43 protein-coding genes and 1 pseudogene (1 of these 44 running past the window's edge) are annotated in these 57,671 nt (G+C 48.9%); 29 read left to right on the forward strand and 15 right to left on the reverse strand.

From position 1 onward, the window contains the following. Positions 1–104 precede the first annotated feature (104 nt). The 5 genes from AYY16_RS00005 (at position 105) to AYY16_RS00015 (ending at position 11,005) form a co-directional block, all read left to right on the forward strand. On the forward strand, positions 105–7,370 hold the full coding sequence (locus tag AYY16_RS00005) for a hypothetical protein (RefSeq protein WP_156664933.1): 7,266 nt from the start codon (positions 105–107) through the stop codon (positions 7,368–7,370). Positions 7,371–7,490: 120 nt separating this feature from the next. Next, positions 7,491–8,036, forward strand: a complete 546-nt coding sequence (locus AYY16_RS19450; protein WP_162271031.1) for a cysteine peptidase family C39 domain-containing protein — start codon at positions 7,491–7,493, stop codon at positions 8,034–8,036. A gap of 8 nt (positions 8,037–8,044) precedes the next feature. Beyond that, complete coding sequence (locus tag AYY16_RS00010) at positions 8,045–9,631, forward strand: ATP-binding cassette domain-containing protein (RefSeq protein WP_082970532.1); 1,587 nt, start codon at positions 8,045–8,047, stop codon at positions 9,629–9,631. A 62-nt stretch (positions 9,632–9,693) separates the two neighbouring features. Next, positions 9,694–9,942: a hypothetical protein gene (locus AYY16_RS20675; RefSeq protein ID WP_235846168.1), complete on the forward strand. Its 249-nt coding sequence runs from the start codon at positions 9,694–9,696 to the stop codon at positions 9,940–9,942. Continuing rightward, positions 9,899–11,005 (forward strand): HlyD family efflux transporter periplasmic adaptor subunit, encoded by a 1,107-nt coding sequence (locus tag AYY16_RS00015; RefSeq protein ID WP_235846169.1) that lies wholly within the window; start codon positions 9,899–9,901, stop codon positions 11,003–11,005. The genes AYY16_RS20675 and AYY16_RS00015 overlap by 44 nt, the downstream gene beginning before the upstream one ends. A gap of 144 nt (positions 11,006–11,149) precedes the next feature. On the opposite strand, the gene metK is transcribed toward AYY16_RS00015, so the two are convergent. Next, positions 11,150–12,304, reverse strand: coding sequence for a methionine adenosyltransferase (metK, locus tag AYY16_RS00020; RefSeq protein WP_067360397.1), 1,155 nt, complete (start codon positions 12,302–12,304; stop codon positions 11,150–11,152). Between the two features lie 679 nt (positions 12,305–12,983). Between metK and speA the strand changes: the two genes are divergently transcribed. Both speA and speB read left to right on the forward strand, forming a co-directional pair. Then, positions 12,984–14,888 (forward strand): biosynthetic arginine decarboxylase, encoded by a 1,905-nt coding sequence (gene speA / locus AYY16_RS00035; RefSeq protein WP_067360406.1) that lies wholly within the window; start codon positions 12,984–12,986, stop codon positions 14,886–14,888. Between the two features lie 162 nt (positions 14,889–15,050). Further along, the gene (speB, locus tag AYY16_RS00040; RefSeq protein WP_067360410.1) at positions 15,051–15,986 is read left to right on the forward strand and encodes an agmatinase; all 936 of its coding nucleotides are present in this window, start codon (positions 15,051–15,053) and stop codon (positions 15,984–15,986) included. A gap of 70 nt (positions 15,987–16,056) precedes the next feature. Here speB and AYY16_RS00045 read toward each other — a convergent pair whose 3' ends face one another. Then, entirely contained in the window at positions 16,057–16,689 is a 633-nt protein-coding gene (locus AYY16_RS00045) for a peptidoglycan recognition protein family protein (RefSeq protein ID WP_067360413.1), read from the reverse strand. A gap of 314 nt (positions 16,690–17,003) precedes the next feature. Here AYY16_RS00045 and AYY16_RS00050 point away from each other — a divergent pair, with 314 nt between their 5' ends. Continuing rightward, positions 17,004–17,783 (forward strand): acetoin reductase, encoded by a 780-nt coding sequence (locus AYY16_RS00050; RefSeq protein WP_067360416.1) that lies wholly within the window; start codon positions 17,004–17,006, stop codon positions 17,781–17,783. A gap of 234 nt (positions 17,784–18,017) precedes the next feature. Beyond that, the gene (locus AYY16_RS00055) at positions 18,018–18,935 is read left to right on the forward strand and encodes a LysR substrate-binding domain-containing protein (protein ID WP_067360419.1); all 918 of its coding nucleotides are present in this window, start codon (positions 18,018–18,020) and stop codon (positions 18,933–18,935) included. 394 nt (positions 18,936–19,329) lie between these two features. On the opposite strand, the gene AYY16_RS00060 is transcribed toward AYY16_RS00055, so the two are convergent. Then, positions 19,330–20,220 carry a pirin family protein gene (locus tag AYY16_RS00060; protein ID WP_067360421.1) on the reverse strand — a complete coding sequence of 297 codons (891 nt, stop codon included), beginning with the start codon at positions 20,218–20,220 and terminating at the stop codon, positions 19,330–19,332. A gap of 259 nt (positions 20,221–20,479) precedes the next feature. Here AYY16_RS00060 and AYY16_RS00065 point away from each other — a divergent pair, with 259 nt between their 5' ends. Further along, on the forward strand, positions 20,480–21,049 hold the full coding sequence (locus AYY16_RS00065) for a YceI family protein (RefSeq protein ID WP_067360424.1): 570 nt from the start codon (positions 20,480–20,482) through the stop codon (positions 21,047–21,049). A 27-nt stretch (positions 21,050–21,076) separates the two neighbouring features. Continuing rightward, positions 21,077–22,280 (forward strand): annotated as a pseudogene (locus tag AYY16_RS00070) (lactate oxidase). Between the two features lie 20 nt (positions 22,281–22,300). Here the strand turns inward: AYY16_RS00070 and AYY16_RS00075 are convergent. Continuing rightward, on the reverse strand, positions 22,301–23,743 hold the full coding sequence (locus AYY16_RS00075; RefSeq protein WP_067360427.1) for an aminotransferase-like domain-containing protein: 1,443 nt from the start codon (positions 23,741–23,743) through the stop codon (positions 22,301–22,303). Positions 23,744–24,042: 299 nt separating this feature from the next. Between AYY16_RS00075 and AYY16_RS00080 the strand changes: the two genes are divergently transcribed. Together AYY16_RS00080 and AYY16_RS00085 are read left to right on the forward strand one after the other, a co-directional pair. Beyond that, complete coding sequence (locus tag AYY16_RS00080; protein WP_067360430.1) at positions 24,043–24,537, forward strand: YbaK/EbsC family protein; 495 nt, start codon at positions 24,043–24,045, stop codon at positions 24,535–24,537. A 162-nt stretch (positions 24,538–24,699) separates the two neighbouring features. Beyond that, positions 24,700–25,248 (forward strand): GNAT family N-acetyltransferase, encoded by a 549-nt coding sequence (locus AYY16_RS00085; RefSeq protein WP_067360433.1) that lies wholly within the window; start codon positions 24,700–24,702, stop codon positions 25,246–25,248. A 348-nt stretch (positions 25,249–25,596) separates the two neighbouring features. Here the strand turns inward: AYY16_RS00085 and AYY16_RS00090 are convergent, their stop codons facing one another. From AYY16_RS00090 to AYY16_RS00105, 3 genes are all read right to left on the reverse strand, one after another. After that, entirely contained in the window at positions 25,597–26,187 is a 591-nt protein-coding gene (locus AYY16_RS00090; protein WP_067360436.1) for a hypothetical protein, read from the reverse strand. Between the two features lie 9 nt (positions 26,188–26,196). After that, positions 26,197–26,478 carry a hypothetical protein gene (locus tag AYY16_RS00095; protein ID WP_067360439.1) on the reverse strand — a complete coding sequence of 94 codons (282 nt, stop codon included), beginning with the start codon at positions 26,476–26,478 and terminating at the stop codon, positions 26,197–26,199. A gap of 608 nt (positions 26,479–27,086) precedes the next feature. Next, entirely contained in the window at positions 27,087–27,626 is a 540-nt protein-coding gene (locus AYY16_RS00105) for a cysteine hydrolase family protein (RefSeq protein ID WP_067360445.1), read from the reverse strand. A gap of 436 nt (positions 27,627–28,062) precedes the next feature. Between AYY16_RS00105 and AYY16_RS00110 the strand changes: the two genes are divergently transcribed. Continuing rightward, positions 28,063–28,425: a DUF6122 family protein gene (locus tag AYY16_RS00110; RefSeq protein WP_067364479.1), complete on the forward strand. Its 363-nt coding sequence runs from the start codon at positions 28,063–28,065 to the stop codon at positions 28,423–28,425. A 63-nt stretch (positions 28,426–28,488) separates the two neighbouring features. Here the strand turns inward: AYY16_RS00110 and AYY16_RS00115 are convergent, their stop codons facing one another. The 8 genes from AYY16_RS00115 to leuA all read right to left on the reverse strand — a co-directional run bounded on the left by AYY16_RS00115 (position 28,489) and on the right by leuA (position 39,150). Continuing rightward, a complete protein-coding gene (locus AYY16_RS00115; protein WP_067360448.1) occupies positions 28,489–29,490 on the reverse strand; it encodes a RodZ family helix-turn-helix domain-containing protein in 1,002 nt (333 codons plus the stop codon). A gap of 180 nt (positions 29,491–29,670) precedes the next feature. Then, the gene (gene agp / locus AYY16_RS00120) at positions 29,671–30,921 is read right to left on the reverse strand and encodes a bifunctional glucose-1-phosphatase/inositol phosphatase (RefSeq protein ID WP_067360451.1); all 1,251 of its coding nucleotides are present in this window, start codon (positions 30,919–30,921) and stop codon (positions 29,671–29,673) included. Positions 30,922–31,094: 173 nt separating this feature from the next. After that, positions 31,095–31,781 carry a DNA mismatch repair endonuclease MutH gene (mutH, locus tag AYY16_RS00125; RefSeq protein WP_082970643.1) on the reverse strand — a complete coding sequence of 229 codons (687 nt, stop codon included), beginning with the start codon at positions 31,779–31,781 and terminating at the stop codon, positions 31,095–31,097. A 578-nt stretch (positions 31,782–32,359) separates the two neighbouring features. Further along, on the reverse strand, positions 32,360–34,024 hold the full coding sequence (gene sgrR, locus AYY16_RS00130; RefSeq protein WP_067360457.1) for an HTH-type transcriptional regulator SgrR: 1,665 nt from the start codon (positions 34,022–34,024) through the stop codon (positions 32,360–32,362). A gap of 390 nt (positions 34,025–34,414) precedes the next feature. Continuing rightward, entirely contained in the window at positions 34,415–35,017 is a 603-nt protein-coding gene (gene leuD, locus AYY16_RS00135) for a 3-isopropylmalate dehydratase small subunit (RefSeq protein WP_067360460.1), read from the reverse strand. A 14-nt stretch (positions 35,018–35,031) separates the two neighbouring features. Continuing rightward, entirely contained in the window at positions 35,032–36,444 is a 1,413-nt protein-coding gene (leuC, locus tag AYY16_RS00140) for a 3-isopropylmalate dehydratase large subunit (RefSeq protein WP_067360463.1), read from the reverse strand. A 1-nt stretch (position 36,445) separates the two neighbouring features. Further along, positions 36,446–37,561 (reverse strand): 3-isopropylmalate dehydrogenase, encoded by a 1,116-nt coding sequence (gene leuB / locus AYY16_RS00145; RefSeq protein WP_067360466.1) that lies wholly within the window; start codon positions 37,559–37,561, stop codon positions 36,446–36,448. 2 nt (positions 37,562–37,563) lie between these two features. Further along, positions 37,564–39,150: a 2-isopropylmalate synthase gene (gene leuA, locus AYY16_RS00150; RefSeq protein ID WP_067360469.1), complete on the reverse strand. Its 1,587-nt coding sequence runs from the start codon at positions 39,148–39,150 to the stop codon at positions 37,564–37,566. Positions 39,151–40,019: 869 nt separating this feature from the next. Between leuA and leuO the strand changes: the two genes are divergently transcribed. The 15 genes from leuO to murG all read left to right on the forward strand — a co-directional run. Further along, a complete protein-coding gene (gene leuO / locus AYY16_RS00155; RefSeq protein WP_067360472.1) occupies positions 40,020–40,967 on the forward strand; it encodes a transcriptional regulator LeuO in 948 nt (315 codons plus the stop codon). Between the two features lie 213 nt (positions 40,968–41,180). Beyond that, positions 41,181–42,989, forward strand: coding sequence for an AMP-dependent synthetase/ligase (locus tag AYY16_RS00160; RefSeq protein ID WP_067360475.1), 1,809 nt, complete (start codon positions 41,181–41,183; stop codon positions 42,987–42,989). A 284-nt stretch (positions 42,990–43,273) separates the two neighbouring features. Continuing rightward, the gene (gene ilvI, locus AYY16_RS00165; RefSeq protein WP_067360478.1) at positions 43,274–44,995 is read left to right on the forward strand and encodes an acetolactate synthase 3 large subunit; all 1,722 of its coding nucleotides are present in this window, start codon (positions 43,274–43,276) and stop codon (positions 44,993–44,995) included. Positions 44,996–44,997: 2 nt separating this feature from the next. After that, the gene (ilvN, locus tag AYY16_RS00170) at positions 44,998–45,489 is read left to right on the forward strand and encodes an acetolactate synthase small subunit (protein WP_067360484.1); all 492 of its coding nucleotides are present in this window, start codon (positions 44,998–45,000) and stop codon (positions 45,487–45,489) included. A gap of 83 nt (positions 45,490–45,572) precedes the next feature. Next, positions 45,573–46,577, forward strand: a complete 1,005-nt coding sequence (cra, locus tag AYY16_RS00175) for a catabolite repressor/activator (protein WP_067360487.1) — start codon at positions 45,573–45,575, stop codon at positions 46,575–46,577. A 671-nt stretch (positions 46,578–47,248) separates the two neighbouring features. After that, on the forward strand, positions 47,249–47,707 hold the full coding sequence (mraZ, locus tag AYY16_RS00180) for a division/cell wall cluster transcriptional repressor MraZ (RefSeq protein ID WP_067360489.1): 459 nt from the start codon (positions 47,249–47,251) through the stop codon (positions 47,705–47,707). Further along, the gene (rsmH, locus tag AYY16_RS00185; protein ID WP_067360491.1) at positions 47,708–48,658 is read left to right on the forward strand and encodes a 16S rRNA (cytosine(1402)-N(4))-methyltransferase RsmH; all 951 of its coding nucleotides are present in this window, start codon (positions 47,708–47,710) and stop codon (positions 48,656–48,658) included. After that, entirely contained in the window at positions 48,655–48,972 is a 318-nt protein-coding gene (gene ftsL / locus AYY16_RS00190; protein WP_067360495.1) for a cell division protein FtsL, read from the forward strand. The genes rsmH and ftsL overlap by 4 nt, the downstream gene beginning before the upstream one ends. A gap of 53 nt (positions 48,973–49,025) precedes the next feature. Beyond that, positions 49,026–50,774, forward strand: a complete 1,749-nt coding sequence (gene ftsI, locus AYY16_RS00195; RefSeq protein ID WP_067360498.1) for a peptidoglycan glycosyltransferase FtsI — start codon at positions 49,026–49,028, stop codon at positions 50,772–50,774. Then, positions 50,761–52,248 carry a UDP-N-acetylmuramoyl-L-alanyl-D-glutamate--2,6-diaminopimelate ligase gene (gene murE / locus AYY16_RS00200; RefSeq protein ID WP_067360501.1) on the forward strand — a complete coding sequence of 496 codons (1,488 nt, stop codon included), beginning with the start codon at positions 50,761–50,763 and terminating at the stop codon, positions 52,246–52,248. The genes ftsI and murE overlap by 14 nt, the downstream gene beginning before the upstream one ends. Further along, positions 52,245–53,618 carry a UDP-N-acetylmuramoyl-tripeptide--D-alanyl-D-alanine ligase gene (murF, locus tag AYY16_RS00205; protein WP_067360504.1) on the forward strand — a complete coding sequence of 458 codons (1,374 nt, stop codon included), beginning with the start codon at positions 52,245–52,247 and terminating at the stop codon, positions 53,616–53,618. The genes murE and murF overlap by 4 nt, the downstream gene beginning before the upstream one ends. After that, a complete protein-coding gene (gene mraY / locus AYY16_RS00210) occupies positions 53,612–54,694 on the forward strand; it encodes a phospho-N-acetylmuramoyl-pentapeptide-transferase (protein WP_067360507.1) in 1,083 nt (360 codons plus the stop codon). The genes murF and mraY overlap by 7 nt, the downstream gene beginning before the upstream one ends. A 2-nt stretch (positions 54,695–54,696) precedes the next feature. Then, complete coding sequence (gene murD / locus AYY16_RS00215) at positions 54,697–56,013, forward strand: UDP-N-acetylmuramoyl-L-alanine--D-glutamate ligase (RefSeq protein WP_067360510.1); 1,317 nt, start codon at positions 54,697–54,699, stop codon at positions 56,011–56,013. Further along, positions 56,010–57,203, forward strand: a complete 1,194-nt coding sequence (ftsW, locus tag AYY16_RS00220) for a cell division protein FtsW (RefSeq protein WP_067360514.1) — start codon at positions 56,010–56,012, stop codon at positions 57,201–57,203. Before murD ends, ftsW begins: the two co-directional genes overlap by 4 nt. Then, a protein-coding gene (gene murG, locus AYY16_RS00225; protein WP_067360517.1) for an undecaprenyldiphospho-muramoylpentapeptide beta-N-acetylglucosaminyltransferase crosses the window boundary here: on the forward strand, positions 57,200–57,671 show its start. 602 nt of this gene lie beyond the right edge of the window; the window shows 472 of its 1,074 coding nt (coding positions 1–472); the start codon lies at positions 57,200–57,202; its stop codon lies off the right edge, out of view. The genes ftsW and murG overlap by 4 nt, the downstream gene beginning before the upstream one ends.

Genomic DNA, 57,671 nt, shown 5'->3' on the forward strand with positions numbered 1-57,671 from the left:
CGACGCGGAAAACAAGCTGGAAAAAGCCAAAGACGCCCTGAAAGATGCCGAAGATGCAAAAGCAAAACTCGATGACCTGATAGCGAAAGCGGAAGACAAAGGCATTGATACCACTGACGCGAAAAAAAGAGGCGGACAGCGCACAGGATCACCTGGATAAAGCGCAGGATAATCTCGACAGCACGGAAAGCATCATCGATGACGTGAAAGCGAAAAATGACCTCGATGGCACCGACACGGACGACAAAGATTTAAGCAAAGTCAAAGCTCAGCTGGACAAAGCAGCAGACTCGGTCAGCAAACAGGCTGAAAGCGCGGAGAAACTGGCAAAATCAGCTGAAAAAGCAGCAGAGAAAGCCCGTGAGTCCGGTGACAAAGCTGATCTGTCCAAAGCAGAAGCAAAACTGGCAGAAGCCAAAGACGCTCTGAAAAAAGCAACAGAGTCCAAAGCTCAATTGGATGAACTTATCAGCAAAGCCGGCGCAAAAGGGGTGGATACCAAAGATGCACAGGCAGATGCGGATGCAGCGCAACAGCATCTCAATGGTGCCGGTTCTGCACTGACCAATGCAGGTAAAATTATCAGCGACCTGCAAAATAAATCTGATATTGATAAAGATCTTGATGATACCGGCAAGGCTATCGACGATCTGGACGACAAATCGACGGCTAAAGAGAAAGCTGAAGCCAAAGAGAAGCTGGATAACACGGCGAAAAACGTTGATAAATTAGCGGAAGACGCGCAGTGGCTGGCGGAGAAAGCGAAAGAAGCCGCAGAAATTGCCCGTAACACCGGTAATAAGAAAGATATCGCGGATGCGCAGGCGAAGCAGGATAAAGCGCAGGATGCGCTGAAAAAAGCAGAAGAGGCGAAATCAAAACTTGATGATCTGATTACCAAAGCAAAAGGCAAGGGTGTTGATACATCTGACGCAGAGAAAGAGTCAGACAGCGCACAAATTCATCTCGATAAAGCACAGGAAATCCTCGATGACAGTGCCCGTATCATTGATGAGGCGAAAGCGAAAAATGACCTCAATGACACTGATACGGATGTGGGTAAATTACCTGATAATCCGACACCGCAAGACCTGGCGAAGGTAAAAGCGCAACTGGATAAAGCGGCAGGATCGGTGCTCCAACAAGCTGAAAATGCGAAAGAACTCGCAAAAACAGCACAAATGGAAGCGGAAAGAGCCAGTGACACCGGTTACAAATCTGACCTGGTCTATGCGCAGGCTAAATTGGCTGAAGCCACTGAAACATTGAAACGTGCGACCGATTCCAAAGCTAAGCTGGATGATCTTATCAGCAAAGCCGGTGCGAAAGGGGTGGATACCAAAGATGCACTGAAAGATGCACATCTTGCACAAGAACTTCTCAATGATGCACGGGATGCACTTACAGACGCTGAACAGGTTCTCAGTGACCTGATGAAGGATATCGATAACACCATTGATGATACAAATACGGCTATCGATGACCTGCCGGATAACCCGACGGATGAGCAGAAAGCAGACGTAAAAGAGAGACTGGATTTCACCGCAAAACTGGTTGATAACTTAGCGGATGAAGCTGAAACACTGGCGAATGCGGCAAAAGTTGCCGCAGATAAAGCCCGTAAGAGCGGCAGCAAATCAGATCTTGAAAATGCGCAGGCGAAACAGGCTGATGCGAAGGACGCACTGAAAAAAGCAGAAGACGCGAAAGCGAAGCTGGATAAGCTTATCAGTAAAGCTGCGGATAAAGGCGTGGATACCGGTGATGCAGCAAAAGATGCCGGTAGTGCTGAAAAGCATATTGGTAATGCACACAATACGATAAATGCGACTGATAAAATATTGTCTGATCTTAAAGACGATAACGACAGCAAAGATGCTATCGACCATGCGGAAGATGACATCAAAAATCTGGATGATAACGCCACTCCGGAAGAAAAAGCGAAAGCCAAAGAGAGCCTTGATGCGGCATCTGACATGGTTGTCGCGCTGGCTGACAGTGCGAAAACACTGGCAGCGAAAGCAAAAGTGGCAGCAGAAAAAGCGCAGTCCGGCCATGATATCAATGAACTGAAAGCCGCACAGGCATTGCTGAAAGAAGCGCAAAGTGCGTTTGATGAAGCGGGTGCGGCGAAAGCCCGTCTCGACAAACTGATCACTCAGGCTAAAGGCAAAGGGGTTGATACCAAAGACGCGTCGGCAGATTCAGATACGGCAAAAACCTATCTTGATGATGCACAACAGAACTTAACGGCATCAGAAAATATTCTGAAGGACATGCCGACAGAGATGACCGATCCTGCTCTGGATGACGCAGGAAAAGCAATTGATGATGCGACTAAAAATCCGTCTGATGAAAACAAAGCCAAAGCGAAGGATAGCTTAAATCAGGCGGCAACCCTGGTGGCAAAACAGGCGAAAGAAGCCGAAGCACTGGCAAAAAATGCCAAAGAAGCGGCAGATAAAGCCAAAGCAAGCGGCAGTCCTGATGATATCAGGGCCGCAGAAGAGGCTATAAAAACAGCGTCAGAAAGCATTGCCAAAGCAGAAAAATCAAAAGCACATTTAGATGAGCTTATTGGTAAAGCGAAGGCCGCCGGTATTGATGCCGCGCAAAGTGAAACCTTGTCTCATGATGCTGAAAATTCGCTGACCAATGCCAATAATGTACTGAAAGAGGCGGCTCAGACGCTGGATGACCTGAGCAATCAGGAAGGCGATCCTGCATTAATCGCTGACGTACAGACTGCATTAGATAACCTCAGTGATCAGATTCAGAATGCGCAGAACAAAGGCGTCAGTGCGAACAGTAAGATAGATAAACTGGTCGGGCTTACCTCTCCTGCTGAGAAGGATATTCAGGAGGCAAAAGCGGCATTAGCTGAATTTACCAAAGCGATTAAGGCGGCGGAAAGTGCCGATCCTGCGGTTAAAGCGGCACTGGATAAAGCCGTAAAAGGCGGCGTGGGCAATAAGAAACTGGCTGAGCTGACAGAGAAAGAAACGGAACTGTTATCCCTGCTAAATGACCAGAAAAAACTGGCTGATTCACTGAATAAACAGATTCAGGAAATTGAGTCCAACGCCGTATTGGATGAGCTGAATAATGCACTTGACGGGCTGGATCCGAAAAAACCGGAAACCGTAAATGCATTCAATAAAGCCCTGAAAAAGGCCATTGAAAATAATAATGAACTGATCACTGAGCTGACTGAAAAAGCGCAGAAAGCCCTTGATTCTGCACTGAAATTAGCCCAGACAGATCCGACCTCGGATGCTTATCAGCAGTTGTTGCAGGATGTGAAACAACAGATAAGCAATGCAGAAGAACTTTACGCACTGGCAAAAAACAATACGACAGATTTACAACGTGTTGTGGAAAAAGCGATTGGTAAAGGGCTTGATCCGGCCAAGAATGCAGAGTTCAAAGAGTACATTGCTAACATTAAATATTTTGAAAATGAAATAAATAAAGCCGGTGCAAATATCGCGAAAGCGAAAAATGCGGTTCCGGATGAAAAACTGCCTGACTTTGACGGTGATGACATCAGTAACCTGGTTGATCATCTGGAAGATCAAATCAAAGCCGGTGATGCAGCGGGGATCAATAAAACACTACTGGATGTGGACAGCGTCATTTATACGCAGCTTAACGATGTTAATAAAGCGTTGGATAAAGCCGGCAGAGCCTTTGAAAAAGCCCAGAAAGATCCGACTACCGCCAATGTAAAAGCATTTGATAAAGCGGTACTTGATGCACAAAGTGTCATCAATAAAGCGGAACTGAACATCAGTAAACTGCATGACTCTCTGGTAAAAGCCGGAACGATTGCAGGTGTGGATGCGGACTCACTGGCTCACGCACTGAAATCGGCAGAAAAAGCAGGTACAGCGGTTGATGAAGCCCAGAAAACCCTGGACGGATTCTCTCTGAACCCTATCGATATGGAAGGCTTGCAGGACAAAGCCACGGATGCGAAGGATGCTGTCGATGAGATGGTGAAAAATCCGACACCGGATAACATCGATAACGCACTGTCGAAACTGAATATTTTCAAATCTGCGCTGGGTACTTCACTCACTAACGCGAAAGCTCTGTCTGATGATGCCCTGATGGCAGCAAAACAGGCAGTGAAAACGCCGACGGCAGAAAATATTCTGCGGGCTGAGAAGAAATTAGCCAAAGCGGTTGAAGCACAGGAACAGCTGATTGAAGCGAAAGCGATGTACGACGATGTGCGTACTCATATCAGCACCAGTGTGACAAATAAAGCATTGCAGGATGCACTGCTGAAAACATTCGACGGCATGGATAACCAGTTTGATCATACACAGAAAAATGTGAATGAGCAGAATGACGAGTCCGGCAAACTGATTGCGATTGCCAAAGATAATCTGCTGACGGAAGAAGACATTGTTGATGCCTATAATAATGCCAAACTCACCCTGACGGATGCTGAGGCTAAAGTTCGTGAAGCTGTTGATAAAGCAGCGAAAGCGAAAGAAAGCGGTGACATATCGAAAGAGCAGACCACCGCTATCAAAAACAGTGTTATCGGGGCGCAGGACAGTCTGAACAAAGCTAAAGATGCGATTGAGAATGCCGGTAATAAAGGCGTACCTGAGTATCTGCTTGATCAACTGAACAAGTATTACAACTCCCTCGATAATAAACTGGATTATCCGAAAGGGGTATTACAGGAAATTGACTCCTATTCCAGAATGTCGCTCTCTCTTGAGTTGCTTAATAACGCAACGGATTACTACAAGAAAGCAGAAGCATTACTGGAGAAAGACCCGAACGCGGTAATAAAAGATCCGTCTGAATTCCTGTCTCTTATCAGTGAAGCGAATGCGTATCTGGCTGAAGGGAAAGAGCGTGCAACCAAAGCGAAAGCATTGGGTCTTGATAAAGAAAGCGAAACGTATCTGAACACGGCTGCGCATACCGCGAATGAAACACAGACCAAACTGATGAATGATTTCCACGGTAAGCTGGGCGAAAAAGCCTTTGCAGACCTGGATGCTGAACTGACTCAGTTACAGGAATCTGTGTATAACGCACACAGCAGCCTGAATAAATCGACACAAAGTAACCATGCGGTCTTTGAAGAACAGTATAAAGCGGCTATTCGTGCGCTGAATGATACTAAGCTGTTGATTGAAGACTACACGGCGAAAGGCGTCAAACCAGTCAAACTCTCTTACTACAACTATCAGGTTGAGCAATACAGTAAAGAGATAGAGAACCTGTCAAAAGCCTGGAACAGTGTCACTGAACTGACGGCTATCACAAACACGGTTTACAGTGAATCGAAAGCACTGAGTGGTATTAAAAACTCCAGTGATAAATATGATGCTATCCAGAAAGTGGGTGAAGATTTAGGTAAGGCATATCAGTTAGTTGAGCAATCCATTATTAATGGTGCGCCGATTGATATGATCCAGTCGAACCTGAACAAACTGACTGCAACGGCAAATAACCTGTCAGCGGAAGATCCGATTGTTGCTGCACAGGTACTGATTAACAATGTGGTTTCTGAATCGAAAAACATTGAAAATCTGCTCAAAGCGGCGGATACCAAAGTACAGAAAGATCTTATCTACAACTCACTGTACGGCCAGTTGCAAACCGCCAATAAAGTGATGAGCGATGCCAAACAGTCCGGCACTATTTCCAAAACGCAACTGGCTGAGTTGCAACAGGATTACAGTAATGCACTGAATACCCTGAAAATGTATGACCCGTACTTCTCGAATGGTGAGCAGACTCAGAAACCGAACAGCGCATTTGACGCAATGACCCTTCAGGTGACGGATGACGGTTATATCCATATCGAAGGCAGAAAACTGGTCGATGGAGCTGTTTATACACTGGGCGGTAAAGACCTGCCGTGGTACAGCGCATGGCTGGGAAATATTGCCGGAAATGTGGATAAAGTCTTCGGCTCAGGTACGGTTCACACCCGCACGGACGGCACAAAATATGTCGATATCTTTGTGGACAAAGAGACAGCCTATAACGTCAAACACAGTGATAACCTGAGCTATTTGTATGGATTCCAGCAGGAACTGGGTAAAGATCCATCTGAACTCGGCGGTGGGTTCCGTGTGAAAGACTCTTCTGCACCGAAGGATATGGAAGCCTTTATTACAGACGACCATACGATTGTGGTGACGGGCGATGGTCTGAAAGCCGGTGACTCGGTGACACTGTATAAAGTCACAACCTCCGGTATTCTGGGCACCAAAAACTATGAAGAAGTGGCAAAAGGGCACGTAGCATTACATAACGGTAAATTTGTTGGTGTAATGACGGAATATGCCAAAGGGCATTCATGGGAAACGGTGAAGAACCTCGGCGGTGATGATAACCTGGCCGCCACCCGTAAAGGGCTGGGTGAAAATCAATCCGGTAAGAGTGACGTCTTCGGAAAAATAGCCTCTCCGGCGGAGATAAGCAGTGACATCATCGGGGGTAACAAAACAGCGGATATTCTCACGAAGGATGTAACCGCCTGGGTTGATACCAAGAAGAACCTCTACCTGAAAAGCCAGAAGTTTGAAGTGGGCCAACTGGTGAAAATACACGATTTCTATGACAGTAAAAATGTTGTGGGAACCGGGGTTGTTCAGATGATTGGCGGGCAAAAAATCGTTAAGATCGAGGGTGTTACAACAGATAAATACCCTGATCTGAAATGGATTTATGCTGAAATTGCGTATGAGGGCGGTCAGTGGGATTATATCCAGAGTGATGCCTTTATCTTAGGTAAAAACTGGTTATCAGTTCAGGGTAATGCGAACTCAAATACTCAGGAACCACCGAAAGATAATGATGCTAACGACGGTATTAATTTCGATGACATTGATATCGACCCGTCTGCACCTGCGGGAAAACCGGCAGTAAAATCCTTTAGTATTCAGGATGAAACTGACGGGCAGGCGGAGGAACAGGCAAAAGAGACTGACGACATCCGTGACACTCAGGAAGAGAGTCATGAGATCCGGACAGAAAACGATGAACACTCTGTAAATGAAGTGCAATCTGAGCTATCAGCGACATCTGATGAAATAAATGATGACGTTGATCTTTCCGGTCTGCTCAATGCAGGAAATACATCAGCCGGAGAAACCGGTGATATTGACACCACGGACGGAATAACCGGATTGCCGGTTCTTGATGAACTGTTAACTGACAGTGCTGAAAGTACCATCAATATCGATAATATCGTTCCGCAGGCAGCAGATACTGAACATAACGTTCAGCCGGAACTGTTTATTAATAATACTGCGGACAGCAGTACTGAGACGCATCAGGTCTCGACATTAATAACAGAAGACGATATGGGTATTACCCATAATATCTGATAGTCAGTCATCGTTATACCCAACGTCATTCAGGATGCAGTTTGAATGAATAAGGGTATATATAATAAACATCCCCGCTCAGCATGCCTGTGCGGGGATGTTCTCAGGTTTGAGGTTTGTATGGATTACGGGGAAAACAATACTGTCCGGGATAATCTGGAAAATTACCGGGAAGCTATTGTTAATATTGCCAATCATTACCGGCTGGATTTCTCACCGGAAAATGTTAATGTCACCGCGAAATGGTATCAGGACAGTTTACAGAATGACGATATAATTAAACTACTCGCCAAACAGTGCGGGTTAATGACCAAGTTTGTTAAAACAAAAAACTTTAAATTTAATGTCTGGTCTTTGCCGGTAGTTATTGCGCTGAATGACGGGCGTGTCGGCGTTGTACAGAATATCTGCGGTAATGATGTCACTGTTTTATTCAGCGCAAATCATGGCTTACCGGAAATTATTCACACTGAATTTTTAGCAGAAAACACACACAAAATAATTCTTCTCCGCCCTATGGTGGACAGACCGGACCCCCGCGTAGATTTATATATCAAACCAACAGAACGTCATTGGTTATGGCGTATTCTTCTGCGGGATGTTTCTCCCTATAAATATGTCATTATGGCGACCTTCCTGATTAATGTACTGGGATTAGCGGGATAACCTATTCAATGCAGACCTATGACCGGATTATTCCGTCACAGTCGTATCCGACAATGGTTGTATTAGTTATCGGTGTCATGATCGCATTTGTGTTTGATTACATATTAAAAATGCTACGTTACGGCATTATTGATTTACTGGGTAAAAAAGCCGATTTACGTATGTCTGACCGGGTATACGGACATTCACTGCGCTTAAAAGACAGCAGCCGTCCGCCATCTACCGGTTCCTTTATTTCGCAGTTGCGTGATCTGGAGCAGGTGCGCGAAATGATGACATCAAGCACGGTTGCCGCAATTGCCGATTTACCTTTTTTCCTGTTCTTTCTGTTTATTATCTATCTTATCGGCGGCGTTGTTTGTGTTATTCCTCTTGTCGGTTTTTTCCTGATGATAATGCCGGGTCTGCTGTCACAAAAAAAACTCTTTGTTCTGGCGAATGAAGCGATGCGTGAAAGTACATTACGCAGCGGAATGATTGTGGAGTCGGTTCAGGGATTGGATGATATTAAAGCAATGCAGGCGGAATACCGTTTTCAGCAGCAATGGATCCATTACACAAAAACCAGTGCGGAAGCCTCACTTAAATTAAAACATCTGACGCACAAGCTCGGAAGCATGGCGTATTTTATCCAGAACAGTGTTTTTATCGGCGTTATTTGTGCCGGTACACCGTTAGTTATCAGTGGTGAATTATCTACGGGTGCGCTGGTGGCTTCTTCTATTCTGAGTTCGCGTATGATGGGACCTATTTCTCAGATTGCGAATATTATTACCCGCTGGCAGCAGACAAAAGTATCGGTTAAAGGTCTGACTTCCATAATGGAACTACCGGTTGATCATCCGGAATATTCAAAGCGTGTGCATCTGCCTTTTATTGCCGGGCAATATACGCTGAATAATGTAGGGTTTAAATTCCGCGCTGAATCCAAACAAAACGCTGTTTTTGTTCAGGATCTGGTCATTAAACCGGGTGAACGCATTGCCATTATCGGCCGTAATGGTGCCGGTAAATCATCATTACTTTCTGCCTTATTCGGCAAAATGGAATATGAAATCGGCAGTATTACCCTGGATAATATTGAATTAAATACGCTGGACCCTTCTGATTTACGCCGTGATGTAGGGTTCCTGGGGCAGAATGCCCGGTTATTTTACGGCACTGTCCGGGATAACCTGACATTAGGGAACCCGCTGGCAACAGATGAAGAAATATACGCGGTGCTGGAAAAGACCGGTGCCGGTGAGTTTGTTAATAATCTGCCGGAAGGGCTGAGTTATATCATTCAGGAAGGCGGTATGGGGATTTCCGGCGGGCAGCGTCAGTCTTTACTGATAAGCCGCTTATTAATCAAAGAACCGACGGTGTTATTGCTGGATGAGCCAACAGCATCACTGGATGATATTACTGAAAACCAGTTCATTAAAAGCCTGGAGAAAACCACGGCAGGAAAAACATTAATTCTTACCACGCACAGGAAAAAACTCCTCAATATTGTTGATCGGATAATTGTGGTTTCCGGCGGACGTATCGTGCTGGATAAACCTAAAAAAGAGGCGTTATTACTGCTGGCGGGAGAGACTAATGGACAATAAAAAAAGAGACACCGGTAATATCTGAAGATGCGCTGGCAAAATTACAGGAACAGATGCGGGGTATGTCAGGTGGCAATCCGGCAGCGGAAGAAAAAAAGCCCGGTTTCTTTAAGCGGGTTATTAACGGAGTTAAAGACTTTTGCTATATCACCAGTAAAAAAGACAGTGAATTATATACCATCGAGGACAGTATTGATGATGCCGCTGATTTTGGTCTGGTAGATGATGTTAAATCCAGTAAAGCAAACCGGATGGTGCTGGCCGTTTTTGCTTTTTTTTATTCTGATGTTTATCTGGGCATGGCTTTCTGAAATATCGGAAGTGACAAAAGGGAGCGGAAAAGTTATCCCCAGTTCAAAAGAGCAGATTATTCAGTCTCTGGATGGCGGGATCATTACCTATATTGCAATAAAAGAGGGGGATATTGTTCAGGCGGGGCAGACATTGGCGATGCTGGATTCAACACGGACCACGTCGAATCTGGAAGAGTCAGTGGCGAAATACAATACAGCCCTGGCAGCATCTGTACGTTTACAGGCGGAAGTGGATAAAAACCCGTCGGATAAACTTCTTTTCCCGGATGAACTGGATAATAACCCCGCGCTGAAAGAGTATGAAACTAAATTATGGATTTCACGTAAGCATCAGTTTAATCAGACAATTGCTAACCTGCAAAAAAGCCAGGCGAATATATCCCGGCAACTGAATATTAACCGGCAGTTGGAAAAAGCCGGCGCGAGCAGTGTGATGGATATTCTGCGCCTTGAAAAAGAGCTGATTGATTTGCGCAGTAAAGAAGAAGAATACATCGCGAATTTTTATGTCACTTCCCACCAGGAGTTAGCAAAAATAATGGCGGAGGTAAACAGTCTGACGCCGTTAATTAAAGGGCGTCAGGATTATGTATCAAGAACCGTTATTACATCACCGGTAAAAGGAATTGTTAAAAATATCCAGACATCCACTATCGGCGGGGTGGTTCCGCCTAACGGGATTCTGATGGATATTGTTCCTCTGGAAGATACCTTAATTATTGAGGCAAAAATCTCACCGAAAGATATCGCCTTTATCCATCCGGGACAAACCGCAAAAGTAAAAATTACCGCCTATGACTACGCGATATTCGGCGGGCTGGAAGGCGTTGTGCATGTTATTTCGCCCGATACAGTAAAAGATGAAGTAAAGAGTGATGTAACCTGGTACAGAATTTATGTTCAGACACAGTCTGATCATCTGGTAAATAAATCCGGGCAGTCATTTGCTATTACGCCCGGGATGATCGCCACCATTGAAATAACAACCGGCAGTAAAACGGTGCTGCAATACCTGATAAAGCCCTTTAATAAGGTAAATGAGGCACTGAGAGAGCGCTAAATATACCCTTATTCATTCAAACTGCAGGTTCGTTGGCTACGCTCAGCCTGCATTCTGAATGACGTTGGGTATAAAAGCGCAAGCAAATAAAAACCGGCACGAAGGCCGGTTTTTGTCGTTAAGCAGTAAGTGTGGTGCGCAGTTTTATTTCAGACCGGCAGCATCACGCAACTGTTCTGCTCTGTCGGTTTTTTCCCACGGGAACTGAGGGCGGCCGAAGTGACCGTATGCAGCCGTTTCCTGATACATCGGATGCAGCAGATCCAGCATCTGGATCAGACCATACGGGCGCAGGTCAAAGAATTCACGCACCAGCAGCGTCAGTTGTTCATTGCTGATTTTTCCTGTGCCGAAGGTTTCCACCATGATTGAAGTTGGCTCAGCCACACCAATCGCATAGGAAACCTGGATTTCACAGCGGTCAGCAAGACCGGCGGCGACAATATTTTTTGCCACATAACGCGCAGCATAAGCCGCTGAACGGTCAACCTTAGACGGATCTTTACCTGAGAATGCACCACCGCCGTGACGAGCCATGCCGCCGTAAGTATCGACGATAATTTTACGTCCGGTCAGACCACAGTCACCCATTGGTCCGCCAATCACAAAGCGACCGGTCGGGTTAATGAAGTATTTGGTGGTCGGGTTCAGCCACTCAACCGGCAGAACCGGTTTGATTATCTCTTCCATTACCGCTTCATGCAGGTCTTTCTGAGTAACGTCTTCAGAGTGCTGTGTTGACAGAACAACCGCATCGATACCGACAATGTTGTTGTTATCATACTGGAATGTAATCTGGCTTTTTGCATCCGGGCGCAGCCACGGAAGGATGCCGCTTTTACGGACTTTGGCCTGACGCTCAACCAGACGGTGTGCGTAAGTGATTGGCGCGGGCATTAATACGTCAGTTTCGTTTGATGCATAACCGAACATTAAGCCCTGGTCGCCCGCACCCTGTGAGGCCGGATCTTCGCGGTCAACGCCCTGATTGATATCAGCAGACTGTTTACCGATGGCGCTGATGACGGCGCAGGAATCAGCATCAAAGCCCATTGATGAGCTGGTGTAACCAATTTCGCGGACAGTGCGGCGTGTTATTTCTTCAATATCAACCCAGGCTTTGGTGGTGATTTCTCCGCCCACCATGACCATGCCGGTTTTGACATAGGTTTCACAGGCAACACGCGCTTTGGGATCTTGTTCTAAAATCGCATCAAGGACTGCATCCGAAATTTGGTCGGCAATTTTATCCGGGTGTCCTTCAGATACGGACTCAGAAGTGAAAAGATGTGTGCTCATTATTTTTCTACCTTAAGTAAACTTTCGGTACATTGATGGATGTATTAACTTCTAGACGGCTATTCTAAGTTAAAATCGGCAGCGGTTCCAGAAATTTTATAGCACCGGAAAAATTTTCACCTTTTTTTTCTCTGTCCTCAGAATGCATTACCGGTGTGTATTATTTTTTTTACACCTGTTTATCATTTTGATTTTGCATTTTTGTGTCATTAACGGTATAAACTGCGCCCAATAGCTGTCAGTTTTCCTGCGGTTATAAATGGCAGAAACTCCGGTTTTCTGTGTGATTCTGGCGGGGGTTACAGCGAGTAACTCTGTGTGGGGGTAAATGGGTTGATAAACCATTATCTGCTGCTTGTTGACGTTCAACAGCCACGTGCGGCAATGCATGTGTCCGCGTCGTTTTCCACTTCTTCTTTTCCTGTACTGTCTTCTTTTCCGGCTGACGCGTTTTCTGCGCGGGGTTATTCGTATCTGCTTCATTCGGGCAGACCGGATAATACAAGCAGGCGGGGCGGGTCATCCCGCTGAACCCGTAAATCTGTGTCCGGTTTTGCCGGATGATGTAATCCATTTTGAATTTTTACTTGTCAACAGGACAGATTTATCCCACGGTGAAGGGGGATAGGCTTATGTCAGCCATACAGGTAAGTTTCACTCCAGAATCAGGAGATGACCAATGAATGATAATATCGCGCTGAAGATGCAGCAGACTTATAATATTGAGTACTGGGGCGGCAGCTATTATGGTGTTAATGACCTGGGTCATGTCACCGTTTGCCCGAATCCGGATATGCCGCAGGCGAAAATCGACCTGGCAGAGCTGGTCAGTAAAGTACAGAAAGAACGTGAACACATCCGTTTACCGGCACTGTTCTGCTTTCCGCAGATTTTGCAACATCGTCTGCGTTCGATTAATGCCGCATTTAAACGCGCCCGTGAATCCTACGGTTACAAGGGTGATTATTTCCTGGTTTACCCGATTAAGGTAAATCAGCAGCGCCGCGTGATTGAAACCCTGGTAAATGCCGGGGAGCCGCTGGGGCTGGAAGCCGGTTCCAAAGCGGAACTGATGGCGGTACTGGCTCACGCCGGAATGACCCGCAGCGTGATTGTCTGTAACGGCTATAAAGACCGTGAATATATCCGCCTGGCACTGATGGGTGAGAAACTCGGTCATAAAATGTATCTCGTTATTGAGAAAATGTCAGAAATAGCCGTGGTGTTGCAGGAGGCGAAAAGCCTCGATGTTGTGCCGCGCCTGGGTGTGCGCGCACGTCTGGCATCTCAGGGCTCCGGTAAATGGCAGGCGAGCGGCGGTGAAAAATCCAAGTTCGGTCTGGCAGCGACTCAGGTGCTGCAACTGATCGAAATGCTCCGTCAGGCAGACAGCCTGGACAGCCTGCAATTGCTGCATTTCCACCTTGGTTCACAGATGGCGAATATCCGTGATATCGCGACAGGCGTGCGTGAATCCGCCCGTTTTTATGTGGAACTGCATAAATTAGGGGTCAATATTCAGTGCTTTGATGTCGGCGGTGGTCTGGGTGTGGATTATGAAGGCACCCGCTCGCAGTCTGACTGCTCAGTCAATTACGGGCTGAATGAATATGCCAATAATGTTATCTGGGCAATTGGTGATGCCTGCGAAGAGCACGGATTACCGCATCCGACGGTGATTACCGAATCAGGGCGCGCCCTGACCGCGCATCACACTGTATTGGTGTCCAATGTTATCGGGGTGGAACGCAATGAGTTTCCGCTTGCGCCGCCACCGGCAGAGGATGCACCGCGTCCGGTTGCCAGCCTGTGGGAAACCTGGGAAGAGATGCAGACCAAAGGCAATGCCCGCTCACTGCGTGAATGGCTGCATGACAGCCAGCTTGACCTGCATGATATCCACACCCAATACGCGCAGGGAATGCTTTCCCTGACAGAACGCGCCTGGGCGGAAGGGTTATACCTGAATATCTGTCGCCGCATCCAGCAGGATCTCGACCCGAGCAACCGTGCGCACCGCCCGATTATCGATGAACTTCAGGAGCGCATGGCAGATAAATTCTATGTGAATTTCTCGCTGTTTCAGTCGCTGCCGGATGCGTGGGGAATCGATCAGTTATTTCCTGTGCTGCCGATTGAAGGACTGGATAAGCCATTGGATCGCCGTGCGGTACTGCTGGATATTACCTGTGATTCAGACGGTATTATTGATCATTATGTGGATGGTGATGGTGTCGCAACAACCATGCCGATGCCGTCTTATGACCCGGAAAATCCCCCGCTGCTGGGCTTCTTTATGATCGGTGCTTACCAGGAAATTCTCGGCAATATGCATAACCTGTTTGGTGATACCGCCGCGCTGGATGTGTATGTCGGTGAAACCGGGCAGATCCGCTATCTGGAGAGTGAAGCGGGTGATACGGTCGCCGATATGCTTCAGTATGTGAAACTGGATCCGAAGATTTTGCTGGAACGTTTCCGGGATCAGGTGAAAGTCTCTGATCTGGATGAAGCGGAACAGCAGGCCTTTACGGAAGAGTTCGAAAGTGGTCTTTACGGATATACGTATCTGGAAGATGAATAAATCTATTTTTCATTATTATATACCCAACATCATTCAAGATGCAGGAAGGCGGCAAGCTCAGATTGACGGGGAGCATACATAAGTATGTGACCCGGCGAGCTGAGCGCAGCCAACACACCTGTAGTTTGAATGAATAAGGGTAAACGTGAATAAGGAAGTATTATGATAAACAGCACATTAGGTAATCAGACTGATAATTCATTAGTCTCTAATGCGTTTGGTTTTCTTCGTCTGCCACTGAATTTTCAGCCGTATACCAGTGATGCAGACTGGGTGATAACCGGGGTTCCGTTTGATATGGCAACCTCCGGACGCGCAGGCGCCCGCCAGGGACCTTCCGCTATCCGCCAGATCTCAACCAATCTGGCATGGGAAGGTAACCGCTGGCCGTGGACGTTTGATATGCGTGAGCGTCTGAATGTGGTGGATTGCGGCGACCTGGTCTTTGCATTCGGTGATGCGCAGGATATGAGCGAAAAATTGCAGGCACATACTGAAAAAGTATTGGCATCCGGCAAAAAATGTCTCTCTTTCGGGGGCGATCATTTTGTGACGCTGCCGCTGCTGCGTGCTCATGCAAAGCATTTCGGTAAAATGGCACTGGTGCATTTTGATGCACATACCGACACTTACGGTAACGGCAGCAAGTTTGACCACGGCACCATGTTTTATCATGCACCGAATGAAGGGCTGATTGACCCGGCGCACTCTGTGCAGATTGGTATCCGTACCGAGCATGAAACCGACAATGGTTTCACTGTGATTGATGCAGCACAGGTTAATGACCGTACTGTGGATGATGTTATTGCACAGGTGAAATCTATTGTCGGCGATATGCCGGTGTATCTGACGTTTGATATCGACTGTCTGGACCCGGCTTTTGCGCCCGGTACCGGGACACCGGTTATCGGCGGACTGACCACCGATCGCGCCCTGAAACTGTTGCGTGGATTACAGCCGCTCAATATTGTCGGGATGGATTTGGTGGAAGTTGCTCCGGCGTATGACCAGTCAGACATTACGGCGCTGGCAGGTGCAACTATCGCACTGGAAATGCTGTATTTACAGGCCGCCAAAAAAGGCGCAACCGGTAAATAAACGGTAGATTAAATAGTAAATAATAAAAAGACCTGCATGTTAATTGCGGGTCTTTTTGTTGCCGGATAAATTAACCGGCGACATAAAGCCCCGCCCCTTCTCCGGCCGTTTTATACGAAATTTTGTCGTGTTCAAAAATATCTTTATCTGTCAGATTAAATGTTGCCTGTAATTCTTTTACCAGGTAATTAATGGCTGTTTTTTGTTGTGGTGTTGCCGGGTCCCATGTTTTTGTAGTGGCATTATATTTAGCGACAACTTCAATACCCAGGCTGTCAGTATTAAGCGGATAACGAGCAGGGTATTTTTTCACCTTTTCATTATTATGGATTTTAGTCGGTGCCCAGCCAAACCCTTTTATTTTTTTTGCTTCTTCTGCACTGCATGTTCCTTCTTCCATACAACGGGCACGAATTTTCCCGATATGGTAAGCGTATTTATTGGTATTTGCAGTCTGTTTTATTGTGCCGTCTTTATCAATAATAAAGTGGGTTCCGATACCGGATTGCCGGAATGAATTAATAGCCGCAGACAGCGAATAACCATCGGTACGGTGGAGAATAATGGCGTGGACTACCGGCATATTACCTTTTTCAAGATTAGTGATAATTTCTTTTTTAATTATAATGTCAGAAGAGGGTGGAATCGGTGGTAATAAGTCAGTTTCCTTTTTATTACTTTCTGACGGGGATAATAAATGCATGTTTGTTTCTCCTTATTTATCTATACCCTTATTCATTCAAACAGCAGGTTCGTTGGCTGCATCCTGAATGACGTTGGGTATATATTTATTCAAGTATAATTATTTTATTATTTAAATATGCATTATTAATTATGATGAATGTCATTTTTTTTTGATGATGAATTAAATACAGAATGAATAGATAATATTAAGTGGAATTTCTAGGTTTTATTATGAGCCTTATGTGCTCCGACGCTTGCAACCTATAAAGAAACGCGTATGGTTAATAATTATTAATATCATAACGAAATACCTCACTCACATAGGAGCACACAATGTCACTAACGGGTAAAGCGGTTCTGGTCACCGGCGCTGCACAGGGAATTGGTCGTGGTATTGCATTACGGTTGGCAAAAGAGGGTGCAGATATTGCCCTGGTTGACCTGAAAGAAGAAAGTCTGGCAAAGGTTAAAAAAGAAGTGGAAGCGCTGGGACGTAAAGCCGTCACATTAATCGCGGATATCAGTCAGCGTGATCAGGTTTTTGCTGTGGTGGAAAAGGCTGAAAAAGCACTGGGCGGTTTTGATGTCATGGTAAATAATGCCGGTATTGCCCAGGTGAAAGCAATTGAAGATGTGCGGCCTGAAGATATGGAGCGCATTTTCCGCATCAACGTTGACGGCACTATGTGGGGCATCCAGGCGGCGGCGGCAAAATTCAAAGCACGCGGACAGAAAGGGAAAATCATTAACGCCTCATCTATCGCAGGGCATGATGGTTTCGCCTTGCTTGGCGTGTATTCAGCCACAAAATTTGCCGTGCGTGCATTGACTCAGGCAGCGGCAAAAGAGTTTGCCAGCAGCGGTATTACTGTGAATGCTTACTGTCCGGGGATTGTCGGTACGGATATGTGGGTTGAAATAGATGAACGTTTCTCTGAGATTACCGGTGCGCCGAAAGGGGAAACCTACAAAAAATATGTCGATGGGATAGCACTTGGTCGCGCTCAAACCCCTGATGATGTCGCAGCGCTGGTATCGTTCCTGGCAAGCGATGATTCAGATTACATCACCGGTCAGGCTATTTTGACCGACGGTGGTATTGTTTACCGCTAGGTAACATCGTCACATTAGTCAGTTACACTGATAATCGGGTCCGCTCTGTCATAAGATAGAGCGGATTTTTTTATATACCCTTATTCATTCAAACTACAGGTTCGTTGGCGGCACTCAGCCAGCCGGGTCACATACTGATGTATGCTCCCCGGCGGTTGGAGCTTGCCGCCTGCCTGCATTCTGAATAGTGTTGGGTATATACTAAGAGACAAACAGACAATACGGCGGAGCAGGATGAAATACGATCTGAACGACCTTTATTATTATGTGAAAGTGGTGGAGCACGGTGGCTTCTCACAAGCCGGGCTGGCACTGGGGATCCCGAAATCCAAATTGAGCCGCCGGATTGCAGATTTGGAGCAAAAACTCAATATTTCATTGATTTATCGCTCCACGCGGCAATTTCATGTGACTGAAATTGGTCAGTTATTTTATCAGCAATGTAAAAATGTGGTTGATGAGGCGGAGATTGCACAGGAGATTATCTGTTCGGCACAGAGTCACCCGCGCGGCAGCCTGAAAATAGCTTGTCCGGTGGCTTTGCTGCAAGTTTATGTCCATGATTTACTAACTGATTTTATGGTTCAGTATCCGGATATTGATATACAAATCCTGGCGGTTAACCGCCCGGTGGATGTCATCAGTGAAGGGTTTGATCTGGCACTGCGGGTGCGCTCATTACCGCTGGATGATTCAGGACTGACCATGAAAGTGCTCGGCTATTCACGCCGTGTGCTGGTGGCATCCCCGCTGTTGTTTGCCGGTAAAGCCGCTCCCGTGCATCCCGATGAACTGGCCGGTTTTCCTGTCCTCGCCAACAGCGAACAGAAACACAATTATCCTCTGACACTGACTGATAAATCTGGCGGAAGTGTCACTAAGCACCTGACCGCGCGGCTTGCCACAACGGATGTAATGACACTGCACCGCGCCGCCCTGAAAGGGCTGGGAATTGCCCGGCTGCCCGAAGGTGTGGTTATCAATGACCTGGCGGCAGGTAAATTGCTTCGGGTGTTGCCGGACTGGCATTTCCCGGAAGATATTATTCACGCCGTTTTCCCGTCACGAAAAGGGCTGTTACCCGCCGTTCAGGCGCTGCTCAATTATCTGGCAGAACGGATCCCGCAGACTGAGCCGTTTTCGGGTGAGTGATGGCCAATAAAAAAGTCACAATAAAGTGACTTTTGAGATCAGGGATTTTTACAACTTGTCTGTTGGGGAATGTCGCTGCCATTCTCCTGATGATTACTTTGCTCTTATAGTCCGGACCATCATCACGGTGCCTGCACGAACCCGTATCTCTGACGAAATACTTCATATTTTCAGAGCCGGGGGCGTATACCGGCTCCTGAACAGAAATACTGCTCTGCCCGACTATATCTTACTCCCCGGTGGACATCAAGCCGTCAGAGATTACTCAGCAGACATATTGCAAGAGAGCAGGTCAGACCGGTGCGCAGATATGGTTTTACCGGACATGAGGCGAATAACCCGGCTATTCGCCTCACTAATTGAGTAGAATAGCCAGGCTATTTGCCTCATTTGCCTAATTTGTATTATGCAGCAGGGCGGCAGGTATTTTCCCGAAACTGCCGTTATTAAAATCATCAACTGCATCGCGGATTTCCTGTTCGCTGTTCATCACGAACGGCCCGTAACCGACAACCGGCTCATCAATCGGCTCGCCACTGAGGAACAGCACGACCGCATCTTCCGTGGCGTCGAGTAAAAGAGTTGTGTCTGTCCCGTCCAGGATCATCAGTTCACCGGCATTCAGCGGGGCGCGACTGTCAACATAAATGCTGCCGTGCAGAACAATAAGTCCGGCGTTGCGGTTTGCTTTGGCAACCAGTCCGAGTGTTTTCCCGGCACGCAGGCGCAGATCCCACACATCCATTTCCGTAAAGGTTCGCGCCGGTCCGTGCTGTCCGGCGTAATCACCGGCTATCACCCGCAGAGTCCCTGCATCATTCGGCAGATTGACAGTCGGGATCGTGCTGTTTTCCAGTAACTGATACCCGGGCGCGGATGATTTCGCCGCCGCAGGCAGATTTACCCACAACTGCACCATATCCAGTGTTCCGCCTTCCTGCATAAAACGATCAGAATGGTATTCCTGATGCAGGATCCCGGACGCGGCCGTCATCCACTGCACATCACCGGGACCTATCACGCCACCTTTTCCGGTGGAATCGTGATGTGCCACGCCGCCGTCATAGACAATAGTGACGGTTTCAAACCCTCTGTGCGGATGCTCGCCAACGCCGCGGTTTGCACCTTGTGAAGACGGAAAATCCGCCGGTCCCGCGCGGTCGAGCAGTAAAAAGGGATTCAGGTGTTTCCCGTGATTACTGTAGGAAAACATCTGGCTGACAGGAAAGCCATCCCCGACCCAGTGACCTTTTGGTGCGCGGTATGTACCAATAATATTTCTCATGATTTATCTCCCGATAATTATGTATGGATTAATAATAGGGGTGGAGATTATGAGTGAGTAGTCACGAATCCGGGTTTCACTGTTGCACAAACAGAACAGTGCCGGGCATTCGGATTATCCTGTTTTCAGAACAGTGTTTATCAATATCCGCTCTACTGCCAGGGTGAACAGATCCGTATTATTTATCCCATGCAGGCACTGCGCATAATGCGTTGCTGCCATTGCCGGTAAATAAGTCAGGAATGAATAATGAAAAAAAATTGGTTTATCACTCTTTACATCACTCTTTGCATCACTGTTTTTATTTAATGCCGCACAGGCGGCTGATTATCAGTTAGATCCGGCACACACCAAAGCTGTGTTTTATATCGATCACTTTAATACCTCAACTAACAGTGGTGGTTTTTATGAAATCACCGGTGATATGTCATATTCACCTGAAAAACAGCGCGGCAGTATTAATGTATCCATCCCTGTTTCTGCATTAAATACAGGTCTTACAGCATTTGATAACCATATTCAGAGTGCAGATATTCTTGATGCGAAAAAATATCCGGCTATTACCTTTAAATCCACCAAATGGAATTTTAAAGATAACAAGGTGGTTTCTGTTGATGGTGAATTAACCATGAAAGGTAAAACACATCCGGTGACATTACAGACCACAAAATTTGGTTGTTATTTCAGCCCGGTACTCAAAGCCGATGTATGTGGTGGTGATTTTGAAACCACGATTGACCGGACTCAGTGGGATGTTAATTACCTTGTAAAAGAAGGAATGTCTGCTTCTGTGAAACTGAACATTCAGGCTGAAGCGGTTAAAAAATAAAAGCGTAAAGGATCAGAGGATTATTCAATGAAAAAAGTAAAAGCAGGTCTGTTTACCGCCACCGTTTTAGGATTGGCGATGACGCTGACCACCGCATATGCGGCAGAATATAAAGCCAGTATCAAAGAAGGTCCGTTAAAAATAGTGAACCTGAATGACCTGGAATCACAGGTGAAAGCCAATATGGATAAAGGCGCTTTTGGCTATATACGCGGCGGTGCAGAAGATGAAAAAAAATATGCGGGATAATACCGCCAGCTTTGATCGTAAATATATAATGCCCCGGGTTATGCAGGGAATAGAATTAAAAGACATCAATATTACCACTTCATTTTTAGGTATTCCGCTGGACACCCCGGTTATTCAGGCACCGATGGCAGCTCAGGGATTAGCACACCGTGACGGGGAAATAGCGACAGCAAAAGGGATGGCGAAAGCAGGATCTATTTTCACACTTAGCACCTACGGTAATAAAACCATTGAAGAGGTTGCGGCGGTATCAGACGGGCATCCGTTCTTTTTTCAGCTTTATATGAGTAAGAATGATGCATTTAATGAATTTACCCTGAAACGGGCAAAAGAGAGCGGTGCCAAAGCCATTATCCTGACAGTTGATTCTCCGGTCGGTGGCTGGCGTGAAGATGATTTACGCAACAATTTCCAGTTTCCGTTAGGGTTTGCAAACCTTGAGTTGTTCGCCAAACAGAATAATGATGGTGCTAAAACCGGAAAAGGTGCCGGGATTAGTGAGATTTATGCGCAGGCAAAACAAGCTTTTACACCGTCTGATATTCAATATGTGAAAAAAATGTCCGGTTTACCGGTGATTGTAAAAGGCATTCAATCTCCTGAAGATGCTGATCGTGTAATTGAAGCAGGCGCTGATGCTATTTGGGTATCTAACCACGGCGGACGTCAGTTGGACAGCGGTCCGGCATCCTTTGATGTGCTGCCGGCGATTGCAAAAACGGTTAATAAACGTGTACCTGTGGTGTTTGACAGTGGCGTGCGCCGTGGCTCGCATGTTTTCAAAGCATTAGCGTCAGGGGCGGATATTGTGGCAGTAGGGCGTCCTGTTCTCTATGGTCTGAATCTGGGCGGCGCGCAGGGTGTAAATTCAGTTATTCAGCAACTGAATAAAGAACTGCGTATCAATATGATGCTGGGTGGCGCGAAAGATATCAATGCGGTTAAACAGACTAGATTGTATACGGACAGTGATTTGCAGTAATTTCTATGTCGTATTTACTGTCAGCCCGCCACCGGCGGGCTTTTCTGTGCCGGTAACGATCCCCGGCACCATTGCGCCAGTTGCCTGATGGCGGTTTCCACTTCAGTATCACAGCCGAACCCCGCATTTAGCCGGAAACAGAGGTCGTAGCGGCTGTCCGTCGCAAAAATATGACCGGGTGCAATGCCTATCCCTTCAGCCCGCGCGTTGAGAAACAGTGTCCGGACATTCAGGCTGCCTTCCGGCATTGTCACCCACAGAACATAACCGCCTTCCGGCGTTGTTACCGTCGTGCCCGGTGGAAACGTCCGCAGCACAAGGTTGCGGATTTTTTGTATCTGTACTGCCAGTTCCCGGCGCAGGCGGCGCAGATGTGCATCATAGCCGCCGTTGCTCAGCAACTCGCTGATGGCGGCCTGCGGCAGAACCTGAGAGCCCATTGATGAGGTGTATTTCAGCGAGGTGATTTTCCGCATGTAGTGCAGGCTGTGAACCCAGCCTATCCGCACGCCGGGTGCGATGGTTTTGGAAAATCCGCTGCATAGGATCACATTGCGGCTGAATGCCCGCATCGGAAACGGGCGCTGCTCACCAAATGCCGCATCACCGAAAGTATCATCCTCAATGATGATAATCCCGTTTTCATCTGCCTGTCGGGTGATGTCCGCTTTGATTTCATCAGGGATCGTTTTACCCAGCGGATTATTCACATTTGCCAGGGTGACAAATGCTTTTACGGCTTTGCGGCGGAAGAGGGATGTGAGTTTGTCGCAATCCACATATCCTTCGGGGCAGGCGTCCACTTCGGTCAGCCGGAGATCAAGATTGCGCAGCATCTGTAACAGGACGAAATAGCAGGGAGACTCCACGGCAACAGCATCACCGGGCTCAAGGGTTGCGCGCAGTGCGAGGGAGAGCGCCTCAATACAGCCGTTGGTGATAAGCAGAGTGTCAGGGGTAATGTTGCAGCCGTAACTGACCGCCCGCCGGGCGATTTCCTCTTTCAGCGGCGGGTAACCGGTTCCTTTTACACAATCACCCAGCAGAAAGGGCTTGCTGTAGCTGAGCTGGCGCATAATCTGGCTCAATTTTCTCACCGGATACAGCTCCCGCCTGCCGTTCGCCAGATCCAGCGGGACACGGCAGGCTTCACCGACCATCGACATATGCAGTTCTGTCTGTTCATCCAGCTGTGCAAAGTCAGCAGGCGGCGTTTCTGATTTTACCGGTTCGCGTGACAGAGGCAGAGTTGGCGCGACAAAAAAACCGGACTTCGGCCTGGCAACCGCGACATGTTCATCCTCCAGTGTGCGCAGGGCTTTCAGAGCGGTGGTCAGGCTGACATTGTGTTGCGTTGCCAGTGTTCTGACAGACGGCAGCCGGGTATCAGGCGGCAGAACACCTTCCTGAACCGCCCGTTTTATCTGTTCTGTTATCTGCCGGTAGCGGGGAAGGGACGCCATCTGTTCTGCCTCATTCTTCAGGGTTCTGTGTGTATCAGTAAGAGTATGCTGAGAGTAAATTATGAATCAAGGCATTATCCGGCTTACTGTGAGGTTTATACCCTTATTCATTCAAACCGCAGGTTCGTTGGCCGCACTCAGCCCGCCGGGTCACATACTAATGTATGCTCCCCGGCGGTCGGAGCTTGCCGCCTGCCTGCATCCTGAATGACGTTGGGTATATACCCTTATTCACTCAAACCGCAGGTTCGCTGGCTTCCCTTGCCGCCTTCCTGCAACTTTAATGACGTTGGGTATATATGACAACATTTGACAAAATCACGCATTTATTAAATACACATCAGGTTCCTTTTGACGTGATTGAGCATCCGGCAGAAGGGCGCTCAGAGGCGATAAGTACCATCCGGGGAAATAAACTGAGTCAGGCCGCCAAGGCAATGGTGCTGGAAGTGACGATACCTTCTCAGGATCCGGTTTATGTGCTGGCGATTGTGCCGGGAGACTGTAAAGTCAATTTCAAAAATGTCGCGCGGCTGGCGGGGGGTAAAAAATCATCCTTTGCACCACCGGAGAAAGCGCAGGCGCTGACCGGGTGTCAGATGGGGGCGGTGCCGCCGTTCAGTTTCAGTGAGGCGCTGACACTGTATGTTGATAAACGCCTGACCGGCGCAGGACGGGTGTATTTCAATGCCGGGGAACTGGTACGCTCAATGTCTCTGGCAGCAGAGGATTATTTCAGTGTGATAGGAGCTGATCGCATTGCGGATATTGCGGTTTCACCCGATGGTGAATAAATAATATATACCCAACGTCATTCAAGATACAGGAAGGCGGCAAGGGAAGACAGACGGGGAGCATACACAAGTATGTGACCCGGCTGGCTTCCCTGCGCCAACGAACCTGTAGTTTGAATGAATAAGGGTATAAAATAAAAAAGCGGAGAATGGAGAATAAAGATGGAATATTGCACAGCCACATTGGCGGATATGGATCAGGTAAAAGCATTGCTGACACGTTATCATCTGACCACGATCAGTGCGGAAGATAAACCGGACGGATTTGTTACCACACAGATGAGCGATGAACAAATGGCTGATTTAATTGAAAATGAGCAGGGATTATTCATCGCAAAACAGGACGGCAATGTCGTGGCATTCGTGATGGCGGCATCCTGGCAGTACTGGTCACCCTGGCCGTTATTTGCTCACATGATTGATAAACTCGGCGATCATTCATTCGCAGAACAGACCCTCAGCATGGAAAATTCCTATCAGTACGGCCCGGTCTGTATTGATGCGACGGTGCGCGGAAAAGGGGTTCTGGAAGGCTTATTTGCCTATGCGCTGGAAAAAATGTCGCGGCGTTTTGATATCCTTGTGACATTTATTAATAAAGTAAACCCGCGCTCTTATGCGGCACACACCCGGAAACTGGGGCTGACGGTGCTGGATGAATTTGAATTCAATAATAACCATTATTACTGGCTGGTGTGTGAAACACGCTGATCTGCCGGAAATCAACGGACTGAACCCGCTTTTGGCGGGTTTTTTTGTATCTGAGATTGATGAGTCACTTCTGATTTGACCTGACACAGCCGTGACGTGACGCCAAATCTAATCTGACAGACAGCTTTGTGCCAGGAGCGGACGTTGCTTACGTTTCGATATGTTAATTTATAGAGTGCAAGCAAAACCCGATAAAGTATTTTTTTTGTGTCTGCAAATTGTCGATACGTGCACTACCCAGCTATTTAGTCCGATCAGTCAGGTATAGCAAAAAGTGAAGAATAAGGCTCTCGCCCTTCAGCAGGAACCTCCGTACCCCAGTAGCTGGAAGACATAGGACTATTCTTCTTAATTGAATCTGTTTTTTTTAGAAAATAAAATCCCATCCATTCCGTTGCTTTTTATCAGCACTCTTGTTGTACTGCTTTTGCTATCCGTAAGTGTTTGATTCAGAGAATCGATGTCTGATATATCTAATGCGACATTTTTATACAATGCATTCTTTATTTCATGTTCACAAAGCATCATGTCAAGACGGTATTTTACCGAACTATTTTTTATAAAGGTATTCAATGCAGGGGATATCCAAAATGTCAGTTCTAAAACATCATTAATCTTATCTTGAAGTTTTTGAAGGATATCTGCAATATCATCACTATCTGCATCCTTCCAAATCGGCTCATTATGGGCCACACGGTTTCTCAGCATTCGTACTGTTTCAATTCTGCGGCGAATAATATCACGCTGTTGAAATTGCTTGTTTTTCCCTGTTACAGTTGGAAGCTTTTTAAAAGCAGTTAAAAACCCTCTTGGCCACAGGAAATTTTTGGTTGCATCACCATCATAAAAACTTTTATCAAGGATATACTCCCATGCGCTGAAATCTGTTTGAGAAATGATCTGATCCAGTGTAGGAACTGCAGTCGTCGTTTCACCCAACTTTTTTCTTCAGGATTTTTTTGAGCACTTTTTTTTTGCTTTAGCTAGACCTGCTTTAAAGTCTGTCGTTTGAGACGCAATGATCATTGGCTTGGAACCATCAGCTAATAATGCCCCTCTGTCATCCTCTATAAGATTGGACGGAACCTTTTCAAACCAGTGTTCACCTGCGGCGGTGGCTATATTTCTCTTGCCAGCCTCATTGATAGCATTACGTAGAGCGACCTCAACAAGTTGAAGTAAACTGTTCAGTGCGCCTGCAAGCTCAAGGTTCCAGTTGTAGATACCCAAAAGTTCTGCATTATCACTTACCTTGAACGCTGATTGATAGCTGGTTAGTCTGGCTGATGAAATGAGCTTTTTTTATGTCCGTAAAATCAAAACTTTTAGGCATATTTAATGTATTAAATTATTAAATGTTTGGTCGACCCTTTATACTATAAAAAAGTCTGAATTTCGATTGCAATCGAAACCACATTGGTTTAGTCTTTTCAGCGTAGCTAGTCTGATGTTCTTCTCCTGACTCGTGCAGTGCCAGATCTAAGACATAAAGCGCAAGAATTATTGCCCCAACGTTTGTTGGGGCACCCCCCACTCTAAAAATCTCATTTCTCTCCTTATCTAATTGAAAGTAATTCATTATTTCAATTAAAGCAGTCGCTTCTAAAGGTTTTCCATATACAGAAACGCTTTCATTAACTCATCTTTTGTAAACGGCGATATCAAACTTGCGTCTCACCTTAAGCACAATTTCGTAAGCCACAATAGCTGAAGCTGGTACTTGAGTCGGCTTTTCACTCATAGCAGACTCTGTGACTCGTCAGTCGATGCCTAAGTGCCGGAAGCTGACGTTGAACATTTTAGCCGCCATGAGGCGGCTCTGTATTCAGACTCATTTCTCAGAATGAAAAACTCCAGTCAGCTGCGGTTGCGAGAGCCACAAACGGTCCGGCCAGCGTAACGTTGTGATGACCGATGATTTCACTCGCTGACAAATGTTCGTTATCCATTGTTGTATGCGCATCTGAAATCAGCATCGTCCTGAATCCCAGTTCCGGTGCTGCGCGGCAGGTAGTATCCACACAGAATTCTGTTTTCATACCGGCAATAACCAGCTCTTTAACGCCTCTCTGGCTAAGCTGACGCTGCAGATCGGTATCCCGGAAACAGCTGGGGTACTTTTTAACGAACACGATATCCCGCTCAGCGTTAACGTTCATTTCGCGTATCAGTTGTGTTAGCGGACTTTGCTCTGAGAAAGGGGAATCGTCGGGGCCTGTGTGTCGGGCAAAAAAAACAGGTACCTGAGCCTGTCGGGCTTTTTCAATCAGCAGACAAATATTTGACAGAACCTGGGTTGCGGAATATGGGGAAACCGGGCCATGAAAAAGCCCTTGCTGCATATCGATAATTAAAAGTGCATGTTTAGATAAAAGCATGATGTGTCTCCATTCAGAGTGTTATGAACGGAGAGATTTTCTTCCCCGTTTGGTTTAGCGGGGAGTCCGAATCTGTTTTGTCAGGAGCCAGTTACAGATACACCCACACCGCTGAATTTTCCGGTGGTGGTGGTGACTGTAGTTGCTGACCAAACTGACTTAATCATTTTCTGACCTTCTCGTATTTATTTAGTATCAGGAGCTGGAATCATAAAAAACTACCTTTTTGTTGTAGCACTGATCAAATACCGGTTTCAACAAATATTTTGCCTGAAGGAAGAATGACCTTAGCTGCTGCATACTGGCTATGCTAAGAATGTTAAACTAATTTCCGCTCATCACTCAAACCAACCTCTCAGGTTTAGTTATGTCCTACCTGCGAAATCTGTCAGTTCAGGTCTTAATCAATACAAACAAGGATATAAGCGGGGTTATTGTGGTATTTGAGATATTCAGGAATATCCTGCATTACGGCTTTCATTTTCTGGTGCCGGTTTTATTCGCCCGGTTGTTCTGGCGACAGCACTGGAAAGCAGCCGCGTGTATTATGATCGCGACCATGATTATGGATGCGGATCATTTGCTGGCCGATCCGGTTTTTGACCCCGACAGATGCAGTGTGGGTTTTCATCCGCTGCATACGGTATGGGCAGCGGCTGTCTATTTATTCCTGCTGGTGATGCCGTCGTGGAAACTCCGCGCGGTGGCGGTCGGTTGTTTATTTCATTTATTCACAGACGGAATGGATTGTTATCTGGGAAGTCTGAAGCAGGGCGCGGCGTTCGCGGGCTTATCATAGAAATCTGCCCTTTTATTGATGATAATAAAAGGGCAGAGAGTGTTTCATTTTTTTATAAAATAATCAGAACGGGTTATTCAGTACCGGAACCGAAATATCGGCACCAGGCAGGCTGACTGACGGCGCTTTGACATCAATACTCGGCGCTGATGTTACCGGAACAGAAATACCGACTTCCGGTGCCGAAATAGTGGGTTTTCCGATATCCACTGATGGCATGGATGGATTTTTGCCGGAGGATACATCTGACGGCACAGAGGGAATGCGCCCGTTATTGGCCGGTTTTTGTGCTGACGAAATACGCCCGCTGTCAGCCGGTGCTTTCTGCATATCCGTATAAACCGGTGCATTTTGCGGTGCGGTGCGCCGTCCTAACGGAGCTTTCTGTCCGTTAGCGCCGTTTTGTGCCGGTACTGCCTGAGTTTCCGGTTTACGCATTTGTCCACCTACCGGCTGGCGTGGTGGCTGTTCCGCACTCACTTCTTTGCCGGTTAACAGCGGACCGTTTTCATTAATTATGGTGCCATCGTTCGGTGAACCGGAAACCATGGCAGGATCGGTCTGTTTATGCGCGACATTCTGTCGGCTGAGCAGTTTGCCCTGCTTGCGGTCGGTGCTCTCTTCTTCTGTGACCAGACTGTCAGCGTCTTTGACCGCAAAGGATTTTCCGCGGTAAGGCAGCAGCAGATAGGGCTTACAGGCATCAGTGTTACAACCACGGTAGCGAACCATGCCGTCGATGCTTAATGTGATGATCCCGCCGCCGTTCAGCAAATAATCCCAGGTTTTTCCGTTGATGGTCACGGTGCCGCTCATATTACACGGCGTCTGACTGTATTCACCGTAAGGCAACGCCTCATAAGGCTTGCTCAGGGAGATAGCTTTTCTTATTTGATCGTCTTTCAGCGACCATTTTTCACAGGCACCTAATAATACGCCGTCACCGGAGGGATACATAATTTTCTCACCGGGTTTAATATCATAGTTTTTTTTGCTGCAACCTGAACTGATTAAGGCGAGCGCTATGATAATTAAGGGCGCCGGTAATGTTTTTAAGTATTTCATCGTATTTATAATATTCCTGTCTTCAGCCCGGTGTTATTACGGTAATGACGGACATGATTTTTAGCCCATTGAATATTAGCGGCTTACTGAATCGATATCTATCAGTGTTATCCGAAGCGTGACAGGAATAATAAAAAACCCGGTAAGAATTTACCGGGCTGAAATATGAAAATAAAATGCTTATTGTGTCAGTGAATCATTCATGACTTTTTGGAACGTCTCCCACCCGCAATAACCATTTTTATCAACCGGACAATTTTTCAGTTCCAGGGTGACGTTTTTCGGTGGTGTTTTTAAGGAGAGGTAACTGGTATTACGCAGTTGGTCAGATGATTGATAAATATAGTTAATTTTAACGTAGGATTTATTATCTTGTTTATCTGTCCAGCGCTGGAAAACCAGTTTTCCGCCGATAGGCGTGTGCTCATATTGTTCCGGTAACTGATACGGTTTGAATTCCAGAGCAGAGAGCAGCGAAGCAATATTGGAATCATGTCCGGCAAGGAAGGTAAATTTCGCTTCATTTTCCGGCGTTGCAGCGGCAAAGTGCTGATTAATATAGCTCAGTAACGGATGTGCGACATTTTTTGCGATAATACGCGGCGTAAATAAGCTCTCCTGATAACCGTTTTTCAGGGTATTCAATTTTTTCCATTGTTCAGGCGTGGTTATTTCACCCCAGGCAACATCATTTGCCGGGAAACCTTCATAATATTGTAAATCGATAGCATCTACGGCGGAGTTCGCCATTTTCAGCGGCCCTTTAACGCCCGGCTCTTTACCTGCTTCAATAATAAAGCTGTTTTTACCGTCAGCCAGGGAGCAGAGTTTATTTGTTTTGCACTGCTCAGAATTTTTAATATTGAGCAGGGTATTCAGCGCATTATATCCGGGCGTCAAATCCTGGCTTTTATAATGTTCTTCCATTGCCGCCAGCGCCGTGTTTTTAAATTCAGCGCTGTCATTGGTCACTATCGGGTTAAATACCGGGTCCATTGTGCCGATTTCCGGCTGGTGCTTAACAGTGACAGCGCACCCCGGGAATGCCCCGGCAGTAAAGAACTGTGCGGTGGCGATAGTGCGTTGCAGGCTGTTGGCGTACACACTCAGTGTTTTTTCATCTGTCGGGCACAGGGTGTCCGGCAGTAATTTGTTCTCATCCAGCCACTCACGGAAATAGTGCCCCATATACACTTCCAGCGCGCCCCCTTTGGTGGTCAGGTAGCCACTCTGCGCATCCCACGCAGGCCAGGTTTTATCCGTGATTTCAGTCAGTATCCCGGTGTTTACAATCGGGGTGCGCAGGTTATGGCGGCTCATCACCAGCACCTGTTCCAGTGTCATTGTATCTGCTGAGGTATCGGCGAAAGCGGGAAGGGCGGGCGTCAGTAACGCGGCAGCAAGGGACATAGTCAGTAACGTCTGTTTCATCCGTAACACTCCTGGAGAATGATTAGTGAACCAGAGATAATGAACGAAACGGATACTATTTACTGCGCTGATCCTCCCAAATATACCCTTATTCATTCAAACCGGAGGTTTATTTGCGGAGGGAAGCCAGCCTGCATCCGGAATGACGTTGGGTATATGCCGGTTTCTGGTATTCAACACTGAAAATAGCGTTTAAGAAGTGGTGCGGTAAAGTTTTTCTTCAGATAAAAGCCCCGGGGCAGTGTTTGTATCGGCTGACCCTGCGGACCGATGGCGTCTGTCAGCGCCCGGCTGTTTGCCGCTTTCGGGCGGATTTGCATCACTTGTCCGTGACGGGCGGTGATCTGTTCCACTTTCCCCAGCACGATCATATCCATCAGCTCTTCCCAGTCCGACTGTAACAGACGTTCTTCTTCTTCTGATGGTGACCAGAGCAGAGGTGAGCCAACCCGGCGCTGTGCCAGAGGGATATCACGCGAACCTTCCACCGGCACCCACAATACACGGGACAGCTTATGGCGCACATGGCACTGCGCCCAGGTCACGCCGCTGTTGCCGGTCAGCGGTGCGACACAGACAAAGGTGGTTTCCAGCGGCGTGCCGTGTCCGTCAACAGGAATAGTTTTCAGCTCCACGCCGATGCGGGTAAAATCCTGCTCCGCTTTACTGCCCGCTTCCGCGCCCAGCCAGTATTCCAGCAGCATCCCGACCCAGCCTTTATCACGACGTAAATCCGGCGGAACCGGCATTCCTGCGATGGCGGCAAGCTCACCAAAGGTTGCGCCCGCAAGGGATCGCGCACGGGAAAGCAGCGCGGTTTCGCTGTCAGGGGGGAACGGTGGCTGAAAGGCGTGTGTCATCATTTATGGCTGCTTAAAATTTGAACAGTGGCATCCGGTAAAATAATACATGGACATGAATGAGAAATAAATGTTATCTAATTTATTGATATATAGCTATTAATTTTAATTTTTCGCCGGTATGGGCAGAACCGATATGGCAGGTTGTACACGGGCATCTTCAAACAATGTACAGGATCACACACCAAGTTATCCACAGCTTTATGGGATAAGTGATAAAGCACGGTACTACTGGTTTGATTTACAGCCTTGACTTCCGGTCTCCTTCGCGTCTGAGATGCGCTTTTGCTTATTGGTAAGCCACAATCTGTGGATAACTATGATGGTGGTTACTTTTTGTTCTGTGTGAGTCTGTGAAGATCACCATGGGTGAATAATTCAGATAATTCTCTTTTTTTTTAGCTATCATCTTGTTGATTTTTAATAAATTGATTGTATGACGAATTTTTATCAACAGAGGGGGAATAAAAACTATACCCCCATTACCCTTGCGTTCTTCACAACTATATCCACAGAAAACGTGAATAAAAGCCATTTTTTTGTTGAAGGGTGTTTATAACTTTGCCTTTTTCTGTGAATTAACTCTCCGGCGGGATAAACCAGGCTGATTTAAAATCAAACCAGCCGAAGGTATTCATTTTGACACCGCGCATACTGCGTTGCCCCTGCAATTCCAGCCAGTGATGGAACAACGGGTAAAGCATCTGTTCATCTACCATCTGTTCGCACCACTGTGCCAGTGACAGCGTGTTCTGACGCCACTGTTTCAGCGGCGTGCGAAAATCATCTGCCAGGCAGCGGTGCAGCAGAGGAAGTTCATACAGGGTGGCAAAGATGGAAAACTCCAGCGGTTTATAGAAGTTTGCGGTGGCAAGCCAGAAATCACTGTCGCTGTTACCGTGAAACCAGGTGTCGTAATCCGTAATAACAATGTGCAGTGTAACGCCGTGCTCAGCCAGCAGCTTTTGCAGTAACTTGCCGATTGCATGGTATTCATGGTGATCGTGATAATAGGTCAGTGTCAGTTCGGTGAGATCTGCCGGCTTTTCACAGGGTGCGATCAGTTTGCTGTGATGCCAGCGCAGCAGCAGACCGTATGCCGGTCGCCAGTGGCGCTGATAGAGCGGGTCGCAATGATACAGCAGGTTGACGGGTGTCATCAGGCTGTTGAGCCAGCAGCGGATATCTTCCCGTTTTCCTTTCTCTGAACGTTTGTCATGAAGGAGAAAGTAACAGCCCTCTTCCATGCGGCTGTCGAGGGAATCACTCTGCGTTCTGTCGTTGCCGATGTGCAGCGTGGTGCAGATCATTTTCTCTTCCAGTTCCGGTACGACGATAACAGACACTTCATCCAGCAGCGCGCGGTAGCCGTAATAATGGTCAAAGGCGCGGATAGTCAGTTTTTTGTCATTGTTACAGACGACCTGATAGGGTCCTGTACCAACCGGATGACGGGCAAAATCCGGCAGTTCCTGCCACTCATGCGGCAGGATAGCCGCATGCGGGCTGCCGGTGAGTACCGGAAACCACTGATCTTCATCACTCAGCGTGATATCAATGATATGAGGGCTATCTGAGCGGACAGTCCGGATATGGCTGAAAAGCGGATGCCGGTCACGCAGGCGTTCAAAGGAGGAGATAATATCCACCATCTGCAATTCCCGCCCGTGGTGAAAAAAGACGGCGGGGCGCAGCCAGAAACGCCATTGTTTATCGCCGGTTTGTTGCCAGTGATGCGCCAGCGCAGGAATAACTTCCCCGTTTTCCTCATTTATTGCAGTCAGACCATTAAAAATCTGGCTGAGCAGATGCACTTCCGAGCGACGCAGCGGAGAACCGGGCAGTAAATTATAAAATGGCCGGTAATAGACAATGCGCAGCAGACTTTTTCCCTGCCGGAAGCTGCGCTCCAACTGGGACAGCACCATTTGGCGCATGGCATCCTTATCATTGACCATCTCAACCAGTTTTTCGATATTATCCTGCTCAATCAACAGTTCGGCGCGCGCGTGCTGTAATTCACGACCACTTTGCAGAAAACTGAGATGTGAGCGCTTACCCCGTCCGGCTTCCGCCTGCCAGTGAAGCCAGCCTGCGCTCTGCATGTTGTTCAGCAGTGAGCGGACATGGCGGCGTGAGCAGTGCAGGATCGCGGCAAGTTCCTGAAGGGTGACATCAGTACTTTGTCCCTGATGGTGCTGCCACAGGCGGATGAATTGATGTTGCAGGCGGGGTGTACTCATAAAAGGGGAACTCCGGTGATTTTTTCATCCATTTATATTTCCTTATATTAGATCCATACTCCTTATCATTAAAGCAGCTCATGATGTCAGTGTGATACCTGACTCACTCCCCATTCTTGAGTAATGGTTATACCCTTATTCATTCAAACTACAGGTTCGTTGGCTGCGTTCAGCTAGCCGGGTCACATACTGATGTATGCTCCCCGTCTACCTTTCCTTGCCGCCTTCCTGCATCTTGAATGACGTCGGGTATATATTAACCGCCAGCCGCAAGGCTGGTTTTTTTTTATGTCTGAATTACAGGGGTATAAAGGCAGGTATAAAAGCAGGTTAAATAGGAAAAAGCTGCCATCACAAAAGGGGATGATGGCAGGGGTTCAAGGGTGGAGATTAACGCAAGAACTCAGGTTGCTGTGATTCAAAACGGGAAATCATATTGTCGTGTTGCAAGGTCAGCCCGATGCTGTCCAGTCCGTTCATCATGCAGTGGCGGCGGAAGGTATCCACAGAGAACGGATAAGCGTTGCCGTTGGCAAAAACAGTTTCTTTTTCCAAATCAACGGTTATTTCTGCGCCGTCGGTGCTCTGCACCCATGCAAACAGCTCATTAATCGCGGCTTCAGGTAATTTCACCGGCAATAATTGGTTGTTAAATGAATTGCCGTAAAAGATATCGGCAAAGCTTGGCGCTATCACCACGTTGAAGCCGTAGTCGGTTAATGCCCACGGTGCGTGCTCACGGGAGGAGCCGCAGCCGAAATTTTCTCGTGCCAGTAAAATCGATGCGCCCTGATAACGCGGAAAATTAAGGACAAAATCCGGGTTTGGCACTTGTCCGTCGTCATCGAGAAAACGCCAGTCATTAAATAAATGCTGCCCGAAGCCGGTGCGGGTGACTTTTTGCAGAAATTGTTTCGGAATGATGGCATCTGTATCCACATTTGCCGTATCCAGCGGGGCGACAATACCCTGGTGTACAATAAATTTTTCCATTATTTCTTCCCCGCTCAGTGCGTTTCAATAGTGCGGATATCGGCGAAACTGCCGGTGACAGCAGCGGCGGCTGCCATTGCCGGGCTGACTAAATGAGTCCGCCCGCCGCGACCCTGGCGTCCTTCAAAGTTACGGTTGCTGGTGGAGGCGCAGCGCTCACCCGGTTCCAGGCGATCATTGTTCATCGCCAGGCACATGGAGCAGCCCGGTAAACGCCATTCAAACCCCGCCTCGGTAAATATTTTGTCCAGACCTTCCGCTTCTGCCTGCGATTTCACCGGACCGGAGCCGGGCACCACTATCGCCTGTACGCCCTGTGCCACTTTGCGACCTTTGGCAACGGCGGCGGCTGCGCGTAAATCTTCAATCCGCGAGTTGGTGCAGGAGCCGATAAAGACTTTGTCGATTTTTACATCGGTTAATTTTTCGCCGGGTGTCAGGTTCATATAGGCAAGTGCTTTTTCAGCCGATGCCCGCTCGACAGGGTCGGTGAAGCTGTCCGGTGCCGGTATCGCCTGGTTGATAGCAATGACCTGACCCGGATTGGTACCCCAGGTGACCTGCGGGGCGATATCGGCGGCCTCAATAATAATTTCGGCATCAAACTGCGCGTCAGCATCTGTTTTCAGCGTTGTCCAGTATGCAACGGCGGCATCCCGGTCAGACTCTTTCGGTGCAAACTGACGACCTTTTATATAATCAAATGTGGTTTGATCCGGGGCAATCATCCCGGCTTTCGCACCCATTTCAATCGCCATATTACACACTGTCATACGACCTTCCATGGAGAGCGCTTCGATGGCATCGCCGCAGAATTCCGCGATATAACCTGTCCCGCCTGCGCTGCCGGTACGCCCGATGATTGCCAGCACAATGTCTTTTGCCGTGACACCGGGTGCGACCTGACCCCGCACTTCTATTTTCAGGGTTTTTGCCCGTGCCTGTTTCAGTGTCTGAGTCGCTAATACATGTTCAACTTCTGATGTGCCGATCCCGAATGCCAGGGAGCCGAACGCGCCGTGGGTCGCGGTGTGGGAGTCTCCGCAGACAATGGTCATACCCGGCAGGGTAATGCCCTGTTCCGGTCCCATCACATGAACAATGCCCTGAAACGGATGGTTTAAGTCATAGAGACGGACACCAAATGCCTCACAGTTTTTCATCAGCTCCTGCATCTGAATGCGCGCCATGTCGCCGCAGGCATTGATATCTTTGGTTTGCGTCGACACATTGTGATCCATGGTGGCAAAGGTTTTTTCCGGGCGGCGCACCGGGCGGTTTTTCGCCCGTAATCCGTCAAACGCCTGCGGTGAGGTCACTTCATGCACCAGATGGCGGTCGATATACAGGATCGGGGTTTCGTTTTCCGCTTCACGAACCACATGGGCATCATATAATTTCTGGTATAAGGTTTTGCCTGTGCGCATTTTAAGCCCCTTCTGTAATTAATCGCGCGATGATATCGCCCATCTCATTTGTGGTGACACTTTTGCCGTTGCCCGCGACATCTCTTGTCCGGTAACCGGCGTTCAGGGCGTTATTAACCGCATTTTCGATGCTGTCGGCCGCAGCGTTCTGTCCCAGACTGAAACGCAGCATCATGGCAGCAGATAAAATTTGTGCGACCGGATTGGCAATGTTTTGTCCGGCGATATCAGGCGCGGAGCCGCCCGCCGGTTCATATAATCCGAATTTTTCCGCATTCAGACTGGCAGATGGCAGCATACCCATGGAGCCTGTGATCATGGCGCACTCATCAGAGATAATGTCGCCGAAAAGGTTTGAGCAGAGAATGACATCAAACTGGGACGGATCTTTTACCATCTGCATGGCGGCGTTATCGATATACATGTGTGACAGCGCGACATCCGGATATTGCTGCGCGGTCTCAGTGACCACTTCGCGCCATAACACGGAACTTTGCAGCACATTGGCTTTGTCGATAGAGGTCACTTGTTTGCGGCGTTTTTGTGCGGATGCAAAGGCAATATGGGCGATACGCTCGATTTCATAGCGGTGATATACCTCGGTATCATAAGCACGCTCATATTTACCTTCTCCTTCGCGACCTTTCGGCTGACCGAAGTAGATCCCGCCGGTCAGTTCGCGGACACACAGGATATCAAAGCCGCGTGCGGCGATATCACTGCGCAGCGGGCAGAATGCTTCCAGCGCCGGATAGAGTCTGGCAGGGCGCAGGTTACTGAATAATTTAAAGTGAGCACGTAATGGCAGCAGTGCACCACGCTCCGGCTGTGAATCCGGCGGCAGTTTTTCCCATTTCGGACCACCGACAGAGCCGAATAAAACAGCATCAGCCTGTTCACAGCCTTTCAGTGTGGCAGGCGGCAGCGGGTGTCCGTGATTGTCGATAGCGATACCGCCGACATCATATTCACTGGTGGAGATGGTCAGATTAAAGCGCCCGCGTACGGCATTCAGCACTTTGTAAGCCTGTGCCATAATTTCAGGGCCGATTCCGTCGCCCGGTAAAACAGCAACATGGTATTTTTCTGATGTTTTTTTTGCGTTATGTTCCGACATAGTTACACCGCTTCCTTTGTTTCTGTCTTGTTATTGGTTGCGTCATCTGACTGAATTCGTTGTTTTTCTTCTTTGACCTGACCCGCCCGCCAGATGCTGTTAATGGCATGAATGATAGCCTGCGCGGATGACTCCACAATATCGGTAGCCAGTCCCATGCCGTGGTATTTGCGGCCTTCGTGTTCCACTACAATATTGACCTGTCCCAGCGCGTCCGTTCCCTGACCTTTGGCGGTCAGCTGATACGAGGCGAGTGTCAGGGAATACCCAGCTATCCGGCGGATAGCTTCATAAGCGGCGTCAACAGGACCGTTCCCCTGGGCGGATTCAGAGATAATCTCCGTGCCCGCCTGCATTCTGACTGTTGCCGAGGCTTTCACGCCGGTGCCTGACTGGGTATTGATGAATGCCAGAGAGAAGTGCTCCGGCTCTGCATGCTGTTGTTTCATAAACACCAGCGCTTCCAGGTCATAATCAAACACCTGACCTTTTTTGTCCGCCAGTTGCAGGAAATCGGCATACAATTCATCCAGGTTATAATCCGTTTCCTGATAGCCCATTTCTGCCATGCGGTGTTTTACCGCCGCGCGTCCGGAGCGGGAGGTCAGGTTAATTAAATTGTCTTTTAACCCGATGCTGTCCGGCGTCATGATTTCGTAGGTTTCGCGGTTTTTAATCACGCCGTCCTGGTGAATACCGGAGGAGTGAGAGAAAGCATTGCTGCCGACCACAGCCTTGTTCGGCGGCACAGGAGTGTTGCATAACTGGCTGACTAACTGGCTGGTGCGGTAAATTTCTTTGTGGTTGATCCCTGTGCGCACGCCTAACATTTTTTCGCGCACTTTTATCGCCATCACCACTTCTTCCAGTGCGCAGTTACCGGCGCGTTCGCCTAATCCGTTGATTGTGCCTTCTATTTGTCGTGCGCCCGCCTGAACGGCAGTGATGGAGTTCGCAACAGACATGCCCAAATCATCGTGGCAATGGACTGAAATGATGGTTTTATCAATATTGGGTACGCGGTTGAATAATTCACTGATGATCCCGCCGAACTGATACGGCGTGGTGTAACCGACCGTGTCAGGGATATTGACCGTGGTGGCACCGGCGTTAATTGCGGCTTCCACAATGCGGCATAAATCATCAATATCAGTGCGCCCGGCATCTTCGCAGGAGAATTCGACGTCATCGGTAAAGCGGCGGGCATGTTTGATGGAGCCGACCGCCATATCGATGATGTCCGCAAAGGTTTTGCGTAATTTGGTTTTGACGTGGATCCCGGAGGTCGCCAGTACCATATGTAATCTGAATGCTTCCGCGACTTTCAATGATTCAGCAGCGGCATCAATATCTCCGATAACACAGCGCGATAACGCGGCTATCCGGCTGTTTTTAATCTCACGGGCGATAGTCTGAACAGACTGAAAGTCGCCCGGAGAGGAGACAGGAAAGCCCGCCTCAATAATATCCACGCCCATGCGCTCGAGCTGGAATGCAATCTGTAATTTCTCTTTGACACTGAGACTGGCCTGTAATGCCTGCTCCCCGTCACGCAGTGTGGTATCAAAAATGATGACGTTATCGCTCATGTTGTGATCCTCTTTATTCTTATTTGTTCTGTTTTCCGGTTTGCAGGTATAAAAAAACCCGCGACATTTGCGCGGGTTCTTCAGCTCTCAGGGAGAAAGTTTACCTCATACTTTCAGCCACCAGCCCGCCACGCGCAGTTAAGGCGATAATTAGCAGACGGTTTAGGCGGAAAGTGGATGACATAATAATGACCTTCTTTGTTGATATCTGATGAGTGATGAGCATGGCCTGATGGAGTGCCGTGTCGTGCGATGTATTATTGATACTGAATATGGCAAGGGATGTCAACACCGGCCTTTCGCAGGAGATATCAGCGAACGGAGAAAAAAAGGGCATAATACAGCGACATCGACTAATTTATAAAAATTAATCAGCGTTTTCATCTATAAGCTGGCTCAATGATTGGGTTAATATTTCAGCACGATTTTTTTTACAGATAATCTGAATCAATTGAGTAAGCAGGGAACGCGGGTAACCGGCAGTGCTTTCGCCGGCTACATCCTGAATGACGTTGGGTATATTTTTAATTAGGTTAACATGCAAAATTGAATTTTTTTATGCTGATAAAAGACAATTTAATTATGAATAAACACAATCTTTGTTTTATTATCTCTCTGCGTGAAAATTAAATTAATAAAGCAGTGTTGGTTTATTACTAATATGAATAAGTTACTGCCTTTAAATATTTAAATAGTATGCATCGTGATGATGATGCGCATCAGCGTATTCAGAACCGTACAAGGAAGAGACTCAATTATTAAATTAATAATCAATTGAGATAATGGATTTTAATTTTGCGTTTATTTGTCATTTCTATTAATGACATGATTCATATTGAAATCATTATAATAATTTATTGGAGTTTAAGATGACTGAATACACCTCAGTGGCAGATGTAAAAGAAGAATCCGGTGAAACAAACCTGCGTAATGTAGACCTTAACTTATTGACCGTGTTTGATGCGGTGATGCAAATGCAGAATGTTACCCGGGCTGCTGAACTTTTAGGTATGTCACAACCTGCTGTCAGTAATGCAGTGTCAAGACTTAAGGTCATGTTTAATGACGAATTATTTGTCCGTTACGGGCGGGGCATCCAGCCGACGGCCAGAGCGAAACAGTTATTCGGCCCTGTAAGACAGGCGCTGCAACTGGTACACAATGAGTTACCGGGCGCCGGATTTGACCCGGCAACCAGTGAGCGGACATTTAACCTGTCAATATCCAGCCCGTTAGATATTCGCTTAACGGATAAAATCATTGAACAGGTTAAACAGCACAGTAAAAAAATTAATATCAATATTCAGTCATATATGAGTAAAAATATTGAGCATGATCTGAAATATCAGGAAACAGATTTTGCCATCAGTTATAATCGTTTCGATAAACCAAACTATAACCATCACTTATTGTTTAACGATCAATTATCACTGGTTGCTGCCCGTCATCATCCCCGCGTACAATACTCTATTTCTGAGAAGCAGATTTTCACTGAGCAACATGCGGTTGTCGCGCTCGATTTAATTGATTCATTCAGCGCACCCTACTACGAAAACAATGAATTGCTGCGGGCTATTGTTTATCAGGGAACGAATTTAATCAGCGTGCTGAATATTGTCTCTAAAACAGAATTGGTCGCGATTGCGCCTAAGTGGCTTATCCAGCTTTATTCTTCTCTGCTGCCTATCCAGGAAGTGCAACTGCCGTGGGACAAAGTCAGCCGCCCGGCATTTCTAATCTGGCATGAAGCCTGTGCGCGGGATAAAGGTCATCAATGGATGAAAGCGCTGCTGAGCCAGTTCACTCACAGTATTTAATCACTCATTTAAGTCACGATGTCCTCCCGGTGGGCCGGTTTTCCTGCCGGGGGATTTTTTTGTGATCCCGCTATTGCAAAGATAACTAAATTTGCTTTTGTTCCCGCAGACAACAAGCTACACTTGCTGAAAATCTCAGCTTACACCTGTAAGCTGAAAGTAATTCCATAACGTGGAACCGCGCAGTATGGCGGCACAGTAAAGGAAACGCGTGTGACAAATACAAATTTGCATCACTATCATTTAGTGACGCGGCTGCAACAGCAGAAACAACAACGGGGCGACAAAATTGCACTGCGTCAGTGGTGTGAACAGGGACAGAATACGGATTATACCTGGCGGCAGGTTGGCGCGTTCAGTGAAAATCTGGCACACGCGCTGCTGGCGGAAGGTGTGAGTATACAGGAAAATATTGCCATATTTTCACACAACAGCGCCCTGTGGACGCTGGTTGATCTGGCTGTGTTACAGTGCCGCGCCATTGTTGTGCCGCTGTATGCCACCAGCAATGATGAGCAGGCTGCCTATATTATTAATGATGCGCAGACGCGTATTCTGTTCGTCGACGGACAAAAACAGGCGGAAATTGCGCTGTCATTATTGGAACAGTGCCCGACATTGGCGAAAATCATTATTATGGATCCGGAAACGGCCGCCATACCGTCGCATCCTGCCGTCTGTACCCTGCACCAGTTTATGGACCGGGATGTCAGTGCATCTGCTCAGGAACTGAGTCAGCGGATTGCAGATTGTTCACTTGACGACCTCTTCACCCTTATTTATACCTCCGGCACCACCGGCGAGCCGAAAGGCGTGATGCTGGATTACCGCAATGTTGCGGCTCAGCTCTATCTGCATGATGAGCGCCTGACACTGAATGAAAATGATACCTCGCTCAGTTTTCTGCCGCTGACCCATGTGTTCGAACGTGCCTGGAGCTTTTATGTGATGCACACCGGGGCGCTCAATGTTTACCTCAGTGACACCAACTTAGTCCGCGAAGCACTGATTTCAGTGAAACCAACGGTGATGTGTGCCGTTCCCCGTTTCTATGAAAAAGTATTCAGCGGTATCTACAAAAAAGTGGCGCAGGCACCCTGGTATAAGCGGGCACTGTTCCACTGGGCAGTGCGTACCGGCAAGAAAACGCTGGATGCACAACAGCAGGGAAAACCCTTGTCATGGCTGGCAACGCGCTGTGATAATGTTGCCCGTCAGCGGGTACTGAGTAAATTACGCGATGTTCTGGGCGGCAATATCCGCTTTTTACCGGCGGCAGGCGCGCGTCTGGATGATGAAATTATCCGTTTCTTCCTCGCCATCGGTATTAATATCAAATACGGCTACGGCATGACTGAAACTTGTGCCACCGTCTCCTGCTGGGAAAATACCGGTTACCGTCTCGGTTCGATTGGTGTGCCGCTGCCGGATGTGGACGTGCGTATCGGTGAGAAAAATGAGATTCAGGTGCGCGGACCTGTCGTAATGCGTGGTTATTACAATAAACCGGAAGAGACGCGTCAGGCCTTTACGGAAGATGGCTGGCTGCGTACCGGGGATGCCGGTGAGCTGGATGAGCAGGGCAATCTGTTTATCACTGAGCGCCTTAAAGATCTGATGAAAACCTCCAACGGCAAATACATTGCGCCGCAGATGCTGGAAGGCACGCTGGGTCAGGATCGTTTTATCGAGCACATTGCGATTGTGGCGGATGCACGCAAATTTGTGTCGGCGCTGATTGTCCCGTGTTTTGATACCCTGGAAGAGCACGCCCGCGCACTGAATCTCAAGTATCTCGATCGCATGGAGTTACTGAAAAACAGCCAGATTGTGGCACTGTTTGAGAGCCGCCTGAAAGAGCTGCAAAAAAATATTGCCGCATTCCATCAGGTCAAACGCTTTACACTGCTGCCGCAGAACTTCTCTATGGAGCTTGGCGAACTCACGCCGACCCTGAAATTACGCCGCAAAGTGATTGCGCAGCGTTATCATCAGGAAATTGAATCCATGTATACCGAGTAATTCTCTCAAATGGCGCCGCACATTTCGTGTGCGGTGCCATTTTTATATCCCGTTGGTTTTTCCTCTCCTCTCAGTGAACTCTGCTTTGCGATATGGCGCTGTCCGGCATGATCGTCTGCGGATCACAACATTTCCCTTATTCCTCTTTCCGTGCAGCATTGGCGGCGGAAAAAACGCATTTGCCAGCACCGTCAGTTTGTCGTTATGTTAATCCTCAGATAACTAAAAACAGACAAACACATCACTTGCAGTTATAACCCGCAATCACGGGCAGGAGAGCATTTATGGAGAGGTTGACAGGGGCAGAGATGATCGTGCGCTCGCTTATTGATGAAGGCGTGGCGCATGTTTTCGGCTATCCGGGCGGCGCGGTGCTGGATATTTATGACGCACTGCACACGGTGGGCGGCATCGGACACATTCTTGTCCGCCACGAGCAGGCGGCGGTTCACATGGCGGACGGCTATGCCCGCGCCACCGGTAAAACCGGCGTGGTGCTGGTGACATCCGGTCCCGGTGCGACCAATGCGATTACCGGCATTGCCACTGCCTATATGGATTCTGTGCCGCTGGTGGTGCTGTCAGGGCAGGTCGCGAGTGCGCTTATCGGCAACGATGCATTTCAGGAAGTCGATATGGTGGGGATCTCCCGCCCGGTGGTGAAACACAGCTATCTTATCCATGATGTGGCTGATATTCCTGCCACCATCAAAAAAGCCTTTTATCTGGCACAAACCGGACGACCGGGACCTGTGGTTATTGATTTTCCTAAAGATATCGTCCAGCAAAAACATGAATACAGCTATCCGGCGCGGGTCAGTCTGCGCTCTTATAACCCGACAGGCGCGGGGCATAAAGGGCAGATAAAACGCGCGCTTATCACGCTGATGCAGGCAAAGCGTCCGGTAATGTATGTCGGCGGCGGGGTTGTCAGTGCGCAGTGCAGTCCGGAAATTTTCACCCTGGCAGAAAAACTGCGGTTGCCGGTCGCCCTCTCCCTGATGGGGCTGGGTGCATTTCCCGGTACTCACCCGCAGTGTGTCGGGATGTTAGGTATGCACGGAACGTATGAAGCGAACAATACCATGCATCACAGTGATGTGATTTTTGCGGTCGGCGTGCGCTTTGATGACCGGACAACCAATAATCTGGAAAAATATTGCCCAGAGGCAACCATTATTCATATTGATGTCGATCCTGCGTCCATTTCAAAAACGGTGGCAGCCGATATCCCGATTGTCGGGGATGCAAAACTGTGTCTGGCACAGATGCTGCTGCAACTGGAATCCCTTGAGGACGGACAGGATCCGGACGCGCTGTGTGACTGGTGGCGGCGTATTGATCACTGGAAAGAAAAGCAGTGTCTGGCGATAGATGAGAAGGGTGACAAAATCAAGCCGCAGACAGTGATCCGCACCTTGTGGGAACTGACGGAAGGCAACGCGTATGTGACCTCTGATGTCGGGCAGCATCAGATGTTTGCTGCGCTCTATTACCCGTTTGATGAGCCCCGTCACTGGATAAACTCCGGCGGGCTGGGCACGATGGGTTTCGGTTTACCGGCGGCACTGGGTGTCCGGCTGGCAAAACCGGACGATATGGTTGTCTGCGTGACGGGTGACGGCAGCATTCAGATGAATATCCAGGAGCTCTCCACCGCACTGCAATTTAATCTGCCGGTGCTGGTGCTGAATCTGAACAACCGCTTCCTCGGCATGGTCAAACAGTGGCAGGACATGGTGTATGACGGACGTCATTCACACTCGTATATGGACTCATTACCGGATTTTGTAAAACTGGCGGAAGCCTACGGACACAAAGGTATCGCAATCAGCGACAAAGCCACATTGCGTGAGCAGCTTACAGAGGCATTGCGTATCGTCCGTGAAGAAAAACGGCTGGTATTTGTTGATGTGCAGGTGGATGAAAAAGAACATGTTTATCCGATGCACATCCGCAACGGCGGCATGGATGAAATGTGGTTAAGCAAAACGGAGAGGACCTGATTATGCGGCGGATTCTGTCAATCTTATTAGAAAACGAAACGGGAGCCTTATCTCGTGTGGCAGGGCTTTTTTCTCAGCGCGGTTATAATATCGAAAGTATCACAGCCGCCCCGACTGACGATCCGTCATTGTTTCGTCTGACGATCCAGACCAAAGGGGATGCCCGTGTGCTGGAGCAGATAGAAAAGCAGCTCAACAAGCTGGTGGATGTGTTCCGTGTGACGGAACTGAGTGCCGCAACGCATATTGAGCGCGAAGTGATGCTGGTGAAATTACAGGCAAGCGGTTATGCGCGTGATGAAATCAAACGAAGCACTGATATCTTCCGCGGGCAGATTGTGGATGTCACCGCAACACTCTATACCGTACAACTGACCGGGACGAGTGAAAAGCTGGACGCCTTTCTGGATGCAGTGCGCGGCTTTGCTGAAATTGTCGAAATCGCCCGTTCCGGCATCGTCGGGATGTCGCGGGGTGATAAAATAATGCGATGAAATATTCGTGGTGAAAGGGTAAACTACGGGTTCTTCTTGTTGGCCCTCTTTTCAGGGCCGTTCCTGATTTGTAAGGGGTTAACGTGAAACTGGATGAAATCGCCCGACTTGCCGGTGTGTCACGCACGACGGCCAGTTATGTCATCAACGGAAAAGCAAAACAATATCGTGTGAGTGACAAAACTGTCGAAAAAGTGATGGCGGTGGTTCGTGAGCATAATTACCATCCGAACGCGGTTGCGGCAGGTTTGCGTGCAGGTCGTACGCGCTCTATCGGGCTGGTTATTCCTGATTTGGAAAATACCAGTTATACCCGTATCGCTAATTATCTCGAACGCCAGGCACGGAGCCGGGGTTATCAGCTGCTGATAGCCTGTTCGGAAGATCAGCCGGATAACGAAATCCGCTGTGTGGAGCATCTGTTACAGCGTCAGGTGGATGCAATTATTGTCTCTACCGCTCTGCCGCCGGAGCATCCGTTCTATCAGCGCTGGGCAAACCGGTCATTGCCGATTGTCGCGCTTGACCGTGCGCTGGAAAACGAACATTTTATCAGTGTGGTCGGGGATGATTTTGAAGATGCCAAAATGTTGGCATCTGAATTACGCCGGTTCCCGGCAGAATCTGTGGTGTATCTGGGTGCTCTGCCTGAGCTCTCTGTCAGCTTCCTGCGTGAGCAGGGTTTCCGTGAAGCCTGGGAAGGCGATGCACGGAATGTGAATTTCCTGTACGCGGGCAGTTATGAGCGGGAAGCCTCAGCGAAAGCATTCAACACCTGGCTGGAAAGCAATCCGATGCCGGATGCGCTGTTTACCACCTCTTTTGCTTTGTTGCAGGGTGTGATGGATGCAACGCTTGCGCGCAGTGGTCGTCTGCCTAATCAGCTGGTTATCGCGACCTTTGGTGATCATGAACTGCTTGATTTCCTGGAGTGTCCGGTTCTGTCTGTGGCTCAGCGTCACCGCGATATTGCTGAGCGTGTTCTGGAACTGGTGCTGGCAAGTCTTGATGAAAAACAGAAACCGGCTGCCGGAATTACCCGGATCCGTCGTGACCTTTGCCGTCGTGGAAGTTTAAGCCGCCGGTAATTATTTCGGCCCATAATTTATGGTTTACTCTGATACCTATACGAAAACGTATAGGTATTTTTATTTAGTCCCCGGAAAAATAGCCGAAAAACTCATTTTAAGAGAAATCCTAAGATTTTTTTTTCATTTTTGCTGATTGACAGAAATTGACAAATTTTACAGCAGGCTATTTTCAATCGGTAAATACACTTATTTGAGGTAAGGATATTTACGGATCAATATAGTTTCCTCATTAAGATTATGCCTATATAATTGATTTGGTGAACATTTAATTTTTAATGATTGAATAATTACATAGTGTAACAAATAACAGCAAAGTGACTTTCCGGAGTACAAACCCGGAGCGGTATGGTGTAACGGTGAATTTTTATCCTGAAAGTGAGTAGTGGCTCGCAAAAATGCATCTTTCTTTCATCATATTCGGTATAATTTACCCCTGTTAGCTGAGTGTGTATTATGTGATTTTTTTTTCTGATTTGAATCAGTGTGTTACCTGAATTCTGTTCCCTGAAGCTAAAAATACCATATTTTCTCACCCCCCTGTTCCCCGACGATAGATCCGAAACCTTGTCAGCTCTGGCTTGACAAGCTTTTCGTACCATTCGTAAACTCTGTAAGTGGGGAATTGTGGGTGGATGTGGTAAATCCGGGAAAAAAGGGCGGAGAAACGAATGTTTCGTGGTGCAACACTGGTGAGTCTTGATGGCAAAGGGCGGATTACTGTACCGACAAGGTACCGGTCGCTGCTTGCCGAAAAGTCAGAGGGAAAGATGATATGCACCATCGATCTCCACCAGCCGTGTTTGTTGCTTTATACCTTACCGGAGTGGGAACTGATCGAACTGAAACTGGCACAGTTATCCTCTATGATCCCTGCCGAGCGCCGGGTTCAGCGGTTACTGCTCGGGCACGCCGCGGAATGCCAGATGGACAGCGCAGGACGTCTTTTGTTAGCCGGTACGTTACGTACCCATGCGCGGCTAACCAAAGAGGTTATGTTAGTCGGACAGTTCAATAAGTTTGAATTGTGGGATGAACAAACCTGGTATCAGCAGGTGCAGGATGACATTTCCGCCGAACAGACGGCATCTGAACCTTTATCAGCCCGGTTACAGGATTTATCACTTTAAATGACAGAGAGTCAGTTTCAGCATACCAGTGTCTTACTGGACGAGGCCGTCAACGGATTAACTATCCGTAAAGACGGAATTTATATCGACGGTACATTTGGCCGTGGCGGGCATTCCCGTCTGATTTTATCGCAGCTTGGTGAACAGGGCCGTCTGATAGCAATAGACCGTGATCCGCAGGCGATTGCTGCCGCAGCACTGATTGACGATCCGCGTTTTTCCATCGTTCACGGTCCGTTTTCCGGTATTGCCGGATACGTCAATGACCTGGGACTGAATGGTCAGATTGACGGCGTGTTGCTGGATTTGGGTGTGTCTTCCCCGCAACTGGATGACCCGGAGCGCGGATTTTCGTTTATGCGTGACGGACCACTGGATATGCGGATGGACCCGACCCGGGGTATTTCTGCGGCGCAGTGGCTGACAGAAGCGAAAGAAGAAGATATTGCGTGGGTACTGAAAAATTTTGGTGAAGAGCGTTTTTCCAAACGTATTGCCCGCGCCATTGTTGAGCGTAATCAGACTGAAGAGCCGCTGACAAGAACAAAACACCTTGCGTCACTGATAGCAGCGGTTTCTCCGGTGACAGAAAAACATAAACATCCGGCAACACGCAGCTTCCAGGCTATCCGTATTTATGTGAACAGTGAACTGGATGAAATCCGCCAGGCGCTGACAGGTGCATTAAGCATTCTGGCACCCGGCGGGCGTTTATCGGTAATCAGCTTCCATTCACTGGAAGACCGGATTGTTAAGCAGTTTATGCGTAATGAGAGCCGTGGTCCGCAGGTTCCGCGCGGATTACCGCTGACAGAAGCTCAGTTGAAAGCGCACGGTACACCATCACTGAAACTGGCGGGAAAAATGAAACCGTCTGAGCAGGAAATCAGTGTTAATCCGCGCGCGCGCAGTTCTGTTCTGCGTTTTGCTGAGAAAGTAGATAACGAATGACAACGGAACGGCACAATTTAGCCCGCGTTATCTGCCGTGATATGTTACGCCACGGGTTTATCCCTGCGATTTTATTTGTCGCCGTGATAATCAGTGCCATTTTTGTGGTGATCACGGCACATAAAACGCGTCTGCTGACCGCTGAGCGGGAGCACCTTGTGCTGGAACGTAATTCGCTGGATATCGAGTGGCGTAATCTGATTCTGGAAGAGAACGCATTAGGGGATCACAGCCGTGTGGAGCGTATGTCTGTTGAGCGTCTCAGCATGCAGCATGTGGATCCTGCAAATGAACAAATTGTCGTAACAAAATGACGAAGGCATGAAGAGCAAAAAAAACAGCAGGCAAAACACGCGGTGGCGCCCGTATTAAGCGCCCGGAAGAAAAAGCCAGTTTTATAAGCTGGCGTTTTGCGTTGTTATGCGGCGGGATTGGTCTTGCGTTAGCCGCACTGCTGATACGGGTGGCGTATTTACAGATTATTAACCCGGACATGCTGGTCAAAGAAGGGGATATGCGCTCCCTGCGGGTTCAGGAAATCCCGACAGCCCGCGGCATGGTAAGTGACCGCATGGGTCGCCCGCTGGCTGTCAGTGTGCCGGTAAATGCCGTCTGGGCTGATCCGAAAGAGTTAGCGGACAAAGGCGGGGTAGGGGATGACACCCGCTGGCGCGCGCTGTCTGAAGCGCTGAATATTCCGCTGGATCAGGTTAAGCGCAAAGTCACGGCAAACCCGAAAGGCCGCTTTGTGTATCTGGCACGTCAGGTTAACCCGACCATCGGCGATTATGTGAAAAAACTGAATCTGCCGGGTATCTATCTCCAGGCGGAATCAAAACGTTACTATCCGGCAGGCTCGGTGACGGCTCATATCATTGGTGTCACGAATATCGATGACCAGGGTATTGAAGGGGTTGAGAAGAGTTTCGACCGCTGGCTGACTGGGGTGCCGGGACAGCGCACAGTCCGTAAAGATCGCAGCGGACGGGTGATTGAAGATACGATTTCTCAGGAAAGCCAGGCGGGTCATAACCTGACGCTCAGTATTGATGAGCGTTTACAGGCACTGGTGTTCCGTGAAATCAGCAGTGCGGTGGCGCTGAATAAAGCCGAATCCGGCACGGCGATTCTGGTGGATGTGAATACCGGGGAGATTCTGGCGATGGCAAACAGCCCGTCATACAACCCGAACAATCTCCAGGGTACACCGAAAGATTCGATGCGCAACCGCGCTATTACCGATATTTTTGAACCGGGCTCGACGGTAAAACCGATGGTGGTTATGAGTGCTCTGCACAATAACATCATCAAACCTAACAGCGTGGTGAATACCTATCCATACCGAATCAGTGGTCATGAAATCAAGGATGTCGGGCGTTATGCCGAACTGACCATCACAGGTATTTTACAGAAATCGAGTAACGTAGGGGTTTCACGACTTGCGTTAGCGATGCCCGCTCAGGAACTCGTGGACGTCTATTCGCGTTTCGGGCTGGGAAGACCGACCAATCTGGGGCTGGTCGGAGAAAGCAGTGGCATATATCCAAGTAAAAAAACACGGTGGTCGGAACTTGAAAGGGCCACCTTTTCTTTTGGCTACGGGCTGATGGTAACACCGTTACAGTTAGCGCGGGCTTACGCAACAATAGGCAGTTTCGGGATTTACCGCCCGCTCTCCATCACAAAAGTCGATCCGCCGGTGCCGGGCACCCGTGTCTTCCCTGAGCCGGTGATGAAAACCGTGGTTCAGATGATGGAAAGTGTGGCATTACCCGGCGGCGGCGGAACGCGCGCGGCTATCAAAGGGTATCGCGTGGCGATTAAAACCGGGACGGCGAAAAAAGTGGGCGACGACGGGAAATATGTTAACCGTTATATCGCGTATACCGCCGGTGTCGCACCGGCGAGTCGTCCACGCTTTGCGCTGGTTGTGATTATCAATGACCCGCAGGGCGGCAAGTATTACGGGGGTGCGATCTCCGCACCGGTATTCGGTGCCATCATGGGCGGTGTTTTGCGCACAATGAATGTGGAACCCGACGCGTTGCCGCCGGAAGAACAAACTAACGACGTGGTTACTACAAAACCAAAAGAGGGTACAAGTGGCAGATCGTAATTTGCGCGATTTACTCGCGCCGCTCGGTGTTGATGCACCGGCGAAGGCGTTACGTGATATGACCTTAGACAGTCGCAAAGCGGCTGCCGGAGATCTGTTCCTGGCGGTAAAAGGTCATCAGTCGGACGGACGTCACTATATTCCTCAGGCGATTGCACAGGGTGTGGCGGCGGTTGTAGCCGAAGCGGAAGGCACGGCAGAAGACGGCAGCGTACAGATCCTGCACGGCGTACCGGTTGTGTATCTGAGCCACCTCAATGAAAAATTATCCCGTCTGGCGGGTGAGTTTTACCACCACCCGGCGCAGCGCCTGAAACTGATTGGTGTTACCGGCACGAACGGCAAAACCACCACCACGCAACTGCTCGCACAGTGGACACAGGCAATGGGTGAAACCAGTGCGGTGATGGGAACGGTCGGTAACGGCTTGCTCGGGCATGTTATCCCGACAGAAAATACCACGGGCTCTGCTGTTGATATTCAGCTTGAGCTGGACAAACTGGCAGCCAAAGGTGCAACCGTTGCAGCAATGGAAGTCTCCTCTCACGGTCTGGTACAGAGCCGTGTTGCCGCGTTGGCGTTCCGGGCGGCTGTGTTCACAAATTTAAGTCGTGATCATCTTGATTATCACGGCGATATGGCCAATTACGAAGCCGCCAAATGGCTGCTCTTCTCAACCCATCACAGCGAACAAAAAATTATTAATGCGGATGATGAGACAGGGCAAAAATGGCTGGCGAATCTGCCTCAGGCAGTTGCTGTTACCATGGAAAACCGTCTGCCGGCAAACTGGCAGGGGCGCTTTCTGAAAGCGACTGCGGTGGATTATCACGACAGCGGCGCACATATCACCTTTACCTCAAGCTGGGGTGACGGCGAACTGGACAGCCCGTTAATGGGCGCGTTTAACGTCAGTAACCTGTTAGTCGCGGCGGCAACACTGCTGGCGCTGGGTTATGAACTGAACAGCTTACTGCGCAGTGCAACGTCTTTAGCGCCGGTCTGCGGGCGCATGGAAGTGTTCAGTGCTGAAAACCGTCCGACTGTTGTGGTTGATTACGCTCACACCCCGGACGCACTGGAAAAAGCCCTGAGTGCGGCGCGCCTGCATACCAAAGGCAAACTCTGGTGTGTCTTTGGTTGCGGCGGGGATCGCGATAAAGGCAAACGTCCGCTGATGGGGGCAATTGCCGAGCAGGAGTCTGATGTGGTGGTGATAACAGACGACAATCCGCGCAGCGAAGAGCCACAGGCAATTATCAATGACATCATGTCCGGTCTGGTTGATACCTCGCGCGCACTGCCTATCCCGGGACGCGCCGAAGCCGTCACCTTTGCGGTGATGCAGGCGAAAGCCGACGACGTGGTGCTGGTGGCAGGGAAAGGTCATGAAGATTATCAGTTGGTCGGCAGCCGCCGTCTGGACTATTCCGATCGTCTGACAGTCGCCCGGTTGCTGGGAGTGCTCGCATGATACCCGTCTCTCTTGCTGACATCGCACAACTGACCGGCGGGGAGCTTATCCTCAGCGGTCATGCGGCATCAGAACAGGTTGAAAGCGTCACAACAGACAGTCGCACTATCGGCAGTAACGCCCTGTTTATCGCCCTGGCAGGTGAGCATTTTGATGCGCACGATTTTATTCAGGATGTGGTAGCGAAAGGTGTCACAGCCGTGGTGGTTAACCGCCGTACAGAGGTTAACTGCCCGCAGATTATTGTAGATGATACCCGCATTGCGCTGGGCGCGATTGCAAAAGGTAACCGCCTGCGCAGTCAGGCAAAGGTGGTTGCGCTCACCGGATCATCCGGTAAAACCTCCGTCAAAGAAATGACGGCGGCTATTTTACAGCAGGCGGGTGAAACCCTGTTTACTGCCGGCAATTTCAATAATGATATTGGTGTGCCGCTGACCTTACTGCGTCTGACGGAAAAACATCAGTTTGCTGTTATCGAGCTGGGTGCCAATCATACCGGCGAGATTGCGTACACGGTTGCGATGACCTGCCCGCAGACGGCGCTGGTTAATAATCTGTTTGCCGCGCACATTGGTGAGTTCGGTTCTGCCGACGCGATAGCGCAGGCAAAAGGCGAGATTTTTGCCGGTCTGACTGACGAGGGCACGGCAATCATCAATCTGGAGAGCAATGACCTTGCGAACTGGCAGTCACATCTGACATCCCGCCAGACCCGCTGGTGCTTTTCCGTTGATCCGCACCCGCAGGCAGATTTTTACGCCACAAACGTGGTGATAAACCCGCTGACGACTGATTTTACACTTCACACACCGGCTGGCAGTACCGCTGTCACCCTGCCGTTACCGGGCCGCCATAATATTGCGAATGCACTGGCTGCTGCCGCGCTGGCAATATCCGCCGGTGCAACACTGACGGATATTCGCAGCGGACTGGCGCAGGTCAGAGCAGTGCCGGGGCGTTTATACCCGATAGCACTGGCGCCGGGCAAACTGTTGGTGGATGACACCTACAATGCTAATGACGGCTCACTGATTGCTGCTATCCGTGTGCTGGCACAATTACCGGGCTACCGTATCCTGGTCACCGGTGATATTGCAGAATTAGGTGAATACGCACAGGCGAACCACCGCAAAGTCGGGCAGGCAGCCCGCGACGCCGGACTGGACGCCGTCTTTAGTGTCGGTAAGTTCAGTCACTATATCAGCGACGAATGTCAGGGACGCCATTTTGCTGATAAATCAACCTTAATCGCTGAGCTGACCCCGTTGTTAGCTCAGCATCCGTCCATTTCAATTTTAGTTAAAGGTTCACGCAGCTCCGCAATGGAAGAAGTTGTGCACGCCTTGCAGGAGACTATCCCATGCTGACCTGGCTGGCCGAATATCTGGTGCAGTTCCATACTGCGTTTAACGTCTTTTCGTATCTGACGTTCCGCGCCATTGTTGGTCTGCTGACCTCACTGATTATTGCATTATGGATGGGACCGCATGTGATTGCGTATCTTCAGAGAATGCAGATTGGTCAGGTTGTCCGCAGCGAAGGACCTGAATCGCACTTCAGTAAGCGTGGCACGCCGACGATGGGCGGCATGATGATCCTCTTCTCTATCGTTATTTCAGTGCTGCTGTGGGCGCGGCTGGATAACCCGTATGTCTGGTGTGTGCTGCTGGTACTCATCGGCTACGGCGTTGTCGGTTTTGTGGATGATTACCGCAAAGTGGTGCGCAAAGACACCAAAGGGCTGATTGCCCGCTGGAAATATTTCTGGCAGTCCGTGCTGGCGCTGGCGGTTGCATTCAGTATGTATGCCATCGGTAAAGACACGGCAGCCACACAGTTAGTTGTGCCGTTCTTTAAAGATGTGATGCCGCAGCTGGGTCTGCTTTATATCCTGCTGGCTTACTTTGTGATTGTCGGCACCAGCAACGCGGTGAATTTAACTGATGGTCTGGATGGTCTGGCAATTATGCCGACGGTCTTTGTTGCCGCCGGATTTGCACTGGTGGCCTGGGCGACCGGTAACGTAAATTTTGCACATTATCTGAGCATTCCGTATCTGCCGTATGCCGGGGAATTGGTGATTGTCTGCACGGCAATTGTCGGGGCGGGGCTTGGTTTCCTCTGGTTTAACACCTATCCGGCGCAGGTTTTCATGGGTGATGTCGGCTCGCTGGCACTCGGAGGGGCGCTCGGAACGATTGCTGTACTGCTGCGTCAGGAATTCCTGCTGCTGATTATGGGTGGCGTATTTGTGGCAGAAACACTGTCGGTGATTTTACAGGTTGGCTCCTTCAAGTTACGCGGTCAGCGTATCTTCCGGATGGCACCTATTCATCATCATTATGAATTAAAAGGCTGGCCTGAACCGCGGGTGATTGTCCGTTTCTGGATTATCTCTCTGATGTTAGTGCTTATTGGTCTGGCGACACTCAAGGTACGTTAATCATGACGAATTATCAGGGGAAAGACATTGTAATTGTCGGGCTCGGTTTAACCGGGCTTTCCTGTGTGGATTTTTTTATGTCGCGCGGCGTCACGCCACGGGTCATGGACAGCCGCACTTCCCCGCCCGGCATGGATAAATTGCCGGACGGCATTGAGTGTCACTGCGGGGGTTTTGAGCCGCAATGGTTGCTGGATGCAGATTTGATTGTCGCAAGTCCCGGTGTGGCAGTAAGCACCCCTGAACTGTATGCGGCGGCGCAGTCGGGTGTTGAAATTATCGGTGATATTGAATTATTCGCCCGCGAAGTAACAGTACCGGTGGTGGCGATTACCGGCTCTAACGGCAAAAGCACCGTCACCTCACTGGTTGGTGAGATGGGGCGCTGTGCCGGGTTACGCACAGGTGTCGGCGGTAATATCGGTTTACCGGCACCGGAACTGCTGAAAGAAGCGTATGACCTGTGTGTGCTTGAGTTATCCAGCTTTCAGCTGGAAACCACATTCAGCCTGAGTGCGGCTGCCGCCACTGTGCTGAATGTGACGGAAGATCATATGGATCGTTACCCGCAGGGATTAGAACAGTATCGCGCGGCAAAACTGCGTGTCTACCATAATGCACCGGTGTGTGTGTATAACGCAGAAGACGCACTGACACAGCCGGGTTGTGATTGTAACTCTGCTGACTATGTCAGTTTCGGCAGCGATACCGGTGATTACTGGCTGAATACTGAAGAGCAGGCGCTCTATTTCCACGGTGAAAAACTGCTCGATTGCAGTGAAATGATCCTGCACGGGCAGCACAATTATTGTAATGCCCTGGCTGCCCTCGCGCTGGCAGATGCCGTGAATATTCCGCGTGAAGGGGCTTTGCAGGCACTGCGCACCTACAGCGGGCTGGCGCACCGTTTCCAACTGGTGCATGAAGCGGCAGGTGTGCGCTGGATTGATGACTCCAAAGCAACGAACGTCGGCAGTACGGAAGCCGCACTGAACGGATTACGGGTGGATGGCTGTCTGCATCTGCTGCTGGGCGGTGACGGAAAATCGGCTGATTTCTCGCCGCTGTTGCCGTATCTGGGCGGGGATAATATCCGCTTATATTGCTTTGGTCGTGACGGCGCACAACTGGCGCAACTGCGCCCGGATGTGTCTGTGCTGACTGACACGATGGAGCAGGCAATGCGTACATTAGCGCCGGTGCTGGCGGCGGGCGATATGGTGCTGTTATCACCGGCCTGTGCCAGTCTGGATCAGTTCCGTAATTTTGAAGTGCGCGGGCGCGAATTTACCCGTCTGGCGCAGGAGCTGAGTGCATGAAATTTCCCGGATCACAGCGTCTGAAAAACTGGCTTATCGGCGAACGAAACGGTGAGTTCAGCACGGTTGTTATGTACGACCGGACATTGCTGTGGTTTGCTCTGGGGCTGGCGGCGGTCGGTTTTGTGATGGTGACATCCGCCTCAATGCCTGTCGGGCAGCGGCTGGCGGAAGATCCGTTTTATTTCGCCAAGCGTGACGGCGGGTTTTTAATTTTTTCTTTTATTGTTGCTGTTGTCGTCATGCGCTTTCCGCTGGAAATGTGGCAGCGTTACAGCACATTACTGCTGATTGGTACGGTCGCCGGGCTGATTATTGTGCTCGGCGTGGGCAGCTCAGTTAACGGGGCATCGCGCTGGATTGCTATCGGGCCGATGCGTATTCAGCCTGCGGAAGTCTCCAAACTGGCGCTGTTTGTTTATCTGGCAAGCTATCTGGTGCGCAAAGTGGAAGAGGTCAGAAATAATTTCTGGGGATTCTGCAAGCCGATGGGCGTGATGTTTATACTGGCGGTATTACTGCTGTTACAGCCGGACTTAGGTACTGTGGTGGTGCTGTTTGTCACCACACTGGCGCTGCTGTTTCTGGCAGGTGCGAAGATGTGGCAGTTTATCTCTATCATCGGCATTGGCGCGGCAGCCGTTGTGTCGCTGATTATTGCTGAGCCGTACCGTATGCGCCGTGTGACCTCCTTTCTTGACCCGTGGGAAGATCCGTTCGGCAGCGGTTATCAGTTAACACAGTCACTGATGGCGTTCGGGCGTGGTGATTATCTCGGGCAGGGGCTGGGTAACTCCATCCAGAAAATGGAATACCTGCCGGAAGCGCATACCGACTTTATTTTTGCCATCCTCGGGGAAGAACTGGGGTATGTGGGCGTGATCCTTGTGCTGCTGATGGTCTTTTTTGTTGCGTTCCGCGCGATGGTGATTGGTCGCCGCGCATTGCAGCTTGACCAGCGTTTTGCTGGTTTTCTGGCATGTGCCATCGGGATCTGGTTCAGTTTTCAGTCACTGGTCAATGTGGGTGCAGCCTCCGGTATGCTGCCGACCAAAGGGCTGACACTGCCGCTTATCAGTTACGGTGGCTCCAGTTTAGTGATTATGACCGTAGCCATCGCGTTGTTGCTGCGGATTGATTTTGAAACCCGTCTGGCAAAAGCCCAGGCATTCTCAAGGAGAGCGCGATGAGTAATAAAGCCCCCCGTCTGATGGTTATGGCCGGCGGAAGCGGCGGACATGTATTTCCGGGGCTTGCGGTTGCGCACTATTTGCAGACTCAGGGCTGGGATATCCGCTGGTTGGGAACACGCGACCGGATGGAAGCTCAGCTGGTGCCGAAACACGGTATTGATATTGATTTTATTGAAATTACCGGGTTACGTGGCAAAGGTCTTAAAGCCATGCTGACCGCGCCGTTTCGCATCGCAAAAGCGATAAAACAGGCGAAAAAAATTATGCGGGACTATCAGCCTGATGCTGTACTCGGCATGGGCGGGTTTGTTTCCGGTCCCGGTGGTGTTGCTGCATGGCGCTGCGGTATCCCGGTTATCCTGCATGAACAAAACGGTGTTGCGGGTCTGACCAACGGCTGGTTATCCAAAATCGCCACGACCGTGTTACAGGCATTTCCGGGCGCATTTGCGGACGCGCCGGTAG

This window comes from Morganella psychrotolerans, from assembly GCF_001676155.1.
GTDB lineage: Bacteria > Pseudomonadota > Gammaproteobacteria > Enterobacterales > Enterobacteriaceae > Morganella > Morganella psychrotolerans.

Excerpts from the sequence above, each read along its gene's own strand:
- AYY16_RS19450 (WP_162271031.1), top strand. The coding sequence starts at position 7,491 with ATGGATTACGGGGAAAACAATACTGTCCGGGATAATCTGGAAAATTAC.
- AYY16_RS00010 (WP_082970532.1), top strand. The coding sequence starts at position 8,045 with ATGCAGACCTATGACCGGATTATTCCGTCACAGTCGTATCCGACAATG.
- AYY16_RS20675 (WP_235846168.1), top strand. The coding sequence starts at position 9,694 with ATGTCAGGTGGCAATCCGGCAGCGGAAGAAAAAAAGCCCGGTTTCTTT.
- metK (WP_067360397.1), bottom strand. The coding sequence starts at position 12,304 with ATGAGCACACATCTTTTCACTTCTGAGTCCGTATCTGAAGGACACCCG.
- speA (WP_067360406.1), top strand. The coding sequence starts at position 12,984 with ATGAATGATAATATCGCGCTGAAGATGCAGCAGACTTATAATATTGAG.
- speB (WP_067360410.1), top strand. The coding sequence starts at position 15,051 with ATGATAAACAGCACATTAGGTAATCAGACTGATAATTCATTAGTCTCT.
- AYY16_RS00045 (WP_067360413.1), bottom strand. The coding sequence starts at position 16,689 with ATGCATTTATTATCCCCGTCAGAAAGTAATAAAAAGGAAACTGACTTA.
- AYY16_RS00050 (WP_067360416.1), top strand. The coding sequence starts at position 17,004 with ATGTCACTAACGGGTAAAGCGGTTCTGGTCACCGGCGCTGCACAGGGA.
- AYY16_RS00055 (WP_067360419.1), top strand. The coding sequence starts at position 18,018 with ATGAAATACGATCTGAACGACCTTTATTATTATGTGAAAGTGGTGGAG.
- AYY16_RS00060 (WP_067360421.1), bottom strand. The coding sequence starts at position 20,220 with ATGAGAAATATTATTGGTACATACCGCGCACCAAAAGGTCACTGGGTC.
- AYY16_RS00075 (WP_067360427.1), bottom strand. The coding sequence starts at position 23,743 with ATGGCGTCCCTTCCCCGCTACCGGCAGATAACAGAACAGATAAAACGG.
- AYY16_RS00080 (WP_067360430.1), top strand. The coding sequence starts at position 24,043 with ATGACAACATTTGACAAAATCACGCATTTATTAAATACACATCAGGTT.
- AYY16_RS00085 (WP_067360433.1), top strand. The coding sequence starts at position 24,700 with ATGGAATATTGCACAGCCACATTGGCGGATATGGATCAGGTAAAAGCA.
- AYY16_RS00105 (WP_067360445.1), bottom strand. The coding sequence starts at position 27,626 with ATGCTTTTATCTAAACATGCACTTTTAATTATCGATATGCAGCAAGGG.
- AYY16_RS00115 (WP_067360448.1), bottom strand. The coding sequence starts at position 29,490 with ATGAAATACTTAAAAACATTACCGGCGCCCTTAATTATCATAGCGCTC.
- agp (WP_067360451.1), bottom strand. The coding sequence starts at position 30,921 with ATGAAACAGACGTTACTGACTATGTCCCTTGCTGCCGCGTTACTGACG.
- mutH (WP_082970643.1), bottom strand. The coding sequence starts at position 31,781 with ATGACACACGCCTTTCAGCCACCGTTCCCCCCTGACAGCGAAACCGCG.
- sgrR (WP_067360457.1), bottom strand. The coding sequence starts at position 34,024 with ATGAGTACACCCCGCCTGCAACATCAATTCATCCGCCTGTGGCAGCAC.
- leuD (WP_067360460.1), bottom strand. The coding sequence starts at position 35,017 with ATGGAAAAATTTATTGTACACCAGGGTATTGTCGCCCCGCTGGATACG.
- leuC (WP_067360463.1), bottom strand. The coding sequence starts at position 36,444 with ATGCGCACAGGCAAAACCTTATACCAGAAATTATATGATGCCCATGTG.
- leuB (WP_067360466.1), bottom strand. The coding sequence starts at position 37,561 with ATGTCGGAACATAACGCAAAAAAAACATCAGAAAAATACCATGTTGCT.
- leuA (WP_067360469.1), bottom strand. The coding sequence starts at position 39,150 with ATGAGCGATAACGTCATCATTTTTGATACCACACTGCGTGACGGGGAG.
- leuO (WP_067360472.1), top strand. The coding sequence starts at position 40,020 with ATGACTGAATACACCTCAGTGGCAGATGTAAAAGAAGAATCCGGTGAA.
- ilvI (WP_067360478.1), top strand. The coding sequence starts at position 43,274 with ATGGAGAGGTTGACAGGGGCAGAGATGATCGTGCGCTCGCTTATTGAT.
- ilvN (WP_067360484.1), top strand. The coding sequence starts at position 44,998 with ATGCGGCGGATTCTGTCAATCTTATTAGAAAACGAAACGGGAGCCTTA.
- mraZ (WP_067360489.1), top strand. The coding sequence starts at position 47,249 with ATGTTTCGTGGTGCAACACTGGTGAGTCTTGATGGCAAAGGGCGGATT.
- rsmH (WP_067360491.1), top strand. The coding sequence starts at position 47,708 with ATGACAGAGAGTCAGTTTCAGCATACCAGTGTCTTACTGGACGAGGCC.
- ftsL (WP_067360495.1), top strand. The coding sequence starts at position 48,655 with ATGACAACGGAACGGCACAATTTAGCCCGCGTTATCTGCCGTGATATG.
- murF (WP_067360504.1), top strand. The coding sequence starts at position 52,245 with ATGATACCCGTCTCTCTTGCTGACATCGCACAACTGACCGGCGGGGAG.
- mraY (WP_067360507.1), top strand. The coding sequence starts at position 53,612 with ATGCTGACCTGGCTGGCCGAATATCTGGTGCAGTTCCATACTGCGTTT.
- murD (WP_067360510.1), top strand. The coding sequence starts at position 54,697 with ATGACGAATTATCAGGGGAAAGACATTGTAATTGTCGGGCTCGGTTTA.
- ftsW (WP_067360514.1), top strand. The coding sequence starts at position 56,010 with ATGAAATTTCCCGGATCACAGCGTCTGAAAAACTGGCTTATCGGCGAA.